Genomic DNA, 43594 nt, shown 5'->3' with positions numbered 1-43594 from the left:
TCGGCGACCGATTTATGCAGGCGCGCGGATAACGCGCTGTTCAACCGCCTCGCCCACAAAAATCCGGACAGGTTCGGTGGACCGGCCAGAGTTTCATAGACACTCACGAGCCGTGTAGCGCGTAGCGCCGCTCAAACTCGACAGGTGACAAGTCGCCGGCGGAACCATGCCGGCGAATCGGGTTGTAGAACATCTCAATTGTGCGATTCGCAGACATCGTTTCACTTTCTTGAAGGTCGTTTCTGTGGCGCGTCGGAACCCGTGGCGCCGATAGGAGACACGGGTTCCGACGCGCGCCGATGATGTTCGCCGAGGATCTTGTCGACCCGCCATTCGCGGTGCCGAATTCGCTCTTTCCGCTCGTCGTACGCACTTACCACCTCGTCCGCGAGAGGTTTGATTTCACCCAGCTCCGCAATGCGGTCAACAGGAGTCTTCCCACCGAGTGAGCCGTGTGGCCGACGCCAGTTGTAGTCGAGCTGCCACTCTTCGATTCGCAAGTCGATTGCCTGCTCTGTCGGAGCATGGTGGAACCAGAACTCGTTCAGGTCAGTAAGCTGCGAGCGTTCAACCTTGCCATTAAGGTGCGGCGAGCCATGCGCCGTTCGCGTCATCACACAATGAAGACGAATGACCACGGCAGAATTTGCGACACTGTCCCGATTAGTGAGCGCCCCGCGACGGTTGACGATCGCGCGATACCGGGCCACTGGGAAGGCGATTTGCTGTTCGGCAGCGCGAACAGTCAGATTGCCACGCTCGTCGAGCGTCAGAGCCGCTTCGTGATGCTAGTCAAGGTCGGCAGCAAGGATACGGAAACGGTCATCAATGCGTTGATTCGGCACGCCGGCAAGCTTCCTCAGGAACTCTACAAATCACTGACCTGGGACCGGGGCAAAGAGATGGCCGATCACACGCGCTTCACCGTGGCCACCGACATCAAGGTCTACTTTTGTGATCCGCAGAGCCCTTGGCAACGGGGTTCGAACGAGAACACAAATGGACTTCTCAGACAGTATTTCCCCAAGGGGATCGACCTCTCGGCCTATTCGCAGGCCAAGCTCAACGCAGTAGCCAGACGGCTCAACGAGCGTCCGCGAAAGACTCTAAACTTCGACACACCGGCTGAGCGATTTCATCAATTCGTTGCATCGACGGGTTGAATCCGCAGTTCCGGGTACTGGCAATCTACCCACGCAGAAACGCCCGAAATACGCTGCTTTCTCTTGATCGCGTCATTGAGGAGATGCCGTTTCCGATCCAGCGCATCCAGACCGATCGAGGCGGCGAGTTCTTCGCCGAGTCGGTACAACGACGCTTGATGAGCGAATGCATCAAGTTCCGACCGATCCCGCCACGCTCGCCACACCTCAATGGCAAGGTCGAGCGTTCACAACTCACCGACCGCAACGAATTCTGGTCGCATCATCTGCCGACCGCGGATGCAATCGACCAACGAATTGAGGAGTGGCAGTTCGACTACAACTGGCGGCGCCCGCACGGCTCACTTGGTGGCAAGACGCCCGTCGATCGTATCGCCGAGTTAGGCGAAGTCACCCCTGTCGCGGGAGAGGTGGAAAGTGCCTACGACGAAACTAAAGAGCGACTTCGGCACCGCGAATGTCGCGTCGACAAGACCCTCGCCGAACATCACCGGCGTGTGTTGAAGCGCGCGTCTCCTAACGGAGCCGCGCGCTCCAACACACAACGAAAACGGCGTCCGAAGAAGTGAAATGATGTCCGTGAATCGCACACGTGATACATGCGCACCCAACGTAATCGTGCGGCGATCTCTCGGTCCATCGCCTCATTCTAGTTGAAACGATGTCCATGAATCACACAACTTCTGCGACCCGCGAAGTCCTTGGCAACGTGGCACCAACGAAAACACGAACCGACTCCTGCGTCAGTACTTGCCCCACGGTACGCAACTTGATCAATACTCGCAGGCGGAATTGAACAAGATCGCAGCGCGGCTCAATGAACGGCCCAGAAAGACATTGGGCTTCATGTCTCCGGCCGATAAACTATGCGAGGCTGTTGCAGCGACTCATTGAACCTACCGCGGCCTAATGGAATGGTCTGCCCCACCTCCTGCGCGATACTAGGCGCGTCCACCCTGGGAGAGCGACCATGAACGATCACCGCGTCTATGTCATTGGCATTGATCTCGGCAAGAATTGGTTCCACCTCGTAGCGAACGACGAGCGAGGTACTGAACTATTCCGCAAGAAGCTCAACCGAGGCCAACTGGCAGAATTTGCGGTCACGGCACCCCGATGTTTGATCGCCATGGAGGCATGTCCTGGATCCCAATTCTGGGGGCGACGATTCCAGCAGGCGGGCCACGAGTTGCGCATTATCCCGGCCCAGTTTGTAAAGCCGTATCTCAAATCGAACAAGAACGATTTCAACGATGCTCAGGCGATTGCGGAAGCTGCAAGTCGCGGAAGCATGCGCTGTGTTCCGCTAAAGACAACTGATCAAATCGAGCTGCAAGCATTGCATCGAGTTCGCCAACGATTCATTGTCGAGCGAACCGCCGTCGTCAACCAGATGAGAGCGCTGCTTCTCGAGCACGGCATTGTCATACCGGTTGGGCGTGCTCTCTTCGCCCGACGCTTGCCAGCAGTATTGGCCGATCCCCAAAGCGGCTTATCGCCACGACTGAGTCAGATCATTTCGCGGTTGCGTCAGCGATGGCTGGCTTTGGACGAAGAGATCGACACGGCGTCGGCTGAAATTGCCCAGATCGCTCGTGAATCGGAGCTCTGCCGACGTGTCTGCACAGTACCCGGCGTCGGTCCGGTTGTGTCAACGGCTCTAATTGCCGCGGTCGGCAATGGTGCTGCGTTCAAGCGGGCTCGCGATATGTCAGCCTGGCTCGGCCTTGTGCCGAAGCAATACTCAACGGGAGGCAAATCGAATCTTGGTGGCATCAGCAAGCGCGGCAACGCCTATTTACGGATGATGGTGATCCAAGGCGCACGTGCTTTGATGATCCACATGAAGCGCGATCAATCCCGAATGGGCTTATGGCTTCGCGAGGTCGAGCAACGTAGTCATCCGCACGTCGCCCTAATCGCACTGGCCAACAAGATCGTCCGTATCTGCTGGAAGGTGTTGACCAGCCAGCAGTCCTATCGACCGTTTGTGGAAGTACCCGCAGCTGCCTGAGCAAGTCCGAGCACTACCGTCCTGTTTTGCGAGCCCTGCATAGCTGATGACACAGAACCGTTGACCGGCATGCCGAAAGCCCGGCTAAAAAAGCAGTCTTTAGTGACTGAACGCTTTATTGGGTTAGGTGTGCGCGGATTCCATCATGGCCAGCAGTCTCGAACTGCGCGAACAGGCCGGATACATTGACGCAAACGATGTTCTGTCGAAACGGCTACACAGTCCTTGCAAATCTGGGGCAGACCATACATTTTTTAGAATGTCGCGCTCCTCGGTTACCCGCTTGAGTTCGGCATTCAGTCGCCGCACCTCGGCGTTTTGGTCCAGTTCCACCTGCAGCACCACATCTAGCTTATCGAACTTCGCCCGCTAGGCATACAGGCTGTGCGTTGTAATGCCCAAACGCTGGGCTACATCCGCCACCGAATGACCACGCTCGGTGACTTGCTTGACTGCTTCGATCTTGAACTCATCCGTGTACCTCTTGCCGCTCATACTGACCACCTCGGTTGCCACAAATTATGGCTCGAAGATGTCTACGAAAAGCTAGCCGGTCCAAGATGCGTTCCGACCGGTATCGTTCCGCTCGAGCCTTGTCTCGGCAGGTGCATGAACAAGCCCGCCTGACGGAGCACGTCAGACGGGCTTCTGGTTGTTGCGAGGCGGTCGCATGCTTCGCTGATGTAGCCAATGGATCAGCGTTGCTTGAACGTGAACAAGCCCGTTTCCGATTCCCGTTGCAGCCTGCTTACCTCGTCACGCACCTGGTCAAGCTGAATGCGCGCGGCACGGTTTTCCACTTCGAGGGTCCGGGTTTTCTGTTGGGTCGTCCGCTGACGTTCCGCCACTTGGGCTTGCTGCTCCCGAGCGACGTCAAGGTCGGCACGTAGGCGTCCAGCCTTGTTCTCGGACACGGCTATGACGCGCTCGAGAAAGCGCTTCTGTGCCTCCAACTCCGTGCGCTGGATCTCGATCGCGGACAGCTTTACGGTCTGCTTGACGAAATTGTCGTACACCATGTCCGCCCGTGGGCGTTCCTGCGATTTGACGACGCGCCAGACATTCTTATCCTGGAAGAGCGCAACGTAATAGGTCATCTCGGTTGGGTAGAAGAGCATGCTTGCTCCATAGCTACCGTTGTATGTCGTACGCATCTCGGTCAGTCGACCGTCCCGCAGCAACTGCGTAAGCTGGGCGACGTCGCCTTGAGCACTGCCCGACGCTTCTTCGCGCGCGGGTGTCAGGCTCGTGACTGCTGGTCGACTGCCGGCGACCGGCGCCTCGCCGTCCGAAGCATCGGCGGCCAATGCCGAGCCGACAACGAATTGCGCGGCAGTCCAAGCGCTAAGGATGCCGATCGTGAAGGGTATGCGAGAGCGCACGGGTTCTCCTGTCTTCAGTAAAACGGGGACGCAGTACCACGCAAATGCAGGTCCGGTGTACCGGTCACGAATCGGCACGCGTGACGCGGTCGATTGGCCGGTAGACAAGAGGCTCCCCGCACGCTTGTCGAATGGTGAATCGCCAGACGGCGCGGCAAAGCACGGTAGGGGCCAGCGTGATGTTGCGCAGTTGCTGCGGGAGGCCGAGCCACCCGCGGTTCGTATTGTTCCGTTTTGGACACGCAGGGGGAATCGGATTCGTCCATCTGTTTGGCGTACCAATACGAAAATGCGCTTGGGTTGCTCGCAGCGCGTGCCGTCGATACGGGCCGGACTACCCATATTTTGCTCACGATTTACTGGAGACTTCAACGAGAATCGTGCCAATTCCGCAGCCGAAATCACGACACGGGTGGATACAATCATTAGGGGCGGGCGGCATGGGGTGATAAGGTAAAAATTGCCGTATTCGCCTCGGAGCGCGTGGCGCCCTGCTGCCGAGGCCGCGTAAAAACAGCTGCGGCGGCCGGTCACGCTTCGACGCGAAGGGATTCGTTCGGCACTATCGAGTTCCGCTCTAGACATCATGTATGGACCTGCCGCACCACAAGGTACGCGGATTAAGCTTGAGGTCGGTTACTCCGCGGCTCAGAGCCGCATTGAGGGGGCTGAACCGCGCCGGGTTTGGTGGAGGCTCCAACTCTTGAGAGTGATTCATCGGACGTGCCCGACCCCGAAGGATGAAGCGGCCACCGCGCCGAGCTAGTATTACGAGGCAGCGGTGGTCGAGGTCGGCCCATTGTCTGGTGCACTGAGCCCGTTTGAGAGTTGGACCCGCAGCCCTGCGAGCACCCCAAATTGTGACCTGGGGCAGTCTGTCGCCCTGCTGGATCACGCTTACCAGAATCCGATAACGAGGGCTGCCGCCGCTGCCATTCTCCATCGTGCAGGAGGGCAACATGCAGGTACTTTATCCACGCTGCGCCGGGCTGGACGTGCACAAGGACACTATCGTGGCATGCGTACGTTGCGTGTCTGCGCCTGAGCACCACGAGGTCCAAAGCTTTTCCAGCACCACGACCGGCTTGCTGGCGCTATCTGACTGGTTGGCAAGCCATCTCTGCACCCATGTAGCAATGGAAGCCACTGGTGTGTATTGGAAACCCGTCTGGCACGTACTCGAGGATTCCTTCGAGTTGGTGCTTGGTAATGCCGCATACATCCGGAACGTGCCTGGCCGCAAAACGGATGTCAACGATGCGATGTGGATCGCGGACCTGCTCGCACACGGGTTGATCCGCTCCAGCTTCGTGCCACCTGCCGCGATTCAGGAGTTGCGCGATCTGACACGCACGCGTAAGCAACTGGCCCGCGAAATCGCCCAGCATTGTCTGCGTATTCAGAAGGTGCTTGAGGACGCCAACCTCAAGCTCGGCAGCGTACTGTCCGACGTGCTTGGCGACAGCGGGCGGGCGATGCTCAAGGCCATCGTCTCGGGCGAGGATGACCCGGTGCGATTGGCCTCGCTGGCTCAGGGCCACGCTCGCAGAAAGACCAGTGAACTGCGCGAAGCGCTGAGCGGCCGTGTCACCGCCCATCACCGCGCCATGCTCGGACTGCATCTGCAAGTCATCGACGCACTTGAGCACGCGCTGGCAGACTTGGATGCCGCAGTGGGGCTGGCGTTGACGCCGATCCGGCAGCACGTCCAACTGCTCAGGACCATTCCTGGGGTTGGGGATTTGACTGCTCGGGTCTTGGTAGCCGAGATCGGCGTCGACATGACGCGCTTCCCCAATCCCGCCCACTTGATATCTTGGGCCGGCTTGTGCCCGCGTAACGACGAAAGCGCGGGCAAACGCCGTAGCACTCGTGTCCGCAAGAGCGGTACGTGGTTAAAGACTGCGCTGGTCACGGCTGCATGGGCAGCAGTTCGCACAAAAAACACCTATCTGCACGCCCAGTTCTTGCGAATCAAAGCGCGGCGCGGGGCCAAAAAAGCGATCGTCGCTGTTGCGGCGTCCATGCTCACTGCCGCGTGGCACATGCTTCGCAACGGCGTGGAATACAAGGACCTGGGCCCTGACTACTTCAATCGGCACGACATGCAGGGGACTGTTAAGCGGCTGCTCAAAAGACTGACGGATCTCGGGTATCCCGTTCAACCCGCGTCTCCATCGTAATGGCTTCTTACCAGAATGGAGCTATGAACAAGAAGGTAACCAAGTTTTTCCCGGAAGTCCGAGAGCGCGCAGTGCGTCTGGTGCGCGAGCAGCATAGCGAACATCCGTCGATGTGGGCGGCGGTGGAATCGATTGCGCCGATGATCGGCTGCACACCGCAGACACTGCACGAGTGGGTCAAGCGCGACCAGGTCGACCACGGTGAGCGCGATGGCGTGACCACAAATGAGCGCGAGCGCCTCAAGGCCTTGGAGCACGAAGTCAAGGAGTTGCGTCGTGCCAACGAGATTCTCAAGGTCGCGAGCGCGTTTTTCGCCCAGGCGGAGCTCGACCGCCGTTTCAAGTCCTGAAGGCCTTCATTGATCAGCATCGCGACGCCTGCGGGGTCGAGCCGATCTGCAAGGTTTTGCGGATTGCTCCGTCGGGCTACCGACGCCACGTTGCGCAGCTTCGCGATCCGTCCAAACGCTGCGCCCGCGCCAAACGAGATGAGATTCTGCAACCGGAGATCAAGCGTGTCTGGCAGGCCAACATGCAGGTCTATGGCGTGCCGAAGGTCTGGAAGCAGATGAACCGGGAAGGTATCGTGGTCGCACGCTGCACGGTCGGGCGGTTGATGAAGCTGCAGGGCTTGCGAGGTGCAGTTCGCGGTAAGCGAGTTCGCACAACGATTCCCGATGCCATCGCGCCACGCCCGCTGGACCGGGTCAACCGGCAGTTCAAGGCCGATCGACCGAATCAGCTCTGGGTGTCGGATTTTACGTATGTCTCGACTTGGCAAGGCTGGCTGTACGTGACATTCGTGATCGACGTGTTTGCCCGCCGTATCGTTGGCTGGCGCGTCAGCTCGTCGATGACCACGGACTTCGTGCTGGATGCACTTGAACAGGCGCTGTACGCCAGGCAACCGGGCGAGGACGGGACTTTGATTCACCACTCCGACAGAGGGGCCCAACGAGGGAATCCGTCGAACTGGCAACGCTGGAATGGGTGGCTTGGTACAACCATCATCGGCTGATGGTGCCCCTCGGCTATATCCCGCCCGCGGAGGCTGAGGCAAACTACTACAGGCAACTCAGAAATACCGCTGACGTGCCTGCATTAACTTAACCAACCAGCCTCCACGACTCCCGGCGCGGTTCACTCGGGGGCTTCTAGCCGGTTGAAACACGTATCGAAGCTTTGGTCCGTAGCAAACTCCAACCGACTAGCGACGGAGCGCTCTGTGCGACGGTTGCGTGCCCGGCCTACGACGCCAAGCGAATGCGTGGTTTGGCTCGTGGTCTCGGACGATCTTGAGGTAAAAGTGTACCGCTGGTTCGGCGCGGAACCTGAGCGAAGGTGACGCGACGCGGTTTATTGCGGCGGGCGCCGTCGATGGACGCTGACGCTCGGAAAACGAGGCCAAATCAATGAAAGTGGTCGTTGTTATTGAGGATGCGATGGGCGGGAACGTTTTTACCATTGTTCATCGCGCTCGGCCTGATGACCGGCCGCGAGCCCACGTTATCGGGGTACCGGTGGTTGGCGCGCAGGCTGACTGCAACTTCGTCTATATCGCACACGTCAGTCGTGGTGCTGCCGATCGAGGCAGTACGCTTGCGCTAACAACCGGGCGATGATGCGACCTGCTGGCGTTCCGTCCACGACGAACTCGATCGCATGTTGGGTACCGTGGCGATCGAAAAATGAGATCGGAAACCACAGGCGAGTGAGGGCGATGTGGCCAGCTACAAGGGCGGATTTTTCGCCCTTGACGACGAGATTGAGCCGCGGCTCGGCTCTGTCAAGTAGGTAGGCGTAAACTACCTGTGTAACTCAAGAGTAGTTATCCTTATCAGATAACGTTCTCGACTGCGCCAGCAACAGTCAAACCATGCCATGTGGCGAAGCGTTCCTGGTGTACAGCACGATGACATGCCGCATTCATTTGATGTCTGAGCCCGGAGGTTGGGTTGGATTTCGGTCCGACCTCCGGGGTATTTCTTTGAATCCGACTCATCCCCGCGGCGTGTTTACACCTCGGCGTGCCGGCTGAACGGCGTGCCGCGCGCGTTGGATTCCACACGGCGGTTATGCCGGAAGTGGTCTTCGCCCGACACCAGCACCACACCGTATTTGTCGAGGTTCACTTCGCTGCCGTACTCGCTGACGGTTTCGGTGTCCGGGTAGATCTTGACGGCGGCGGGCACGTAGCGGCACGCATAGCCGAGGCGGGTGCGGTCTTTCGTCGAGTTGGGGAACGACGAGTGCATCAGCGTCGACCAGAAGATTACGAACTCACCGGGCTTCATCACGAGCGACACAGCCTTGCTCTCGTCGGGCTTCCAGTTCGCGTCCTTCTGCAGGCTGCGGTAGTCGTAGCCGAAGAAGCCGCGCTTGATGCCGTCCTTCTCGAGCGCGTTGATCTTCGTCGGATCGAATGCCATCTTCTTCGACTCGTCGTAGAACATTTCCTCGTGCGTGCCCGGTACGAAGCGCAGGCAGCCGTTCTGTTCGTCGCAGTCGGTGAAGGCCGTCCATACGGTTACCGCGCCGCCGAAGCGGCCGTCTCCGGGCCACACGATCTGCGGCTTGCCCGACGCATGCGCGAACGTGTCGGCCTGGTGCCAGTCGGTGCCTTCGTCGCCGGGATACTTGGGGAACATCTCCGATCGCCAGCAAATGAGATCGGGGCCCAGGATCGAATTGAGCTTGTGGATGATCTCCGAGCGCATGATGTGCTCGCTCAGCAGGTTCACGTCGAGATGCCTGTCGTAGTTGGCGATCGGGCTGTTCGGCGGCAAATCGTAGATCGCGTACTCGCGGTCGAACAGCTGCGACCGAATCTGGCGGTATCGATCCCTTGCTTCGTCTTCCGAATAGAGTTTGAACGGGCCGATGTAGCCCTGGGCACGGAAGCGGGCGATCTCTTCCTTCGTCAGTTGGAAATTCTGCATCCTGGGTGGCTCCTTTGGATTTACGTTAACTCGTGCCTGGTATGGCGTCTGCTTGGACGAGGCGATCGGTATCCGCGCGCCCCGTTTTCTTCGAAGATCTCCGCCCGACGCGGTTACTGCGACACCGTTACCGCGGCTGTCGTCGTCAGGTAAGCGCGCGCCCATCCGTCCACGGAGGGCGCCGCCATCAGCTGACTCGTGGGCACTTTCAACTGCAGTTGCTCTTCGATCCGGATTTGCAGTTCGACGATGGCCAGCGAACTCACGCCGCGTTCGAAGAAGTCCTCGCCGGGTTGCAGGTCGGGCAGCCCGAGCGTGTCGCGGCAGGTGCTCAGAATTGTTTCGATAATGTCGGTCGTATTGGTCATGGCTTGTTTCCCTCCGGATGATTTATATCTCGCCGATTGGCAACGGGTTGCGGTCCAGCTTGCCGTTCGCATTGAGCGGGATATGCTGAAAAACCTGGATGTCGTCGGGGATCTGGAACGGCGGCGCCAGTTTGATGAGTTCGCTGCGGACGAAAGCCTTCATGTCCGGCCGCCCGCCGGCGGACTGGATGATCGCGCTGAGGCGCTTTTCGCCGGTCGCATCCTCCGACACCTTGACGATGACTTCCTCGACGCCGGGAATGCCGGCGATGAGCGCCTGAAGCTCGTCGAGCGACACGCGGTAGCCGCGTATCTTCACGAGCCGGTCGCGCCGCCCGAGGAATTCGATCAGGCCGTCCGGCCTGCGTCGTGCCCGATCGCCGGTGCGATACAGCAGGCCGTCGACGAGCCGATGGTCGATGAATGCCGCGCGCGTCGCCTCCGGCGCATTCAGATAGCCGAGTGCTACGCCATCGCCGCTTGCGCACAGCTCGCCTTCGGCGCCGTCCGGCACTTCGCGCAGCGCGCTGTCGAGAATGTGGAGCCGGGTGCCTGAAATGGCGCGGCCAATCGGAACCGGATCGACTGGCCGGTTCGCGGCGGTCATCACGTGACAGCACGTGAAGGTCGTGTTCTCGGTCGGACCGTAACCGTTGATGACGGTAATCGACGGGAACTCGTCGAATACTGCGTTGACGGCGGCCGCATTCAGCACGTCACCGCCCGCCAGCAAGGTGCGGATCCCCGCGAGCATTCGGATGTAGCGCCGCACGACGAGATGGAACAGCGCGGCGGTGAGCCAGAGCACGCTGACCCGCTCGCGCTCGATCAGCTCGCTGACGAGGTTTGGATCGAACGTCGCTTCTTCATGGATCGCGAGCCGGGCGCCGTTCAGCAACGCGCCCCAGATTTCGAACGTGGAGGCATCGAAGGTGATCGGGGACAGCAACAGCAGCGTGTCAGCTGGCGTGACCCGGATGTAGTTCGTATTGCAGACCAGGCGGACGACGCCCCGGTGGGCGACGACCACGCCTTTCGGCCGGCCCGTGCTCCCGGAGGTGAACATCACGTAGATCGCGCTCGAGCCGTCGTGCCCCGCATCGACGGCGGGGCCATGGTCGTCGCGGCCCGCGGCGAGATCGCCGGCTTCGATGACTTGCCGCGATGCGCCGCGGAAAGCCTCGGCGTCGGTCGGCCGAGCGATGACGTGCCGTGCGCCGCTGTCGTGTGCATGGCTCTGCTTGACCGACTCGGAGTAGGTTGGGTCGACCGGCACGAAGGCCGCACCGGTCTTGATGATCGCGAGCATCGCGATGACGGCGTCGATTGAGCGCGGCAGGCACAGCAGCACGCGGTCGTGCGCTCGCACGCCGCGGTCGATCAGGTGCCGCGCGACGTGATTGGCGCTGCGGTCGAGTTCGCCGTACGTCAAGCGCCTTTTGCCGCCGACCAGGGCGATCGCATCGGGCGCGCGACGGGCCTGCGCGGTAAACAGACGATTGACGCTAACTGGAGTCACGAATTCCCTCGGTCCGTGGAAAGATTGAATGACGCAGCTGGCGAACGCGAGCGATGCTCGTGCGACGCCGGGCGCTGCGCGTTATGAATGGCGCAGCGGATTCCCTGCGCGCCTGGCGAGGGGTCGTATATTCATGTGTGAATGCTCCTGATGGCTACGCACATTAGAGTCGACGCGCGGCATTTGCGAAACTACGAATTCCCATAGGTTTCGATCGGGAATCGGCGCGACGTGCTCGGCGCCAGCGTCTATTCGGCAAGGTTGCGGAGCACCGGATGGAGAATGACTTCGGGGTGGAGTTCAGGATTGCAAAACGGTTGACCGCATGTTCGGTCCGCCGAACGTTACCCTAACACCTTGTCGCGACAGGATCCCGAAACACCGCATCGAGGTCCGGCGGACGACCGCGAAACGCGATGAACGATTCCATAGTGGGTCGACTGCCCCCGGACCCGAGAATTTCGGTCCGATAGCGCTTTCCGATTTCGCGTCTGCCGGCGTCTGCATGCGTGGCGCCGGTGTTTTCCAGCGCGGCATAGGCATCGGCCGCGAGGACCTTCGCCCATTGATAACCGTAATAGGCCGCTGCGTAGTCGCCGGCGAAGATATGCCCGAAGGTGTTCACGCTTCTTGAAAGCGGGTCCGGCGGCGTGACCTCGTAGGCTTGATGAATGGCTTCCACCCAATGGAGGATCGACTGGTTCGAGGCCATCGCGCGCGCGGAATGCAGTTGGAGGTCTAGCGCCGACAACGCAATCTGATGCGCCATCTCGATGCCATGGTCGACATGGTGTGCCGCCAGCATGCGGTCGAATAGCGTGCGCGGCAGCGCCGCGCCTGTCTCCACGTGAGCGCTCAACGCGACAAGCACCTCCCACTCCCGGCAGAATTGCTCCATGAATTGCGAGGGGAATTCGACGGCGTCCCATTCGACGCTTTTCGCCCCAGACACTGCGCTTTCGGTGACGTCGGTCAGCATGTGATGGAGACAGTGGCCCATCTCGTGAAACAGCGTGACCACCTGTTCGAACGCGAAGCAGGCCGGCTCCGCTGCGGCGACGTTGCACATCAGATAGGCTGCGGGCAGCCGGATCGAGCCGTCTGCGCGCATGCCGCGCGATCCGCCGCTGGCTGCCCATGCGCCGTCCCGTTTTCCCGGGCGCGCGTACAGGTCCAGATAGAGATGGGCGACCGGATGGCCGCGTGCGTCGTCCAGCCGGTACAGCCGGACATCTTCGTGCCAGACGCTACCGGTCGCGGGGAGGATCTTGATGTCGAACAGCGTCTCGACCAGCTTGAACAGCCCATACAGCACGGCTTGTTCGGGGAAGTACCGGCGGACCTCGTCAGTCGAGACACCGAAGCGCTGCCTGCGCAGGTGTTCCATCGCGAAGGGAAGATCCCACGGCTGCAGCTCGCGAATGCCGAGGGCATCGCGGGCGAAGGATTGCAGCGCTTGCCATTCGGCGGCCGCCTGCGGGCGGATGCGCCGATGTAGATCGTCCAGAAACGACTGTGCGCATTCGGGGGAGCGCGCCATCTTCTGCGCGAGCGAGAGGCCGGCGAAATCTGGATGGCCGAGCAGTTGGGCCTCCTCGTGCCGCAGGGCCAGCAGTTCGGTCATGACGGGCATGTTGTCCCATGCCGCCGCGCCGTCGGCATAGTGTTCGCCCAGTTCGGATGCCCGGGCTGACCGGGCCCGGTACAAGCGTTCCCGTAGCGCGCGGCACTCGGAGAACTGCATGACCGGATGGTAGGACGCAAAATCCAGCGAGAAGAGATGGCCGTCGCGGCCGCATTGCCGCGCAGCCGCCCGTGCGGCGACTCGCACGTGATCGGGCAGGCCGGCCAGCTCGTCGTCCGCCGTCACGCGGTACGAATAAGCGCGGGTAGCATCGGCGATGTTGTCCTGGAACGTCTTCGCGAGCAGCGCCTGCCGTTCGCGTATGCAGTTCAGCCGCGTGCGCGGGCCGGGCGGCAGCTCGCCACCTGCCAGCAGCGCGTCGCGGATCAGGTTGCGCAGAACCTGCTGCCGCTCGACGGACAGGGTCGCGAACGCGTCGGAGCCGACGATGGCCTGGTATCGGCCGAGCAGCGCGGTGTCCTGACGAAAGCGCGACAACGCGGACGACACGAGGCCCACGCACTCCCCATAGGCGGCGCGCAAGGCCGCCGAATCGCGAACCGTGACAAGGTGGGTGACGATGCCCCACGTGTATTCGAGCGCCTCGATCGCCAGGCAGATCGGCTCGATCACGTTCGCCCAGCTCGACCGGCGCGGCGCCGCACTCGCCTGCTCGATCGCGTTGTCGAGCTCGAGCAGGCAGGCGTCAACGGCGGGGCGCACATGGAGCGCGCGAATGGCCTCGAAGCAAGGTAGCTGCGATCGATCCAGAAGGGGATTGAGGAAATGCATTGAGCGCAAGAGCTTGCTCCGTTTTCGAAGTCGCCGAACGATAGGGGCGATTGTATGACGGGCTTTCGATGCGCAACACGCTTATCGACCTATTACTTATTGCAGTTACTGCTGCGAGAGTGTCGCGATATTATTTTCACAATTATTGAGATTCTCTGAAACCATGTCGATGGAAATGACGATCGAGAAAAGTTGCATGTGATTCTGATGCATAGTATTCGGATACCTAAACAAGATGATGCCATTCCGGGTAGCTTGATCCGGGGATGCGCGTAATTTATCGCATCCTTTACACGTGTGACGGACTGCCCCTGATCCGGGTGCGGCCGGTTTCGCTCGATAGCCCGATCCTTCGGCGGCTGGCCGTGCATGGCCTCGATCTTTCGTCGCCTGCCCGCGCTTTCCGCTTTGATGGGGAGTCGTATGGCAATGGACGATGCGACGAAGAAGCGTGGTCGCGTCGGCCTGATTCTTCAACGCAGCCTCAGGAATGCCGCATGCCAACTGACGTGAATGACGTATTGCCACTCACTAATAGTCAAAGGGTGATGTGGCTGCAATGGAAATATGCGCCTCACGACCCCGCATATAACAATCCGCTGCTTTTCGAGCTCGACGGGAATCTCGACGTCGATCGGCTCAAGCGGGCATTTGTTGCGGTAGCCGGCGCGCATCCGGCGATCCGGATGCGTTTCCTCGAACAGGCCGGCGAGCCGCTTCAGTATGCCGAGCGGCTTTCGCACGACCCGCTCGAGTTCATCGATCTGTCGGATCTCGAATCGTCGGCACGGCTGCAACGGATCGAAGCGGCGCTCGATGCCTGCCTGCTGGCGCCTTTCGATCTGCATGGCGAACCGGTGTTCCGGTTCCTGTTGATCCGGACCCGTCCGCACGGTTATCTCCTTGCGTTGAATATCCACCATATCTGCGTGGATGGTACGTCGGCGCTGATGTTGCTGAACGATATTTCGTCGGCGTACAACAATCACGCGGCCTATGTGGCGGCGCCGGAGACCCGCGCGAGCCAGGGTTTTTCCGCCACGCTGGACTGGGAACGGCAACGCTGGGCCGACGGCGCCTATCAGGAAACCGAGGCGGCGTGGCGCGCAACCCTGTCGGGGCGCGCATGTGCGGTCGACTTCGGCAAACTGGTGTTCGACGGCGAGCGGCCGGCCCGGGCGGGCGCCTGCCAGTATCGCTGGAGTCTGCCCGGCACCCTGCAGGCAAGGCTCAAGAGCATGAATCGGAAAACCAGGACGACACCGTTCGTGGTCCTGATGAGCGCATTCAGCGTGTTGCTGCACCGGTACCTGCAACAGGACACGCTGGCGATCGCCTATCCGGTGGACACGAGGGCCGGTGGGTTCGAGCGGATCTTCGGTTCATTCATCAATTACGTGCCGGCGTTCGTGGACGTGACGCCGGATCTGACGGTCGATGCGTTGTTCGAGCGGGTGCGGCAGCATCGCCGGAAAACGAAATCGATCGTGGATTTCCCGCAACTGGACCTGATGAGGCTCGTGCGGCAGAACCTGGCCGACCCGGCGTCGCCATGCCTCAACGTGGCGCTCATTCCCGCGCGGTTCGCGCTCGATTCGCTGCGGCTGAATGGCATCGATGTCGAACAGACGCCGTGTTTCGTCGGTTCGGCGAAGCAGGACCTTGCGCTCCTTTACGACGGCGACGACACGCTCAGCCTGATCCTCGAATACCGCGCGGGGCTGCTGAGCGAATCGACGGCACAACAGTTGGCGCGCGATTTCAGTGACCTCGTCGAGCGCATGGTCGACCGGCAGGATGTGCGGATAGGCGATCTCGAACTGGGCGGCCAGCGAGCCTTTGCCGGCCGCCACGCCGTGCTGGCCGATCCCGTGCCGCAGCTGTCGGCCGGCGCATTGATCGAGGCCGCGCTGCGCGAGCAGCCGAATCGGCAGGCAGTCGGCGAACCCGGCCGCGCGATCACGAATCGGGCGCTGCTCGAGGCCGCGAACCGGGTCGCGTGGAAGCTGGCGGCGGCGAACGTGAAAGCGGGCGACCGCGTTGGCGTGGCCATGCATCGAAGCGGCGCGCTGCTGGCCGTGCTGCTCGGCATCTGGCAGGCCGGCGCGATCTACGTTCCGCTTCCCACGAATCTGCCGGCCGCGCGCCGTGCGCATATCGCGCAAGACGCGGAGCTGGCCGTCTGTCTTCATCAGGACGCGCCGGCCGCGGCTTCGCCACGGGATCTCGTCCTGACCGACGACCTGTTCGACGATGCGGATGCCGACGCGTTTCCCGCCGTCGCGGTCGATCCGGACAGCCCCGCTTACCTGATCTACACGTCGGGGTCCACCGGCAGTCCGAAAGGCGTCGAGGTGACCCATCGCAACGTCGCCGGCTTCCTGCTCGCGATGCGGCGCGCGCTGCCGATGAGTCGCGGCGATCGCCTGCTCGCGACCACCACGATCGGTTTCGACATATCGCTGCTCGAACTGCTGCTGCCGCTCATGGTCGGCGCAGCCGTCATCCCCTGTCCTGAGCACGTCCGCCTCGACGCGAAAGCGCTCGAAGCCGTGATCGAGCGCGAACGCATTTCGTGGCTGCAGGGCACGCCTTCGTTCTTCAACGTGCTGCGCGCGGGCGGCTGGCGCGGCGCGCGCCAATTGAACGTCCTGTGCGGCGGTGAATCGATCGATGCGTCCACGTACGGCTTCCTGCGCGACACGTGCGCGGCAGCCTGGCAGGTCTACGGCCCGACGGAAGCGACGATCTGGTCGATGATCGCCGGACCCGGCGCGGATCCGGCGGCCGGCCTCGGCGAGCCGCTCGGCAACACCACGATCCACCTGCTGGACACGCACGGCCAGACCGTGCCGCGCTTCAGCAAGGGCGAGATCTGCATCGGCGGGCATGGCGTTGCCCGCGGCTATCGCAATCGCCGCGCCCTGACCGACGAACGCTTCGTCGAGATCCCCGGCGCGGGCCGGGTGTATCGCACCGGCGACTTCGCTTTTCGTGATACGAACGAGCGCCTGCGATTCCTGGGGCGCGAGGACGGGCAGGTCAAGATTCGCGGCTTCCGGGTCGAGCTGGGCGAGATTGAAAAGCAGATCGAAGCGCTCGGCCAGGTGCGCAAAGCGGTCGTCCAGGTGAGATCGTCTCCGGCGGAGGAACCGAAGCTGCTCGCGTGGGTCGAGCCGATTCCGGATGGCGTGCGAGATGCCGCGGCCTTGCGTGATGCATTGTCGTTGGCATTGCCCGCCTACATGGTGCCCTCGCACATCGAGTGGGTCGACGCATGGCCGCTGAACGCGAATGGCAAGATCGATCGCGGGGCCCTGCCGGAGCGGGCGCAGCCGGCCGCCGCCGCGCGGGATGCCCGGCCGCTCGATCCATTGGCCCCGACCCTCCAGACCATCTACGCCGATGCGCTCAACCTGGAAACGATCGATCCCGACGCGACGCTGATGTCGCTGGGCGGCCATTCGCTGTCCGCGGTTCGCATCCTCGCGCAGATCCGCCGGAAGCTCGATATCGAGGTCAGTCTGGAGGCGTTCATGACGCACTCGAGCGTGACGGCGCTGGTCGATCATCTGCGTGCGTCCGGGGCGGCGCCGGATGGCGCCGATGCAACGGAGCGCGCGCCGGCGGGCGCTCCGTTGCCGCGGTCGGCGCACGGCGGCGTGCCGGCGCCGGCCCGGAGGCCGGATGTGCTCGTCCCTTCCGCGGGCGAACGGGCGCTGTATTTTCTCGACAGCGTGGCCACCGTGCGCGAGACCTACAACATTCCGGTGGGGCTGCATTTTCCGGCGGGCGTGGCGATCGACGTCCTCGAACGCGCGCTGAGACAGGTGCTGGACGCTCACGAATCGCTGCGGGCGGCGTTCGAGCCCACCGCGACGGGCCTTGTCAAGCGGATTCATCCGACACCCGCGGGCGCGCTGGTCGAGCACCATGGCGCGACGGATCGGGCCGCGCTTCGGCCCATGCTGAACCGGCTATTGCGCGAGCCATTCGACCTGCATTGCAGCCCGCTGCTGCGGGTCCATTACTTTCCGCTGCTGGAAGGCGGGGCCGCGGTGTTCTATCTGTTCCATCACATCGTGGTGGACGGCATCGGCTGCGGCAATTTCCTGAGGGAGATGGCGCACGCCTATGAAGCGATGCTCGCCGGGGGCGCGCCACGCCGTCCTCCCGAACCCGCCGCCGAGGCGGGCGGCCAGCCGGCCGACGCCTCGGCTCGCGCCGACGAGCTGATCGGCCGGTTCGGGCTGGTCGATCGTGTGCTGAATCTGCCGTATCGCGCGCCGTTTCCCGAGGTGCGCACGCTGGCGGGCGACAGTTTTCCGCTCGTGATCCCGGCTGCATTACGCGCGGAACTGGACGACTACTCGCGCACCGCGGGCGTGCCGCTCGCGACGCTGTTCCTGAGCGCGTTCGCCCTCGCGCTGCATCACTTCAGTTGCGACAGGGTGGTCAATATCGGGTTGGCGACCATGAATCGCACGCCCGAGACGCTTCAGGCAATCGGCCTGTACACGAACACGATCGTGCTGCCGGTCGACATCGATCCGGCGGACCGGCTGGGCGATTTCGTCAATCGGGTGACTGGCTCGCTGTTCTCGATCTACGGGTATGCCGACGTGCCGTTCGAGGAGGTCGCAAGCCGGCTGGTCGAGTACGCGACGCTCGGCCGGACCCCCGTCTTCCAGGCATTTTTCAACTTCATCGATCGCTCGATGTACGCGTTCTCGATGGCGGATCTCCCGGTCTCGGAGATTCCGCTGCGGCCGACCGGCTCGAAGTTCGAGCTGTCGCTCGAGGTCAACGACTTCCGTACGCATACGCAGGTTTTTTTCGAATACAGCGCGGACGTCTTCGACGCCGCGCTGATCGACGACATCGCATCCGAGTTCAACCGGATTCTGTTCGAGTGCGTACGGTCGCCCGGCGAGACGGTCGAGCGGCTGGCACTGACTACGCATCCTTGAGGAAAACATGGAACAGGTGGCACTGATTGGATCCAGATTGCGCTTGCCGGGCGCCGACACCGTCGACGCGTTCTGGCAGAACGTCCTCGCCGGGCGGGACTGCATCGCGTCTCTGTCCGACGCCGAACTGCTCGACGCGGGCGCCGATCCGGCGGCGCTGGCGCAGCCGGACTATGTCAGGCGCGCCGGCGTGCTGAATGACATCGACCGGTTCGATTACCGCTTCTTCGGCTATACGTTCCGCGAAGCCCAGGCGATCGATCCGCAGCAGCGCGTGCTGCTGACCTTGGCGCACCAGTTGCTGGAGCAGGTCGGGGCGGCACACCGCGAGATCGGCGTATATGTGTCGGTGGGGTTTCCGCACTACCTGCTGAACAACCTGATGACCCAGCCGCCCGACAGGGTGCCGTTGTCCGATGTGGTATTCGGCAACAGCGGCGACTGTGCGTCCACCCGGATCGCGTACAAGCTGGACCTGCACGGCCCGGCGATGTCGATCCAGTCGGGCTGTTCGTCGGCGCTGCAGGCGTTGCACACGGCGCGTGTCGCCATTCTGACCGGACAGTGCCGGATGGCGCTCGTCGGCGCCGCGGCGATCCGCACGCCGCAAAAGGAAGGCTACCTGTACCAGCGGGACGGCGTGCTGGCGAAGGACGGCGTATGCCGTCCGTTCGACGCCCGCGCCACGGGCACGGTGTTCACCAACGGCGCGATCGTGCTCGCGCTGAAAGCGCTGTCCGCCGCGCGCCGCGACGGGGACGACATCCTCGGCGTGATTCGCGGTTCGGCGGTCAACAACGACGGCCAGCGCAAATCGGGTTTCACCGCGCCCAGCGTCGCGGGACAAAGCGAGGCGATCCGGCGCACGTACGAGCGCAGCGGCGTTGCGCCCGCCACGATCGGCTATCTGGAAACGCATGGGACCGGCACCGCACTCGGCGACCCGATCGAGATCCAGGCGCTGAAGGATGCGTACGGCGGGTCAGGCGGCGTCCGCGCGCATTGCGCACTGGGTTCCGTGAAGGCGAACATCGGCCATACGGACGTCGCCGCGGGCCTGGTCGGCGTGCTGAAAGCGGCGCTGTGTCTCAAGCACCAGGTCAAGCCGCCGCTCGCGGGCTTCGCTCAGGCCAACCCGAATCTCGCGCTCGACGACGGGCCGTTCTATATCCCGACCGCGCCCGAACCGTGGCCCGCCGCCGCGGAGCAGCCCCGGCGCGCCGCCGTCAGCGCGCTCGGCGTCGGCGGCAGCAACGCCCACGTCATTCTCGAAGAGGCGCCGGTCCGGGACCTGACACACCGCGTCGATGCGGGCCCGCTGCTGATGTCCGCGCAGACGCCGGCGGCGCTGGCGTCGCTCGAGCAGGCGGTCGAGCGCGCGCTGTCCGGCCGCACGCTTGCGCTCGGGGATGCGCGTTACACCTCTCAGCTGTTCCAGCGGCATTACGCGGAGAAGCGCGCGCTCGTATCCGGCCGCGCGTGCGCCGACCCGACCCGGGTGGCGCCGACGGCCGACTGGCGCCATGGGCAGGTTGCGCTGCTGTTTCCCGGGCAGGGCAACCAGTTTCCCGGCATGGGCCGCGCGCTCTACGAACGCGGCGGGCATTTCCGCTCGGTATTCGACGATTGTGCCGACCGCTTCGTGCGCGCGGGTTGCACGGATCCGCGCGCGCTGCTGAACGCGGGAGAGGCCGAGATTCGCGACACCGCCGCGCTGCAGCCGTACCTGTTTGCGCTTGAATATGCGCTGGGTTCGACGCTGCTGGCGATGCGGCTGCCGGTCGCGGCGATGGTCGGGCACAGCATCGGCGAATACGTGGCTGCGACGCTTGCCGGCGTGTTCGAACTGGCGGATGCTGTGCCGATTGTCGCCACCCGCTCGCGGATCATGAGCCGCGCGCCGCGCGGCGCGATGCTGGCGGTGCTGGCCGCCGAGGAGCAGGTCAGCGCGTTTCTGCACGAGAGGCTGTCGCTGTGCGTCGTCAACAGCGACATGTCCTGTGTCGTGGGCGGCACGGAGCAGGACATCGACGCGCTGGCGCCTCGCCTCGCAGCGGCGCGGCTTCACGCAGTCAGGCTGCCGACCTCGCACGCGTTCCACTCGTACCTGATGGATGCCAGCAGCCGCGAATTCGCGGCGGCATTCGACGGCGTCGCGCTGCAAGTGCCGCGCAGCCCGATCGTCTCCAACCTCGACGGGCGCGCCGACCTGCCGGAACGGTTCGCGACCGCCGCTTACTGGGTCGATCATTTGCGGCGCACGGTGCGATTCAACGCTTGCCTGGAGACGCTGGCCTCGCTCGTGCCGTCGGGCGCATGGGTCGAGGCGGGGCCAGGCAAGTCGATCGCCAATGCGCTGGGGAGGCTGACGCTGCCCGACGTCAGGCACTTCTCGGTCGTCCTGCCGGACGACGAAACGGCGGGGCTCGACACGCTGCTTGCCCAATGCTGGGCAAACGGCATGACCGTCGAATGGGAGCCGCTCTATGGCGCGACACGCGGCAACGTCGTGCCGCTGGCCCCGCATCCGCTCGACGAGATCTCATGCTGGATCGACGCGCCGGCGAAACGCGAGGTCGTCGCGCAGGCGCCGGCCTACCGGAAGCAGGACGATCTCGATCAATGGTTCTATGCGTACGACTGGGCGCCTCTGCCGGACATCGGCGCCGTCGCGGCGCGATCCCCGTCCGTGGCGCCGGTGCTGCTGATCGGCGACGGCAGCCGGCATGCCGGCCGGCTCGCCGAGCGACTCGCGAAGCAGGCGGGCGAGTGGGTCGTGCTGGACGCTTCACGGCCCGAAGCGTTCGAGGCCGCGTTGCGGCAGCGCTTTGCGAAGACGGGCGACGCACCGGCGCGCGGCGCGGTCACGCGCGCGGTGGTGGCGGCGCCCGGTGTGCCGGCGGCGTGCGGTCATCTGTTCGCGGACATGCTCTCGATGCAGCGCACGTTCAATACGTTGCGCGCGGCGGTGCCCGGCACGCTGGACATCACGCTGGTCGCGGTCGCCGACGTCCCCGGCGACGATGCCATGCCGTCCGCCGGCGCCGCGTGGGTCGACAGCTTCGCGACGGTCGTGCAGCAGGAATTCCCCCGCGTGACCTGCCGGGCGATCCAGATCGACGCGGCGTTGCTGGACGCCGCCGACGCTCCGGAATCCGGCGACCGCGCCGCCGGTTTGCTGGCCGACGCGTGCCTGCATTCATCGGCGCGCTTCATCCGGGTCGAGCGCGACCAGCTAGTCGAGCGGAAGCTGTGCCGCAGCGGCCCGCGTCGCGGCGGCGGCCCCGAGCAGGACGCGGCGTTGTCGAAGCCGCCTCGTACCGTGCTGATCGTCGGCGGGGTGGGCAATGTCGGGATGATCTACGCCGCCTTCTTCTCGATCGTCGTCGGCGCGGATGTCGCGATCGTCAGCCGCCACGCCACCGCGTTCGCGAAGACGCTGCGCGAGCCGTCGGCCGCATCGGACCGCGCCGTCAGGCGCCGCAAGGGCCTGTTCGAACGCATGGTCGGGGCCGGCCGCCGGATCGAGTTCGTCGATGCCGATGCGACCGATCCGCAGCAGCTCGAGCGCGCCGCGCAGTCGATCGTACAGATACTCGGCCCGATCGATCTCGTTGTCCATGCAGCGGGCGCACCGGCCGACATGCACTACCGAACCTTCGCGGACACCGATGCGGCCTACCTGGACGCACTCGTCTCGCCGAAGCTCAGCGTGTGCGCGAACCTGCACGCGTTGACCCGGGCGCTGCGGATTCCACGCGTGATGATCGTCTCGTCGATCTCCGCGACGCTCGGCGGGATCGGGCTGTTCGGCTACGCCGCCTCCCATTGCCTGCTGAATGCCTATGCGCGGTCGGCGAGCCGTTCGGACTGCGAATGGAGCGTGATCGACTGGGACGCGTGGGAGTTCTTCAAGGACACGCGCGACGAATCGAACGACGACATAGGCATCGACCACTACGCGATCAGTGAGCAGGAGGGGCTGTCCGTGCTGGAACGTCTCGCGGCGCTGGACTGGCCCGCACACGTCATCGTGGCGAGCGGCGACCTCGTCGGGCGTTACCGGAATTGGGTGCTGTCCGAGCGCGACGCTACCCCCGACGTCCGGCAGGTTGTCGCGCCGCGTCCCCAATTGAAGGACGACATGGTGCCGCCGCGCACGCGCACCGAGCAGGCACTCGCGAAGCTGTGGGGCGAATGCATTGGTGTCGAGCCGGTCGGCGTCCGCGACAACTTCTTCGAACTGGGCGGCCACTCGCTGATCGCGTTGAAGCTGATCGATCAGATCAACCAGACCCTCGACTGGGATCTGTCGGCGGTCGACATGTTCAAGTTCCCGACCATCGAACGCCTGGCTGAAGCCAGGCAACCTGAGGCGACCCGCGTCGTCGACGAAGGCGGAGACGAGGATCGGGAAACGCCGACGGCGCCCGCTGCCGACAGGCGGACGGAGCGTCTGCGCCGCAACTATTACCAAAGCCGCAAGCATGGCATGGAGTCGAAAATTGAACAATCTTGACGTCGCGATCATCGGGATGAGCGGAGCATTTCCGGGCGCTTCCAATATTCACGAGTTCTGGCGGAACCTGGAAGCCGGCCGGTGCTCGCTGGAACGTTACAGCGAGCAGGAGTTGCTCGATGCCGGCGTCGATCCCGCGCATCTCGAGTCGGCGCATTACGTGCCGGTCGGCGGCCGCTTGCGCGACATCGAGCTGTTCGACAACGAATTCTTCGGGATCAGCAATCACGACGCGCGGCTGATGGACCCGCAGCAGCGGGTGTTCCTGCAACTGGCGTGGCATGCGTTCGAGGACGCCGGCTACGTGCCGGGCGCGCACGTCGGGCGGGTCGGCGTCTACGCGGGCGTGAGCCTGAACAGTTACCTGCATACGGTCGTATTCCGGTCCGATGAAGTGGATCTCGACCGGGACGGGCAAAGCATCCTGTTCGGCAATTTGAGCGATTACCTGACGACCCGGCTGTCCTACCTGCTGGATCTGAAGGGGCCGAGCGTCAATGTCCAGACCGCCTGCTCGACCTCGCTCGTCGCGATTCACGAGGCCTGTCAGGGCCTGCTGAGCTATCAGGCCGACGTGGCGCTGGCCGGCGCCTGTTCGATCAACGTGCCCAATACGCGTGGTTATCTCTACAGCCAGGACAGTTTTTTCTCTCCCGACGGGCAGGTGCGCGCGTTCGACGAACAGGCGGCCGGCACGGTGTTCAGCAACGGCGCGGGGCTGGTCGTGCTGAAGCGCCTTGACGACGCGTTGCGCGACCACGACCAGATCTATGCAGTATTGAAGGGCAGCGCCATCAACAACGACGGCTCGGACAAGGTCGGGTATGCGGCGCCCAGCGTGTCCGGCCAGAGCGCCGTGATCCGCGACGCGCTGCAGGCGAGCGACGTTGGCCCCGAGCAGATCCAGTATGTCGAGGCACACGGGACCGGGACGTCGCTGGGCGATCCGATCGAGATCGCCGCGCTGACGCATGCCTATACCGGCGAGCGGCGCGCGCAGGCGGGGACGCGCGAAGCGACGTGCGCGATCGGTTCGGTCAAGACGAATATCGGACATATCGACGTCGCGGCAGGCGTCGCCGGTGTGATCAAGACCGCGCTGTCGCTGCGCTATCGAACGCTGCCCGCGTCGCTGGGCTTCGAGAAGGCGAACCCGCGCCTCGGGCTGGAGAACAGTCCGTTTCACGTCAACGCGCGCACGCGTGCGTGGGTGTCGGACGCCAGGCGGCTGGCCGCCGTGAGCAGCTTCGGGATCGGGGGCACCAATGCGCATGCGATCCTCGAGGAGGCGCCGCCGCTCGAACCGCTACCCGCGACGAAAGACGCCTACTGCGTGACGCTGTCGGCGCGTTCCGCCGAGTCGCTGGACGCGCTCCGCGCGAAGTACGTGGCGTTCCTGCGGGACGAAGCCTGTCCGGCGTTCGCGGATCTCTGCTACACGTCCAACGTGGGGCGCAAGGCATTTCCTCACCGGCTCGCGATTGCCGCGGCCGGCGCCGGCGAAGCTGCGGAGAAGCTGGCCGCGGCGACGCTGCACGCGACCGACGGCGCACCGCGCCGGCTGCTCGTGGCGGTGCGGCCGGCCGACGCGGATGCGGCATGGCAAGCCGTTCGCCAGGGCGACGCGGGCCGGTACGCGCCGTTGCTCGACGCGGTGGCGCATCACGATGGGCCGCAACGCCTGGCGGTGTATGCGGTGCTGCTGGCGGCGCAGCTTCGGCGGCTCGGGATCGCGGCGCATCCGCGGCAACCGGTGACGTTGCCCGCGGATCTCGTCGAGCGCCTGAGCGCACACGGCGACGACGGAATCACGCGCTTGCTCGCCGAAGCGCCGGTCGACGCGGCGCCGTCGGATGTGCTGCTGACGCTGTCGGACACCGCGCGCCTGCAAGTCGCATCGAACGCGATCGAGCTCGGTACGCCCGCGCTGCAAGGGCGCTTCCTGGCCGACATCCTCGCGTTCTGCTGGGCGGCGGGCATGACGGTCGATTGGCCGGCGTACTACGCGGACGAGGCGCGGCGCAAGGTCTCGCTGCCGGCCTACGCGTTCGCCAGAAAGGTCCAGTGGCTGTCGGTCGCGACCGAGGCCGAGCGCCGTAACCGGAAGATCGACGATATCGGTCAATGGTTCTACAAGCCGACGTGGCGCGAAACAGCCGCGCTCGCGGCGCGGACGCGATGCGTCGCCGAACCGGCGGATGCTGCCTTGCTGGTGTTCGCCAACGATCGCGCGCATCGGCTCAACGCGCCGTGGGCCGCGACGACGCGAGCCATTCACGTGGTTCCGGGCGATGCATTCGCGCAGCTGGACGACACCACGTATTGCATCGATCCCGCGTCGGAGCAGGATTACCAGCGGCTGCTCGAAGCGCTCGACGAGCGCGGCTGCCTGCCGCGCCATGTCGTGCACGCGTGGCTCGCGGCCGAAGCGGAATGGGATGGCACGCCGGCGAATTTCGAGCGCTGCCAGACGCTCGGCCTGTTCAGCCTGATTTTCTTCGCGCGATCGCTGCACCGAGTGACGGTCGGGGGCGCTGCGTGCTCGGTCATCGTCGCCGCGTCGCAGATGGCCGCGCTGACGCCGCAGGACGAGGTGAACCCGGACAAGGCGACCGTGCTCGGCATCAGCCGGACCTTGCAGAAGGAATATCCGCTCGTCGACTGCCGGATCGTCGATATCCCGTCGCACGAGTTGTTCAACGCCACGGATTCGGCCGTGCAGCTCGGCCTGGAGTTCTTCGCGCCGCTCATCCCCGCGAACGAATTCGTGGTGCTGCGCCGCGGCCGGCGGTGGCAGACCACGTATCAGCGCTTTGCCGTCCCCGCCGCGTGCGAGCCCGAGGTGCGGGCGGCCGGCGTCTACGTCGTGTTCGGCGGACTCGGGGAGCTCGGGCTGAGTGTCGCCGAATACCTGGCCAGCCGTGCGCCGTGCCGGCTCCTGCTGGTCAATTCGAAGCGCTTCGTCGGCCGCGACGCGTGGCCGGCATGGATCGCCGAACACGGTCCCGACCATCCTTACTCGAAGAAGATCGAGCGGATTCGCAGGATCGAGCGGACCGGCGCGACGGTGCAGCTGGCGCAATGCGACATCGGCGACGCGCAGCAGGTGGACGCGGCGCTCGACGACGCGCGCGAACGCTACGGGGTTATCCATTCCATCATCCATGCCGCCGGGCTGGTCGAAAACGGCATGATCGAGAACAAGGACATCGGCCATTTCTCGAAGGTGTTCCGCGCGAAGGTGTATGGCACCTGCAACCTGTTGTCGTACCTGACGCGCAATCCGGTGAGCAAGGTCGTGCTCTGTTCGAGCATGAACTCGATCATCGGCGGGTTGGGCCAGATCGACAACGCGGCGGCTAACGCGTTCGTCGACGCGGTGGCCCAGACCACGCTGGCGGCGTCGCTGGGCGACATCTGCTCGACCAACTGGGGCGCGGTCAACGCGGAACGGCTCGGCCGCCCCAATGTGCTGCCGCAATTCGCGGACCTGAGCCGCGAGCACATGCGCAACCACATGACCGAACGCGAGATCGCGGCGGTGTACGACCGCATCCTGCACTGGAATTTCGGCCCCCGGCTGGTGATTTCCACGATCGATTTCGACTCGGTGCTCGAGCGCTGGGGGGAAGTCAGCAAGGTCACGGAACTCGCGCGGCTGCGCGACGTGGCGTCCGCGCCGCTGGCCGCCGCGCCGGACGACGACTATCCGTACCGGTCAGACGCACATCGATTCGTCGAGACGAGTTGGGCGCGCATCCTGGGCGTCGCGCACGTCGAATGGGAGGAGGGGCTGCTCGAACTGGGCGCGCACTCGCTCAGCGCGGTCCAGTTCGTGTCGATGGTCAAGGACCGCTACGACGTCAGCCTGCACGCCATGATCATCTACGAAATCAGGACCCTGGGCCTGCTGGTCGAGCATATCGAAACGAAGCTGCTCGAAAAGGCGGCCCAGCTCGAGGTCGACTAAGGGTGCGATGAACAAGACATTCAATTCCGATGGAGCCGCATAATGACTCACTCAGCTTTCGCCCAATTCCAGCAAGTCTGCCGCAACCACCCTCAAGCGATCGCGCTGGAGTGCGGGCAGGACCGCCTTTCCTACGCGACGTTGCATGACATGACGACGTCGATCGGCGCGCGCATCGCCGCCGCGGGCGTGACGCCCGGCGCGCTGCTCGGCATTTTCCTGCCGCGCGACGTCCGGCTGCCCGCGACGATCCTGGCATCGCTTGGCGCGGGCACCGTCTACGTACCGCTGACCGAGAAATATCCGCCTGAACGGCTGCGCGACATCATCGTCGCGCACGACATCCGGCAGGTCGTCACGACCGCGGAGCTGGCCGCGCAACTGCCGCCTTCGTGCGGCAAGATCATCCTGCCCGCCGGCGACACGGCGCCGGCCGACTGGCAGCCCGCCGGCGAGCGCCCGGCCGATGCGCCCGTGTACGTCGTGTTTACGTCGGGGTCCACCGGTACCCCGAAAGGGGTGCTGATCGGCGAGCACAACCTTGCGAACCTGATCGACTGGTACAGGTCATCGTTTACCGACACGCAGCGGCGTTCGGTGCTGGCGTCCACGCAGATCACGTTCGACCTGTCGGTGTTCGAGCTGATCTGCACGCTGTGCACGGGCAGCAAGGTGGTGCTGGTCGACACGATCCTGCAGTTGCTGGACGAAGGGGCGAGCTTCGACGTCAGCATGATCAACACGGTGCCGTCGGCGGCCCGCGAACTGGTGCGTCATCGCCGGTTCCCGCCGGGGACGGAAGTGGTGAACCTAGCCGGCGAGGCGCTTTACCAGGATCTCGTCGACGATATCTACGCCGTGGCGCCGCAGGTTGCCCGGGTGTTCAATCTCTACGGCCCGTCCGAAGACACGACGTACTCGACGGGTTACGCGGTGCCGTGCCACGACGCGAGCCGTACGGTCAGCATCGGCCGTTCGCTGCCGGGCAAGCACGCGTACATCCTGTCCGCTGACCTGACGCCGGTCGAGCCGGGCGAGGTCGGCGAGATCGTGCTCGGTGGCGCAGGGGTGGCGCTGGGCTATTTGAATGACGCCGACCTGACGGCCGAGAAATTTCCGACGATCCATCACGGCCCGCTGAAGGGGCGGCGCGTCTATCGAACCGGCGATCTCGGCAGCTACGACGGCGACGGGCTGCTGCGCTATCTGGGGCGCGCCGACCGGCAGGTGAAGGTGCGCGGCGTGCGGATCGAACCTGGCGAAGTCGAGGTCGCGCTGCGCAGCATCGACGGCGTGGCGGACGCGGCCGTGGTGAAGGTGCTCGATCTGGCGCGGAACGATCAACTGGTGGCGCTGATCGTCGCGCAACCGCATTGCCCGCCGCTCGACGCCGTTCTGGATCAGTTGCAGATGCAGATTCCGGCGTTCATGGTGCCGTCGCGGATCGAGTTGATCGACGCGATTCCTCTGAACACCAACGGCAAGACCGATCGCACCCGGCTCGAACAGTACGCCGGCGCGCTGTTCGGCGCGGCACCGGCCGACGACGGCATCGAGGACAAGGTTCTGGGTATCGTTTCGAAACTGATGTCGCGGCAGGACATCTCCGCAGATGCCGATTTCTTCCGGATCGGCGGCAACTCGCTGCTCAGCGCCCAGCTGACCTTCGTGCTGCAGAAGGAATTCGCGGTGCCGCTCAACATCGCGGACGTGTTCCAGCACCGGACCATCCAGGCGCTGGCGGCCATCATTCGGGAACGTACCCGGAAAGCGCCTGAAACCGCGCCGCCTGCACGCGGCCTGCAACCGGAGCCGGATGCCGGCGGCGCAGCCGCTGCCGAGGCAGGCTTCGCGACGGCCGCGCAGCGCGGCATCTGGCTGCTCGAGAACAGCCCGGGCGGCCGGGCGGTGTCCAACGCGCCGCTGGTGTTCGAGTACGCGGGCGTCCTGGACCGCGTGTTGCTCGAACGCTGCCTGCAGCAGTTGATGGATCGTCACGCGATCCTGCGCAGCAACTATCTGTGGGAAAGCGGCAACCTGAGGATCCGGGTCGGGGGCCGCGTGCCGTTCGAGTTGCGCACGCTCGAGCTGACCTCGATGCAGCCGGACGAACGGCAGGCGAAGGCGGATGAGTGGATTGCGCAGGAGGTCATGCGCCCGTTCGACCTGCGGCGCGATCCGATGCTGCGCGCGACCGACATTCGCTTCAACGCGGCGGCGGGCCGGCTGGTTTTCGTGTTTCACCACATCGCGGTCGATGACCGCGCGCTCAACCTGCTGTTCACGGAGCTGCAACGCCTGTACGACGCAGGCGGCGATCCGGCGGCGATCGGCGCCGCGCCGGCCCGGCAATTCGCGGACTACGCAGCCGCGTCCCGCCAGGCCGGCGAAACGCTCAGCGCCAACCTCGAGTACTGGACGCGCAAGCTCGCGGACTATCGTGGCGCGACCCCGTATCTGGTCGATCCGGCGGTGCGGCCGGCGTCACGGTTCGCCGGACGGCTCCATTTTCATGCCGTGCCGCAGTCGATCAGCCGGACGCTCGATGCGGCGGCCGCGCAGCGCGCGCTCACGCCATTCGCGCTGTTCACGGCCGCAGTGGCCTGCCTGGTGCAGAAGGCGTCGGGTAGCGACGATGTCTGCATCGGGACGTTCTTTTCCAATCGAGATCATTTCACGGAACACGAGTTGGTCGGTTTCTTCGTCAACACCTTGCCGCTGCGTGTGCTGATCGACTCGGCGTGGAACGGCGACCAGCTCGCGCAGGCCGTGTCGGCGACGCTCGCGGACGCGCATTCGCACCGCAACGTGACGACCGAGGACGTGTTCGACGCGTTGCAGATCAACAATACGCTGCGCCGCACCGCGTTTCGCGTGATGGTCAACCTGGAGCCGGAGCAGGCCGAGGTGCTGACGATGGGGGCGCTGACCGCCCGCCGCATGCTGCTCGATCGGCATGTCGCGAAATACGACCTGCTGTTCTCGCTGCGCAAGGAGGAGGGCGACTACCGCGTGCTGGTCGAATACAACACCGACCTCTACGACGGCGATGTCGTTCTCGGGATCTGCACGAACCTCGACAAGGTGCTCGCGGCATTGACGTCCCCCGCGGCTGTCCGTCTTGATTCGATCGCGCTGTCGAACCCGCTCGAGCCCGCCGGCGAGGCGGCGTCGGTCGACGTCGCCGACATCGATTTTCGCGCGGTGGTACGGGCGATCTGGGCCGACGAGGTCGGGAGCCAGGCGTTCGGCGACGATGACAACTTCTTCGACGTCGGCGGCAGTTCGCTGAAGATCATGACGGTCTACGAGAAGCTGTCGAATCTGCTCAAGGATCACGGCGTGGAGAAGGAGATCGACATTGTCGATCTGTTCGAACACGTGACGGTCGCGATGCTCTCCGATTACCTCCACGGACTGATCGAACATGACGCACTTGCACAGTGACATGGATGCGTGCGCAGCCGGCGTGCCGGACGCACGTCCGGTCGATATCGCGATCATCGGGGTGAGCGCGCGCGTGCCCGGCGCCCGCGACGTCGATGCGCTGTGGTCCCTGCTGATGTCAGGCGAGGACGGCCTGTCGACGTTCGCGCCGCACGAGGTGGCGGCGGAGCTGGCGCAGTTGACCGAGGCGGACCGGGCGCGCTACGTCGCCCGCCGCGGCGTGCTGCCGGGCATCGAGGAGTTCGATGCGGGGTTCTTCAACCTGTCGGCCGCGGAAGCGACCCTGTTGGATCCGCAGCACCGGGTGCTGATGGAGATCGTGTGGGAGGCACTGGAGGATGCCGGCGCCGCGGATTGCGCCGGGCGCAACGTCGGGGTGTTCGCCACCTCGGGCCTGAGCCAATACCTGATCAAGCATCTCCTGTCCGATCCGGCGATCAGCGAGCGGCACGGCCAATTGCAGCTGCTGATGCTGAACGACAAGGATTTCCTCGCCACCCGGATCGCCTATTTCCTCAACGTGCACGGGCCTGCCGTCAACGTGCAGACCGGCTGTTCCAGCTCGCTGGTCGCGTTGCACTACGCGTGCCTGTCGCTGCTGCACGGCGATTGCGAGATGGCGGTCGTCGGCGGCGTGTCGATCGCGCTGCCGCAGCAGTCGGGCTATGTCTTCGCGGAGAACATGATCGGCTCGCGGGACGGCTTCTGCCGCGCGTTCGACCGCGACGCATCGGGAACGGTGCGTGGCAACGGGGCGTGTGCGGTGGTCCTGAAGCCGCTCGCGCAGGCCCTCGCGGACCGGGACCCGATCTGGGCCGTGATCAAGGGCACCGCGCTCAACAACGACGGCCGCGACAAGGTGGGTTTCACTGCGCCGAGCCCGAAGTGGCAGGCCGACGTGATCGTCGCCGCATATCGCCGCAGTGGAACAGCGTTCGACGACATCGATCTGGTCGAGGCGCACGGAACCGGCACGCCGCTCGGCGACCCGATCGAGGCGCGCGCGCTCAATCAGGTCTTCGCGCAGGCGGGCGCGAAGCGCACCCGCCATCTCGGCGCGCTGAAAACGCAGCTCGGCCACCTGGATACCGCCGCCGGCCTCGCCGGCCTGATCAAGCTGTGTCTCGCGCTCAGGCACGGCGTGATCCCGCCGACCGCGCACTTCCGCGAGCTGAGTCCGCGCATTTCGTTCGACGACGCGCCATTCGCGATCAATACGGAGCCGGTCGCGTGGCCGCGCGGCGCGCGCCCGCGATGCGCGGCGCTCAGCTCGTTCGGTATTGGCGGCACCAATGCGCATGTGGTCGTCGCCGAAGGACCGGCGGCGGGTGCCGCTGTCGTCAGGCCCGGCCCGCATGTCATCGTCGCGTCGGCGAAAAGCGCGACGTCGTTGTCGATGCTGCGGCAAGCGTATATCGAAGCGCTCGAGGCCCTCGACGACGAGGCAGCGCTCGCGGACTTCGCCTGTTCGACGCGCGTCGGCCGGAAGGCGTTCGAGCACCGGCTGGCCGTGTGCGCCGCCAGTCGGGATGAGGCGCTCGCCGAACTCCGCGCGGCGCATGGCCAGTTCAGCCCGAAGCCGGTGGGCGGCGTGGCGATCGAAGCCGGTGACGCGCCGGCGTTGGCGACGCTGCTGGGCGTCGAGCCGCAGCTCGGGATCGACGGCGTCAGGGCGCGGCTCGCGGAGTGGGGCATCGCGCTCGACGCCGGTGCAGCGGTCCGGCTGTCAGCCGCGGGCAGCCGACTGTGCATCGCGCTGCCGGGATCGCCGCGCGTGGCGGTTAGCGCCGGCGCCGGCCAGCTTCAGGCGGCGCTGTGGCGCGCCGGCGTCGCGGTCGACTTCGGTCGCGCGACCGGTGCCGGCTCGAGCAGGCGGACGCGGATTCCCACCTACCGCTTCGACCGCCAACGATACTGGGTCGAACCTGCTCGCGCCCCGCGCGACACCGGACCAACCGGCCGCGTCGCGGCTGCCGGTGCGACGGCAATGCGACCGGCCAGTCTGGCCGCGCTCGAAGCAACGCTGCTGGCCCAATGGCGCACCTTGCTGGGTGCGCCGGCATTGCGCGGCACCGACAACGTTTTCGAGCACGGCGCGGATTCGCTGACGGTCGGCCAGTTCGTGTCGCAGTTGATCTCGGAACACGCGCTGCCGATGCACGTGGTGGACTGCTACAGCCAACCCAGCGTCAGCGGGCAGGCACGCCTGATCGGCGAGCGCATTGGGCTGGACGCGGGCCCGACGAAGCTGGCGGCGGCGGGCCCGCGTGAGATCGAAGTCGAGAAATTTGAAAATCTTTGAAGCGAGACAGCCGTGAAGAGCACTCTTTTCCTCAAGAAGAACGTCAAGATCGAGCCGCTGGTGAACCGCTGGCATGCGAATCCGTGGCTGGTCTATCCGCCCACGGCCGCCTATCTGATGCGGCATCACCTGAATATCATGACGTCCTTCGTCAAGCACGCGGCATTGCACGAGAAGGCGTCCGCGAACCCGAAGATGCGCGGCGGCCCGTTTGCGCAGGGTCTCGGCGTTGCCGACGTGCCGGCGATGGAAGCGCTGATCGACGCGACGCGTCGCGCCGGCGCCCACCTCTTCGAGCTGGCCGACGATCTGGATGCGCTGCTGGCACTGCTCGGCACGGCGGACGGACACAGTCTCGTGCCGTTCTACGAGCAGGTTCCACCGCGTTTGCGCGGCCTCGTCGAACTCGCCTACCAGGCAGGCAACATCGCCTATCCGCGCCTGCTGGAAGGGCTGTTCTACGACCAGTACGACACCCGGGAGCTGCAGTCCTTCGCGCTCGCCCCGCTGTGGGACGACAGCCGGCCGTTCTGTCTCAGCACGCCTCGGCTCGACACCAGCGGCGACGTGCTGCTGGACATCCCGTTCTCGGCCCCCCTGGCGATCGCGCTGACTGCATCGCGCTGGAAGGGGCTCGACCAGGCGCAGTTCGCGGCGATCCTGGACCGGCGCTCGAAGGGTGTCCGCGCAGAAGCGGTGGCCGCGTTGTTCTCGGAGACCGCGCCCGAGCGGCGCCCGAGCGCCGGGCACGAGGCCCGGGTTCGCTACTTCGGCCACGCGTGCGTGCTGGTCCAGACCGGCGCCGAGAACCTCCTGTTCGATCCGCTGATCAGCTATCCGTTTCCGGGCCAGTCGCCCCGGTTTACGTATGACGACCTGCCCGACGTGATCGACTATGTCGTGATCACGCATGCGCATCACGATCATTTCGTGCTGGAGACGTTGCTGCAGATTCGCGACCGCGTGAAGAAGATCGTGGTGCCGCAGAATACGCCCGGCGAACTGATGGATCCTTCGCTGAAGCAGAGCGCGCATGCGCTGGGCTTCGAGAACGTCATCACGATGAGCGAATTCGACACGTTACGGCTGGGCGGCGGGACGCTTCACGCGTTGCCGTTTTTCGGCGAACATGGCGACCTGAATATTCGCAGCAAGCTCGGTTTCATGGTCGAAACGGGTGAGCGACGGGTGCTGATGGTCGCCGACAGCAACAATCTCGACGACAGGCTCTACGAGCAGGTCCGGCGCCGCTACGGAAAGATCGACACGCTCTTCATCGGCATGGAATGCGAGGGCGCGCCTGTCTCGTGGCTGTACGGCCCGATGCTGAAGACGAAGCTGACGCGTTCGATGGACGACAGCCGGCGGCTCAACGGCTCCGACTCCCGCGCCGGCTTCCGGCTGGCGCAGATCATTGGCGCGGAGCGCGTGTTCATCTACGCGATGGCCCAGGAGCCGTGGTTGACCTTCATCAGCAGTCTCGAATATGACGAAAGTTCCTTTGCGATGCAGGAGGCGCGGAAGATGATCGCCGCCTGCCGGCAGGCCGGCGTCGACGCCAGCCTGCTCAATGGTTGTATCGATATCCCGTTGCAAGCAGGTTGACCGAATGAATCGAATCCGACAGAACCTTGCCACGCAGATCGCCACGCTGCTGGACGGCATTATCAAGAAGAACGCCTATTTTCCGCGCCGCATCGGCGGCACGATGCAGGCGCACGAGCATCCCGACCATGCTGTCGTTGACAGCGGACTCGCGACCGATACCTTCAATCTGGTGATCAGCAAGGCCGCCGGTCAGCCTCAGGCGGCGGCGACCGCGAGCATCGCGCAGCGCTTCAACGATGCGGGCCTGCCGGCTGCCTGGTGGACCTGTCGCGAGCTTGCCGACCCCGCGTTTCCACAGGTGCTCCGCGAGCATGGCTTCCTGGAAGACGAAACGAGCGTCGGGATGCTCGCCGGGCTGGACCGGCTGCCGCCCGTCGACTATCCGGCGGGGTTCGGCGTGCGCCAGATCAGCGCCCCGGGAGACGTCGCGCGATTCGGCGCCCTGATCGGCGCGCTGTTCGATCCGCCCGACGCGTACGTCGACGCGTTCTACCGGAACGTCGCGGCGCTGGCGATCGACGCGGCGGAACCGCTGAAGCTGTTCGTCGGCGAGATCGACGGCGAGGCAGTGAGCACGGCCGCGATGTATCTCGACGGGGACACCGCGCATATTTTCGATATCAGCACGTCGGCCGCCGTCCGCAAGCGCGGCTTCGCGTCCGCCACCACGCATTTCGTGCTGATGCACGCCAGGGAGCGACTCGGCGCAAAGCGGGCCGCGTTGCAGGCGTCCCCGGACGGGCTTAATGTGTATCTGCGCCTGGGCTTCGAGCCGGTGTGCGAATTCCTGGTGTATTCGAACCGGGCCGTGATCCAGGAGAGAAGCCATGACCAGCATCGCGCCTAGACTCGACCGGTTCTCGCACGCGAACGGTGATGTGCCGGCACTGTCTCGGAAGATGTCGCCGCCGACCGCGCCGGACATCGGAGGTACGATCAGGAACCTGGTCCGCCCGTCCGCGCACGGCGCCCATGTCCTGTGCATTCCGTGGGCCGGCGCGAGCATCGAGCGCTTTTTCGGCTGGAAGCAACATCTGCCGGACGGCGTCGGTTTGTCTGGGGTTCAATTGCCGGGGCGCGGCGCGCGTGCGCATGAAGCGCTGCCGACCGACCTGCCGGCGCTGCTCGACGAGATCGCTGCCGACTACCTGAAGTTGCCCGATCCTCCGCGCATTCTGCTCGGCCACAGTTTCGGCGCGCTGATTGCCTACGAACTGGCGATGCGCGTCAACGACGCAGCCTGCGCCGCGCCGATCGCGCGTATCGTGGCCTCGGGGTTATCCGCCCCGAGGGTGATCGCCGACGAACGGCGGATCGCGCATCTGGACGACGACGCGTTCGGCGCGGAAGTGCTCGCGCTGAATGGCATGCCGCGGGACCTGACCAGCAACCCCGAGTTGCTGCGCTATTTCATGGATATCCTGCGCTGCGACTTCAGGCTGTTCGAGTCCTATCGCTTCAATCCCGACCGGCCGCTGCTGCGCTGCCCGATTCTCGTCTGCAATGGGCGCGCCGATCCCGGCATATCGGAGCAGGGCGTGCGCGCCTGGGCGTCGTTGACCACCGGCGAGTGCAGGTTCCATGACTTCGACGGCGACCATTTCTTCATCACGTCGAACGCGGGCGCGATGCTGCGCCTGACTCTGGAGGGCGACACGGCTTCAGCCTGCTGATTCGACGCGCGGCCACGCCGCGATCCGCATTGCCGAATCCCGCGAAAAATTCATGAGCACGAACCTGAAGCACAATCAAGCGCTGGTATTGATCCTGATCCCGATTGCGGCACTCGGCCAGCTGTCGATGGACATGTACTTGCCCGCGCTGAAGAGCCTCCAGGCAGGGATGCGCGCCACCGCCAGCGAGATCCAGCTGACGCTCAGCGCGTTCGTCGTCTGTCTTGGCATGTCGCAGTTTGCGGTCGGCGAGCTTGCGCGCCGTGTCGGGCGAGGGCGGGCGATCCTGATCGCGCTGATTGCTTTCGTCGTCGCGACGGCCGGTTGCGCACTGACGTCGGAGATCCGCGTGTTCATTGTGTGCCGCGCCATCCAGGGCATCGCCACGGCGGTTTGCGTGGCCTTGTCGTATGCGGCAATCACCGACAACGCGCAGGACAGTCAACAAAGCATGCGTGGCGTGACGGCACTGACGGTCTGCTCGATGATCTCGCCGCTGATCGCGCCGGTGGTCGGGTCGCAGGTCCTGCAGTTCTCCGGTTCGTGGCGAAGCGTGTTCCTGCTGCTGCTCGGCCTGTCGCTGGCCACGCTCCTGCTGTTCTGCGTGCAGCCGACGGGCCGTTTCGATGCGCGCGCGCCAGCCGAGCCGACGCCGGGCAGGACGGCCTATCTCGCGATCATCGGTTCCTCTCGATTCTGGCGATACGCGGTGCTGTGTTCGATCGGAACGACGATCAATTTCTGCTTCGTCTCGTTCCTGCCCGGGATCCTGCTGGTCCAGCACGCGGTCACGCAGAACGCATTTTCGGCGGCGCTTGTCTCGTGCGCGCTGGCCGAAATCGTCGGCGCGCTGCTGGCGCCCCGGCTCAGCAAACGGATCGGTCTGCCCGGCTTGACGGGGCTGGCCTGCGTTTGCTGCGCGATCGGCGGTGCGGGCGTCATGTATTTCTCGACGGTACCCGATGCCGTGGCACGGGTGGTCGCCGCGTTTGCGCTGGTGGAGCTGGGAACCGGCATGCTGATCGCGCCGTGCTTCTCCGCCGCGCTGTACCAGTTCCGGTCGACGTCGAACGAGGCGTCGTCGATCTGCGGGTTCCAGCAATTCGTGATCGCCGCCGGCATGGCGACGCTCGCGACAGCGATGCAGTGGCAGTCGGGGTATGCACTGGGCAGCCTGATCATGGCGGCTGCGCTGGTCGGCGCGGCAATCTGCTGCATGCTGCCCGGGGAGGCCGGCGCCGGCCTGGAGGGGACGCAGTCGCCCGCGGGGTCCGAGTAAGGAACCTGCCTGCTGTTTCGCCGTGCGGCGGAAGCGGGGCGATGCGGCAGCAGCCGGGATCGACATCGTCGAATCCCGGCTGCTGGGGGGTTTATAGATAGAACGGCTTCGCGCCGGTCACCATCACGCGCCGCATGATCCGGTTGCCGACGGGCGGCGTCGGGGAGTTCGTGTGGATCAACGACGCGTTGTCCCAGATCACGAGATCCGCCGCCGCGTAACGATGCCGGTAGATGAACGCCTCGTTCGTACAGTGCGTGAAGATGCGGTCCAGAATGTCGTCGCTTTCCTCCGGCGAATAACCTTCGATTCGATCCGTATGTGCCCAGTTGACGAAAATCGAGCGCTTGCGCGTTTCCGGATGGGCGCGCACCGCGGGATGCGAGACCGTCGGCTTGAAATCCTCCTCGGCGATGTTGAGGTCGAAGCCCTTCTTCCTGCACCGCTTCACCAGGCTGCCGTCGAGGCTGAAGATCGCATTCCTGCCTTCGATCGCCGTTTTCAGATCGTCGGGCAGGGTTTCATAGGCATCGAACATGTTGGCGAACCAGGTGTCGCCATGCGCTTCCGGGACTGACTCGGCATAGAAGAACGTCATTTTCGCCGGATGCTCGAGATAGCACAGATCCGAATGCCACAGCTCGAACGGCGGCGTCGGATAGCCCACCGGCTTGCCGTCGACCGTCACGTTCGACACCACGGTGATTTCCGGAAACGCGGAGGTATTGGTCGTCATCGGATGCGGCTCGAGCGCACCGAAGTTCCGGCATGCGGCGATCTGCTGCTCGCACGACAGACGCTGTCCGGGAAAGACCAGCAGTTGATGTTCCGCCAGAAGCCCGACGATGTCGTCACGGGCCTGGGGCGACTGGGGATGCGAGAAATCAATCCCGATGATTTCCGCGCCGAGGGCGGACGACAGTTTGCGCAGTTTCATTTGGAGTCCTTTGATGATACTGGATGAGCGTGGTGTGTAGGCTTGAAAAATGATGACGGATGGCACGTCGTGCACGCTTGATCGAGGGCGTCAAGAAGGAGGTTCAAGCCGATTAAAATTATCGTCCGCTCCGGTGTATGTCTAGCTATGAACTATCACAGGCCGCATGTCGTTGCGCGTGCATCTAAGGTAAGCCAGATCGGGCGACGCCGGTGGACGTTGCTTCGGATCGATCGACCCTGGCGCGAAGAACAGAAGGATTCCATAGCGAATTAGACGGCGGCCCGCTCGTCCAGACCATCCACAACGTGTTGTCGTGGCTAATTTTATACATTCGCGTAAACAAAAACAGGCATTACGCATAAATATGTTGAAGATGAGTGATCCGGGTGCCTAAATAATTACATTCCTGACAAATTTAACGGTTATACTTAAAACTTGCGAATCGTTAAATTCTGGGTGAAGAAAAAATCTAATTCTCGTTGAATAGGAGGGGACGTGAATCATCGAACCCAGTTGGATGGGTTGCTTTCAAGGGTGATTTCAAGCGCGACCGCAATAATCGGGCGAGTGGCTATTGATGCTTACCCAGGAGCGTGGGAAATCAGCTTCTCTATTGAAGATAGAAGCGGTTCGCCGGGAGAGCTTGCGAGGATGCAGACATGCACGCTTTGATTAAATTTTGGCTGAATGAATTTTCCGCTAGTGAAAATCCGGATCACATCAATTCTGTCTTGACGCATGCGGCTTCGACATTGGGCCTCGAGTATGCGACATACGCGATGAGGCGGCCCTTTCCGATCTGCAACCGCCAGATCGTCATGGTGTCGAACTGCCCGGTTCGATGGCGGGAACGCTATATAGACGCGCAATTCATCAATATCGACCCGGTTTTCAAGGCGGCGATCTGCAGCGACGAACCGGTGGTGTGGTCCGCCCAGCACGGTGCGTCGAGGAGTCGGTTCTGGGACGAAGCGCTGTCGTTCGGCATCGCTCACGGATGGTCGTCGGTATCAAGGGGGGCAGACGGCACGCTCGGCATTCTTACCTTGTCCAGAAGCAGCGATCCGATCGAGCCTGCCGAGAAGATCCTCAATCAGAGCACCGTACACTGGCTGGCTCATGCCGCGCACCTTGCGATGGCGCCTTTTCTTCCGGCCGGCGACGAATTCGATCCGACGCTTACGCAGCGAGAGACCGATGTCCTGAAGTGGACTGCCGACGGAAAGACAGCCTACGAGATCTCGCTCATTCTCAGCATTTCGGAAAGCACCGTTAATTTCCACGTCAAGAATATCGTGTCCAAGCTGGGCACGGCCAACAAGGTCCATGCGGTCGCCAAAGCCGCGCTGATGGGCATGCTCTGACGAAGCGGCGCGCATGAAGTCGAAGCAGTCACATCGACGCGTCGACCTCATGTGCGACGAGAAAGTCGACGATATGCTTCACGACATCGGCATTGCCGCGGCACAGCGCGTAGTGATCGCCCGAAATGGCCACGCTGCCGGCGCTATGGCGCAAGCATTCGCCGATCGCAAGCGACCCCGCCGGATCGACATGCCTGTCCTCCGTCGCAACGATCGACAAGGCGTGGTGCTCGATTTTCTTCGCGACCTCGACCAGGTCGACGTCACGATACGCAAGGTAATTGATGCCGTACCTGTGCAGATGCGGGCCGGATGAAAACGGCTCGGATAGGAACGCCTGGAACTCGTTCTGGTTCCTCAACTGTGCCGCCGAGATTTTCTCCTGGACCGAACCGGCGAGTTTGGGACTGCGCGCCGCCAGCGACAACAGGATGTCCATTTGCCGCTGAACGTCGGTCGGCGCGGATACCGCCGCCGGCAACAGATATTCGCCGCTGACCAGCACCATGCGCGCGATGGTCTCGGGATGGCGAAGCCCCGCCAACATCGCGACACCCGCGCCCGAACAATAGGCGATCACGTCGACGGGCCCCGATCTGCCGCCCGGTCGCGCGCCGCGGATCACGCTGGCCAGATCGCTCGCATGCGTGTGCGCGGCAAATCCATCCGTGTGCGCATCCCGCTCGATGTCCAGCACGAAGCGCGACTCCCACGTCACGACGTTGAAATGCGGCCGGAGCGCGGCGTAGCATCGCTCCAGCATCGCCTGCCTTGCGCCAAACGGCAGTACGACCACGACATCCGGCGCGCCGGGATGGTCGACGGAAATGAACGCATTCAGTTCTCGCCCGTCGTGGGCAACGATTGATCTTCGATGCATGTCGGGAAACGGGTGAGGTTGCGGACCGATGGAACCGGGTGTAAGCGCGTCAGGCCGGGCGCAACGCGCCGCGCCGCCACAATCTGATGAAGGGCGACGTCATGGCGGTCGTGCCCAGCGCAACCAGCAGCAGAACCGCATACGAGCTCCGCGACAACGCGTGGATCTGCAGGCCGGCGGCCAGAACCACCAGTTCCACGAGCCCGCGCGTGTTCATCAGCGAGCCGACCAGCGCGGCGTCTCGCCGGGTCAGGCCGCACACTCTTGCGCCGAGGTAAGCGCCACCGAACTTGCCGACGAACGCAACGCAGAGGAACGGCAGGAACCACAGCCACAGCGACGATCCGTCAAAATTCTCGAAGGTCACGGACAGCCCGGAATAGACGAAGAACACCGGCAACAGCACCGTGTTTACAAAGCCTTCCATCTTCAATTCCCACTGCTCTTGAAGGCCCGGCACATCGCGCAGCATCACCGCGGCCAGCAGCGCGCCGAACGCCGAATGGGTGCCGATCTCCGTGGTGGCCCATGCCGACAGCAACACATACGGAACGACCACACTCAGCAACTTCGCCGACGACGCATTCTTCACGGCATCGGCTGCCAACGGCAACACAATGAAGCGGACGACGATCTTCGAGATCAGCATGAACACGGCAATGCCGGCGACGACCTTCCATATCCCGGACGCATCCGGTCCCGCCATCGCCACCGTGGAGACGAACGCCAGCATTACCCAGCCGACCAGATCGGTCAGCATCGCGGCGGACAGCGCGAGCATCGAGGGCGGCACGTCGACGAGATCCATGTCCACGACGATCCTGGCCATCACCGGCAGTGCGGAAACCGACAGGGCGACGCCGCAGAACAGCACATAGGGCAACTCGGCGATGTGCGGCGCGAGTGCGTCGTGCGACAGATAGCCGATCGACATCCCGCCGACTAGGGGCAGCAGCATGCCGGCCAGCGCGACCACGGCGGAGGCCGGCACCTTATTCAGCGATCCGGGGTTCGACATCTCGCCGAGGTTCATGTGCAGACCGATCTGGAACATCAGCGCGATCACGCCGAGCTCGCCGAGATGGGACAGGCCGACGGACGCGGCCGGCCCGAAGATGGCCTGATAGAAAGGCATATCGAGCGCTCCCAGTACGGCGGGCCCGAGTACGATGCCCGCGGCCAGTTCGCCGACGACCTTCGCCTGCCCCATCCGTTGCGCCAGCCAGCCGAAGCAACTGCAAGCGGTGAGAATCAAGGCCAACTGCATTAACCACATAACCATCCAAAGCCTCCTCGGCTCGATCGAAATGAAGGCGGGTAATCCATCCCGGGAATGCGTTCGCTCCTGCACGGCGGCGCGAAGCATCGCCAGTACAAAGCAATCCCCGACGTCCGGCAACTGCGAACTCTGATAGTCGAGCGATGTCATGTGGCCGGGCATCCGAACGACGCCGACGTCTTCAAGGTGCATTCGCCATACCGGCGCGAGCCCATCAACCGGGCTCGGGGCCGTCTGCCGGATCGCCGGCGGAAGGTGTCACCGCTCGCCCCAAGCAGGGGTGCCTTTGATTTTCGCGCGTTTTTCCGGTCAGCGGCCGTTAGGCCCAATAAGGCGTTGCCTTGCGGCCCCAAATAAATACCTATATAAATCAAAGCGATACTGTCTACCCTTCGCTTGAAGGTCGTTGGTCTTTGTCGGCAGGTTGTGTCGGCCCGAAATTCCACCACCGCCAGCTCGACAGGCCTTCTTGTTAGGCTCGCTGACTGGTTGATGCGATGGCGTTGTCGGCCGCGGTACTCGGCAGGATCCGCTTCGCATAGAGCGCCACTGGGAAATTGAAGGTGCCGCGCAAATTGATACCTTCCATATGAGTGGGAGCGATTCGCCGCAGCTGGTCCGCTTCGATCGGTTGATCTCGATCAGCTTCGATATTCTCGAGGGCTCGTTGCATGTGGGTGGTGTTCCACGCCATCAAGATGTTCGAGAGCAGGGTCAACGCTGACGACACGGCGGCGAGCGATTCTTGGCGCCGCGCAAGCTCCACGGGAATACGACCGATATGGATTGCGCGCTGAACGGTATGCACCGCCTCCCCTCGATTTAGCGCGTGTTGCAACTCTGACCGGAATGCAGTGTTGGTGAAGTAGTCGATCAAAAAGATGCTTCTGAACAAGCGGCCGATCTGAACGCCGCCATCGTACACAGCCTGCCCTCGGGCAGCCGAGCCGAATCTGGCAATCGCCTCGACGGCTGTACATTGGCCTGAGCGGATAGAGGCCGCGACCCTTACGAACTCGTCCCACACGTCAACTATGAGCCCAAGCCGAACGTCTCGATCCGTGATTCCTACAAGCCACGCCGGTATCGTCTGACAGCGAGGCACGTGGAGGCGGCGGTCGCGAAGGTGTGACAGTCGAGGGCGCAAATCGAAGCCAAGCGCCCGGGAAATGCCCATTGCGAAGTCGGTATATCCATGGGTGTCGACTGCAAGTTGTGCAATGTCCTTCGTCGCGCTTTGCCGGACGACGCCCTCAATTGCTGCGCCTGCCTGCCGCTCGTTCAGGATGATAGGCTGGTCGTAGAAAGAGGTGGCCTCGCAAAATCGGACAGCCAGATAAGTGGAACGGCCGGGGCCTGAGCCAGCGATAATGCCGGCA

21 protein-coding genes, 6 pseudogenes and 1 other annotated feature are annotated in these 43594 nt (G+C 64.0%); of the genes and pseudogenes, 16 read left to right on the top strand and 11 right to left on the bottom strand.

Annotated features, from left to right (window positions below; genetic code table 11):
* Positions 1–221: 221 nt before the first annotated feature.
* Positions 222–593 (bottom strand): annotated as a pseudogene (locus tag BCO18175_RS39790) (integrase core domain-containing protein); the annotation flags it as partial.
* On the opposite strand from BCO18175_RS39790, the pseudogene BCO18175_RS39785 reads away from it, so the two are divergent.
* The 4 genes and pseudogenes from BCO18175_RS39785 to BCO18175_RS39770 form a co-directional block, all read left to right on the top strand.
* A pseudogene (locus BCO18175_RS39785) lies at positions 591–1163 on the top strand (IS30 family transposase); the annotation flags it as partial. The pseudogenes BCO18175_RS39790 and BCO18175_RS39785 sit on opposite strands and share 3 nt — an antisense overlap.
* A gap of 5 nt (positions 1164–1168) precedes the next feature.
* Positions 1169–1732: pseudogene (locus BCO18175_RS39780) on the top strand (integrase core domain-containing protein); the annotation flags it as partial.
* A 112-nt stretch (positions 1733–1844) separates the two neighbouring features.
* Positions 1845–2057, top strand: a pseudogene (locus tag BCO18175_RS39775) (IS30 family transposase); the annotation flags it as partial.
* A gap of 76 nt (positions 2058–2133) precedes the next feature.
* The gene (locus tag BCO18175_RS39770; protein WP_174989213.1) at positions 2134–3177 is read left to right on the top strand and encodes an IS110 family transposase; all 1044 of its coding nucleotides are present in this window, start codon (positions 2134–2136) and stop codon (positions 3175–3177) included.
* A gap of 252 nt (positions 3178–3429) precedes the next feature.
* Here BCO18175_RS39770 and BCO18175_RS39765 read toward each other — a convergent pair.
* A pseudogene (locus BCO18175_RS39765) lies at positions 3430–3672 on the bottom strand (transposase); the annotation flags it as partial.
* A gap of 200 nt (positions 3673–3872) precedes the next feature.
* Entirely contained in the window at positions 3873–4559 is a 687-nt protein-coding gene (locus tag BCO18175_RS40775) for a DUF2968 domain-containing protein (RefSeq protein ID WP_438820534.1), read from the bottom strand.
* 959 nt (positions 4560–5518) lie between these two features.
* Here BCO18175_RS40775 and BCO18175_RS39755 point away from each other — a divergent pair.
* Complete coding sequence (locus BCO18175_RS39755; RefSeq protein ID WP_174989211.1) at positions 5519–6742, top strand: IS110 family transposase; 1224 nt, start codon at positions 5519–5521, stop codon at positions 6740–6742.
* Between the two features lie 23 nt (positions 6743–6765).
* Positions 6766–7852, top strand: a pseudogene (locus BCO18175_RS39750) (IS3 family transposase).
* Positions 7047–7163 (top strand) — a sequence feature (AL1L pseudoknot). Its footprint overlaps the pseudogene before it by 117 nt.
* Before the next feature lie 905 nt (positions 7853–8757).
* Here the strand turns inward: BCO18175_RS39750 and BCO18175_RS39745 are convergent.
* From BCO18175_RS39745 to BCO18175_RS39730, 4 genes are all read right to left on the bottom strand, one after another.
* Positions 8758–9681, bottom strand: coding sequence for a chlorinating enzyme (locus tag BCO18175_RS39745; RefSeq protein ID WP_174989209.1), 924 nt, complete (start codon positions 9679–9681; stop codon positions 8758–8760).
* A gap of 113 nt (positions 9682–9794) precedes the next feature.
* On the bottom strand, positions 9795–10049 hold the full coding sequence (locus BCO18175_RS39740; protein ID WP_174989200.1) for an acyl carrier protein: 255 nt from the start codon (positions 10047–10049) through the stop codon (positions 9795–9797).
* Positions 10050–10071: 22 nt separating this feature from the next.
* Positions 10072–11568: an amino acid adenylation domain-containing protein gene (locus BCO18175_RS39735; RefSeq protein ID WP_174989198.1), complete on the bottom strand. Its 1497-nt coding sequence runs from the start codon at positions 11566–11568 to the stop codon at positions 10072–10074.
* A gap of 349 nt (positions 11569–11917) precedes the next feature.
* Entirely contained in the window at positions 11918–13984 is a 2067-nt protein-coding gene (locus BCO18175_RS39730) for a M3 family metallopeptidase (protein WP_174989196.1), read from the bottom strand.
* Between the two features lie 497 nt (positions 13985–14481).
* Here BCO18175_RS39730 and BCO18175_RS39725 point away from each other — a divergent pair, with 497 nt between their 5' ends.
* The 9 genes from BCO18175_RS39725 to BCO18175_RS39685 are packed head-to-tail and all read left to right on the top strand — an operon-like array spanning position 14482 to position 37752.
* Positions 14482–18954 (top strand): non-ribosomal peptide synthetase, encoded by a 4473-nt coding sequence (locus BCO18175_RS39725; RefSeq protein WP_174989194.1) that lies wholly within the window; start codon positions 14482–14484, stop codon positions 18952–18954.
* 7 nt (positions 18955–18961) lie between these two features.
* A complete protein-coding gene (locus BCO18175_RS39720) occupies positions 18962–23473 on the top strand; it encodes a type I polyketide synthase (RefSeq protein ID WP_174989193.1) in 4512 nt (1503 codons plus the stop codon).
* Positions 23460–27443 carry an SDR family oxidoreductase gene (locus tag BCO18175_RS39715; protein ID WP_174989191.1) on the top strand — a complete coding sequence of 1328 codons (3984 nt, stop codon included), beginning with the start codon at positions 23460–23462 and terminating at the stop codon, positions 27441–27443. The genes BCO18175_RS39720 and BCO18175_RS39715 overlap by 14 nt, the downstream gene beginning before the upstream one ends.
* Before the next feature lie 42 nt (positions 27444–27485).
* Positions 27486–30890, top strand: a complete 3405-nt coding sequence (locus BCO18175_RS39710) for a non-ribosomal peptide synthetase (protein ID WP_174989189.1) — start codon at positions 27486–27488, stop codon at positions 30888–30890.
* Positions 30871–33192, top strand: coding sequence for a beta-ketoacyl synthase N-terminal-like domain-containing protein (locus tag BCO18175_RS39705; protein WP_174989187.1), 2322 nt, complete (start codon positions 30871–30873; stop codon positions 33190–33192). Before BCO18175_RS39710 ends, BCO18175_RS39705 begins: the two co-directional genes overlap by 20 nt.
* Positions 33193–33204: 12 nt before the next feature.
* Positions 33205–34797: an MBL fold metallo-hydrolase gene (locus tag BCO18175_RS39700; protein ID WP_174989185.1), complete on the top strand. Its 1593-nt coding sequence runs from the start codon at positions 33205–33207 to the stop codon at positions 34795–34797.
* Between the two features lie 4 nt (positions 34798–34801).
* A complete protein-coding gene (locus BCO18175_RS39695) occupies positions 34802–35647 on the top strand; it encodes a GNAT family N-acetyltransferase (RefSeq protein WP_174989218.1) in 846 nt (281 codons plus the stop codon).
* Positions 35628–36473, top strand: coding sequence for a thioesterase II family protein (locus tag BCO18175_RS39690; RefSeq protein ID WP_174989183.1), 846 nt, complete (start codon positions 35628–35630; stop codon positions 36471–36473). The genes BCO18175_RS39695 and BCO18175_RS39690 overlap by 20 nt, the downstream gene beginning before the upstream one ends.
* A gap of 52 nt (positions 36474–36525) precedes the next feature.
* Positions 36526–37752: an MFS transporter gene (locus tag BCO18175_RS39685; RefSeq protein WP_174989181.1), complete on the top strand. Its 1227-nt coding sequence runs from the start codon at positions 36526–36528 to the stop codon at positions 37750–37752.
* A gap of 91 nt (positions 37753–37843) precedes the next feature.
* Here the strand turns inward: BCO18175_RS39685 and BCO18175_RS39680 are convergent, their stop codons facing one another.
* Entirely contained in the window at positions 37844–38689 is an 846-nt protein-coding gene (locus BCO18175_RS39680; RefSeq protein ID WP_174989216.1) for a TauD/TfdA dioxygenase family protein, read from the bottom strand.
* A 662-nt stretch (positions 38690–39351) separates the two neighbouring features.
* On the opposite strand from BCO18175_RS39680, the gene BCO18175_RS39675 reads away from it, so the two are divergent.
* The gene (locus BCO18175_RS39675; RefSeq protein ID WP_174989179.1) at positions 39352–40056 is read left to right on the top strand and encodes a LuxR family transcriptional regulator; all 705 of its coding nucleotides are present in this window, start codon (positions 39352–39354) and stop codon (positions 40054–40056) included.
* Positions 40057–40084: 28 nt separating this feature from the next.
* Here BCO18175_RS39675 and BCO18175_RS39670 read toward each other — a convergent pair whose 3' ends face one another.
* The 3 genes from BCO18175_RS39670 to BCO18175_RS39660 all read right to left on the bottom strand — a co-directional run.
* On the bottom strand, positions 40085–40936 hold the full coding sequence (locus BCO18175_RS39670) for an alpha/beta fold hydrolase (protein ID WP_174989177.1): 852 nt from the start codon (positions 40934–40936) through the stop codon (positions 40085–40087).
* Positions 40937–40985: 49 nt separating this feature from the next.
* A complete protein-coding gene (locus tag BCO18175_RS39665; protein WP_174989214.1) occupies positions 40986–42218 on the bottom strand; it encodes a cation:proton antiporter in 1233 nt (410 codons plus the stop codon).
* A 469-nt stretch (positions 42219–42687) separates the two neighbouring features.
* On the bottom strand, positions 42688–43594 hold a 907-nt coding region (locus BCO18175_RS39660), incomplete at its 5' end, for a Tn3 family transposase (protein WP_254608250.1).

The organism is Burkholderia lata (genome assembly GCF_902499335.1).
GTDB classification, from domain to species: domain Bacteria; phylum Pseudomonadota; class Gammaproteobacteria; order Burkholderiales; family Burkholderiaceae; genus Burkholderia; species Burkholderia lata_B.
The sequence above is the reverse complement of the archived record's forward strand: the minus strand, read 5'-3'. Positions and strand labels throughout refer to the sequence as shown.

Bases quoted from the DNA above. Each gene is read 5' to 3' on its own strand.
- BCO18175_RS39720 (WP_174989193.1), top strand. From the start codon at position 18,962: ATGGAACAGGTGGCACTGATTGGATCCAGATTGCGCTTGCCGGGCGCC.
- BCO18175_RS39670 (WP_174989177.1), bottom strand. From the start codon at position 40,936: ATGCATCGAAGATCAATCGTTGCCCACGACGGGCGAGAACTGAATGCG.
- BCO18175_RS39710 (WP_174989189.1), top strand. From the start codon at position 27,486: ATGACTCACTCAGCTTTCGCCCAATTCCAGCAAGTCTGCCGCAACCAC.
- BCO18175_RS39755 (WP_174989211.1), top strand. From the start codon at position 5,519: ATGCAGGTACTTTATCCACGCTGCGCCGGGCTGGACGTGCACAAGGAC.
- BCO18175_RS39695 (WP_174989218.1), top strand. From the start codon at position 34,802: ATGAATCGAATCCGACAGAACCTTGCCACGCAGATCGCCACGCTGCTG.
- BCO18175_RS39730 (WP_174989196.1), bottom strand. From the start codon at position 13,984: ATGCATTTCCTCAATCCCCTTCTGGATCGATCGCAGCTACCTTGCTTC.
- BCO18175_RS39680 (WP_174989216.1), bottom strand. From the start codon at position 38,689: ATGAAACTGCGCAAACTGTCGTCCGCCCTCGGCGCGGAAATCATCGGG.
- BCO18175_RS39665 (WP_174989214.1), bottom strand. From the start codon at position 42,218: ATGGTTATGTGGTTAATGCAGTTGGCCTTGATTCTCACCGCTTGCAGT.
- BCO18175_RS39740 (WP_174989200.1), bottom strand. From the start codon at position 10,049: ATGACCAATACGACCGACATTATCGAAACAATTCTGAGCACCTGCCGC.
- BCO18175_RS39725 (WP_174989194.1), top strand. From the start codon at position 14,482: ATGCCAACTGACGTGAATGACGTATTGCCACTCACTAATAGTCAAAGG.
- BCO18175_RS39685 (WP_174989181.1), top strand. From the start codon at position 36,526: ATGAGCACGAACCTGAAGCACAATCAAGCGCTGGTATTGATCCTGATC.
- BCO18175_RS39770 (WP_174989213.1), top strand. From the start codon at position 2,134: ATGAACGATCACCGCGTCTATGTCATTGGCATTGATCTCGGCAAGAAT.
- BCO18175_RS39675 (WP_174989179.1), top strand. From the start codon at position 39,352: ATGCACGCTTTGATTAAATTTTGGCTGAATGAATTTTCCGCTAGTGAA.
- BCO18175_RS39705 (WP_174989187.1), top strand. From the start codon at position 30,871: ATGACGCACTTGCACAGTGACATGGATGCGTGCGCAGCCGGCGTGCCG.
- BCO18175_RS39690 (WP_174989183.1), top strand. From the start codon at position 35,628: ATGACCAGCATCGCGCCTAGACTCGACCGGTTCTCGCACGCGAACGGT.
- BCO18175_RS39745 (WP_174989209.1), bottom strand. From the start codon at position 9,681: ATGCAGAATTTCCAACTGACGAAGGAAGAGATCGCCCGCTTCCGTGCC.